We start from the raw sequence: 48,942 nt of genomic DNA on the forward strand, positions 1-48,942 counted from the left end.
CGTTGTTGTCGCGTATCGGCGGCCCGCCCAACCCCCAGAACAGGCACAGCGCGGCCATGAGCAGCACCAGAGCATCGAGTGCCCAGTCGGGCGGGCGGCGGAACATGGGGGACGGCACGGGGCTTGGCGGATGTCGAGACGCCAGGCAATCTTCGGCAATCTGCGCGCAATCGTTCAAAAAGAAAGGATGCATTCTAGGCAAGGGCTGCCCGGACTGGCGTGGAGCCTGCCCAGGCGCTGTCACGTACCGCGCAAACCTTGCGTGCGCGGCCTTGCTCAGACGTTGTCCGCACCCATGGCTTTGGCGCGGTCGCGGCTGGCGTTGCGCTGTGCCGCGTCAACGGTTTGGCGGGTAGGCCAGCCCTGCAGATGGGTTTCGATCAAACCGGAGAAGGCTTCAACCCAGTCTGGATCGGCGTTCAGGCAGGGGATGTAGTGGTATTCGCCACCACCGCTGGAGAGGAAAGCCTGCTTGCCCTCCATGGCAATTTCTTCGAGTGTTTCCAGGCAGTCGACGGCAAACCCCGGGCAGACCACATCCACGCGTTGGGTTCCGGCTTTTGCGAGTGCGCGCAGCGTGGGCTCGGTATACGGTTGCAGCCAGGCCTGCTTGCCGAAGCGCGACTGGAACGTGACCTTGTACTGGCTTGCATCCAGCCCCAGGGCCTGGCCCAAGAGGCGGCTGGTCTTGTGGCATTCGCAGTGGTAGGGGTCGCCGAGCTTGAGGGTGCGCTGTGGCATGCCGTGAAAACTCATGATCAATTGTTCGGCTTGACCATGTTCGGCCCAATGGCGCTGAATTTTTCTTGCCAGGGCTGTGATGTAGCTGGAATCATCGGCATAGTTGCGCAGGGTGCGGAGTTCCGGCTGGCGACGGGCACGACGCAGCCAGGCCATGACGGCATCGAGCGACGAGGCGGTGGTGGCGGCGCTGTATTGCGGATACAGCGGCACGAGCAGCAGGCGCGTGACGCCTTGCGCGTGCAGTTCGTCGAGCACTGCCGCCGTGGCCGGGTTGCCGTAGCGCATGGCATGACGGACGATGACCTGGTGCCCCTTCGCGGCCAGGCTGGCTTGCATGCCCCGTGCCAGTGCTGCGGTGCCGCTGGCCCGCGGCGAGCCGTCAGCCTGCCAGATGCTGGCGTATTTGGCCGCTGACTTGGGTGCGCGCAGCGGCAGGATGATGCCGTTCAGCAGCGGGAGCCAGAGGGCGCGCGGAATTTCGACGACGCGCGGGTCGCTGAGGAATTCGCGCAGGTAACGGCGCAGGGCAGGGGCTGTGGGGGCGTCGGGCGTACCCAGATTCAGCAGGAGCGCGGCCATGCCGGGTTCCGCGCCATGGGTGTACTGGCGGTCTGCGACGGGTTGCTGCATGGAAGGCGAAGCGTCGAAATCAGGAGTCGTGAAGCTGGAACAGCACGGTGGGCGCCGTCGGATCGGTCGGCTTGGCGCCCAGGCAGATTTCACCTTGCCCGTGCAGCACGCATTCGTTGCGGCGCAGGGCGAGCACGTTGTCCTGGCCGCTGTAACGCACCCAGGTGCCGTTGCTGGATAGGTCGGTGAGCATGAAATAGCTGCCGCGCCACTCGATGCGCGCATGCTGACGGGAGACGCGAATGTCGTTGACGGCAAACTCCGCCGCTTGCGTGCGGCCGATGTGGATGGGGCTTTGTTCGGGGCTGAAGTCCTGGGCGGTGTCGAGCCAGCACAGATTGAGCCGCTGGGTGACGGCAGACAGGACGGTGGGCTGGTGCGGCAATGTCTGGCTGTTCTGCCAGCTGGCGTCCCATTCGATCTGGTGCACCGGCACAGGCACGTCGTAACCTCGCAGGAAGATGGCGCCCAGGCTGCGAAGCCGCGCCAGCAGTTCCAGCGGCAGGCCTTCCATCACGGCATCGCTCACCAGAATTTGTCCACCGCCAGCCGAGTCGGACAGGCGTGCGGCGGCATTCACGGCATCGCCGAAACAGTCGCCGGGCGTCAGGACCACCGGGCCGCGCGACAGGCCGATTTTCAGCGGAACGGCGATCGGAGTCTTGCCGGTATGGCCCCAGTTGGCCAGGGTTCGCTGCACCTCGCTGCAGGCGTGCACCGCCTCGGCGTTGTTGTCGAACACGGCGAGGACGCCGTCACCCAGGGTCTTGACGACCTGGCCGTGGAATTGGCTCACGGCGGTCGACATGGCATCGGTCACGCTGGTCATGAGCCTCGCCGCAACGGCATCACCCAGTGATTTGTAAAGTCCAGTACTACCGACAACGTCGGCAAATACGACGGTGCGGACGACGGGTTTGCGCAAATTCGACATAGCCGCGAGTCTAGCGTGGAATGACCGAATTTCGCACGCCACAAGCCTGGGCGAAAAGAGGGGCTGGCCGCGGCGGGATCCCCATGAAAAAGCCCGGACACGCCGGGCTTTTTCATGGGGCAGGGGCCATCAGAGCGAGTCGAGGAAGCTGCGCAGCTTGTCCGAGCGGGTCGGGTGCTTGAGCTTGCGCAGGGCCTTGGCCTCGATCTGGCGGATGCGCTCGCGGGTCACGTCGAACTGCTTGCCAACTTCTTCCAGCGTGTGGTCGTTGGCCATCTCGATGCCAAAACGCATGCGCAGCACCTTGGCTTCGCGCGGCGTGAGGGAGTCGAGAATGTCCTTGACCACTTCGCGCAAGCTGGCCTGCAGCGCCGCATCGGTGGGCGCCAGCATGCCGGTGTCTTCGATGAAATCGCCAAGGTGGGAGTCGTCATCGTCGCCGATGGGTGTTTCCATCGAGATCGGCTCCTTGGCGATTTTCATGATCTTGCGCACCTTGTCTTCCGGCATCTCCATCTTCTCGGCCAGCATCGCGGCATCCGGCTCGGTGCCGGTTTCCTGCAGGTACTGGCGCGAGATGCGGTTGACCTTGTTGATGGTCTCGATCATGTGCACCGGGATGCGGATGGTGCGGGCCTGGTCGGCGATCGAGCGGGTGATGGCCTGGCGGATCCACCACGTCGCGTAGGTGGAGAATTTGTAGCCACGGCGGTATTCGAACTTGTCCACCGCCTTCATCAAGCCGACGTTGCCTTCCTGGATCAGGTCGAGGAATTGCAGGCCGCGGTTGGTGTACTTCTTGGCAATGGAAATGACCAGGCGCAGATTGGCCTCGATCATTTCGCGTTTGGCTTCGCGCGCTTCCTGCTCGCCACGGCTCATCTGGGCGTTGATGTCCTTGAAGTCCTGCAGCGGCACGACCACGCGGGTCTGGGTGTCGATCAGGCGTTGCTGCAACTCCTGCACGGACGGCAGGTTGCGCGCGAGGATGGGGGCATACGGCTTGTTCGACGCCGCCAGCTTCTCGGCCCATTTCAGATCGAGCTGGTGACCGGGGAACGATTTGATGAACTCCTCCTGCGGCATGCCGCAACGGTCGACGACGATGCGGCGAATTTCGCGTTCGTGGCGGCGTACTTCGTCAACCTGGCTGCGCAGCAGGTCGCACAGCTTCTCGACGGTGCGCGCGGTGAAGCGCACTTCCATCAGATTCTTGGAAATCTGATCCTGTGCTTTCAGGTACGAGGGCGAGCGGTAGCCGTCCTTGTCGTAGGAGCGGCGCATCTTCATGAAGGCATCGTGCACCTGGGCAAAACGCTCCAGGGCTTTGGCCTTGAGCTCCTCCAGTTTCACGGAACTGGCGGCGGCGGCGGCCTCCTCGTCGTCCTCTTCGGCCTCGTCGGCCAGGGCGAAGTCCACGTCTTCCTCGGCAACGTAATCGTCCGACTCGTCGTCGGACACCATGCCGTCGACCACTTCATCCACCGGCAACTGGTTGCCCGCGATGCGCGCTGCCATGGCGAGAATTTCGGCCACGGTGGCGGGCGAAGCGGAGATCGCCAGCATCATCTTGCGCAGGCCTTCCTCGATGCGCTTGGCGATGACGATCTCGCCCTCGCGTGTGAGCAGCTCGACCGTCCCCATTTCACGCATATACATGCGCACCGGGTCGGTGGTACGGCCGAATTCCGAATCCACCGAGGAGAGCGCGGCCTCGGCTTCCTCTTCGGCCTCTTCCTCGCTGGAGGCGGTCGGGCCGTGCTGGTTGAGCAGCAGGGTCTGGGCGTCCGGCGCCTGTTCGTACACCGCGATGCCCATGTCGTTGAGCATGCTGATGATGGTTTCCAGCAGATCCGGGTCGGCCAGATTGTCGGGCAGGTGATCGTTGATTTCGCCGTAGGTCAGGAAGCCGCGGGTCTTGCCGAGCTTGATGAGGTTCTTCAGGCGCTGGCGGCGGCGGCCCAGTTCCTCTTCGGTGACGTTCGAATCGTCGTAGCCGAATTCCTTCAGCAGTTGCTTTTCCTTGGCGCGCGAGGGCCGGCGGCCACGCGGCATGGGGGCGGAGGGCGTGGCACCGTCGTCCGCGTCATCGGGCATGTGGGCGCGGAAATCGTCGCCCGGAAGGTTTTTCTTGTCGGCCTTGGATTGCGGTTTGCTCGCCGCCAGCGCGGCCGCAGCCTTCGCCTTGGCGGCACCGCGTTCAGCAAGCTTCGCCAGAGCCGCTGCATTCGGCGTGGCGGGGGCCTTGGTGGCGACAGGTTCAACCACCTTGGCGGCTTTGACCTCTTTCAGCACGGGCTTGGCAGCCTTGCTGGTCGTGGTTTTCTGGGCGGCGGTGGAAACGGGCTTTTTGGTGGGCATGTCTTGAGGCTTGTGTGAGGATGACGCCGAGGCCTTGCGACTGGCTGAAGCGGGCTTCGCGGCGGGTGTCGTGCGCGCAGTCTGGGCCGGGGCTTTGGAAGCCAAGCCGGCCGAAGCCGAGGCCTTGGTTTTGCTTGAACCAGCCTGTGCCTTGGCTTTGGAAGGTGCAGACTTGGGTTGGGTCATGTTCAAGCTCCTCGGTTGGACTTCGTGCGCATGGCGGTGTCATGGGAGGGCAACGATTCCGTGCCGACTGCGATGCGCGCAACTCGCACCGCGAAGCCCCCACAACGCTCTCATGTTCTGCAGTTTTCCGTGCAGTGCGGTCTCCGCGGCGTCCCCAATTGCTGTTGCAAGCAAAATTCAGGCCGAAATTGGCTGCAAGCGCATGGAACAACACCCGCATCAACCCTGTTTGGGTAGGCTCGATGGGGAATTCGCGGAAAAACGTTTGATTATAGTCAGGAGGTCGATATTTCAAGCCTGCAAGGACATGAATAGGCGCTTGCGGGGCAGGCTTTGTGTTATTCGACTGAATCGGGCGGCAATCGTTCGCCCCGGGCCCGTCCCTTCACCCTAGTTCGCGGCGGCGACTCAACAGACTGCGAAATTCGGCCCTGGATGCCTCGTCGATCAACCCGTCGCGGCTGAGTTCTTCCTGGCGCTGGCGGATGCGTTCCAACTCGACCCAACGCAACGCGCCCATGAGGTCTTGCTGCACACTGGCAGGCTCGGCATCGAGCCCATCGGCGGCCCCCATCGATTGAACCTGATCGAGCAGCCCGGCCAGCCGCAGCCCCTCCCACAAGGCCGAAGCGCTCAAGTCGGGATAAGCGTCGAGTTGGGCTTCGAGCCAACTTGCAAGCGCCTGGGTGCTGCTGCCATCTTGCATCAGCAACTCGTGCTGAGATGAACTCAACGTGCTCCAGAGTTCGGGTTGCGCCAACAGGATGCGCATGGCCGTTTGTGCATGATCGGTGCGCAGGCCTGCAAGGCGGCTGGCGCGCTGGGTGGCCATGCTGGAGCGGCGTTCGGGTCGGCGTTCGTTCTCCTGGCGCGTGGCCTTGCCCGTGCCGGCATGGCGCTCGGGCAAGGCCAGGGCCGGGCGCAGTTCGGCCAACGGCATCTCGACTCTTTTGGCGAACTCACCGAGGATCTGCGACTTGAGTGCCGAATCCGGCAGCAGCGCCAGCAGCGGGCGGGCGCGGGCGATGGCTTGCGCGCGTCCCTCGGCCGTGCTCATGGTGAGCCCGGAACCCAGGGTGTCGAGCAGAAACACCGAGAGCGGCTGGGCGCGGCCCACTTCGCGCTCGAAGGCATCGGCGCCGTGTTCCCGCACGAAGGTGTCCGGGTCGTGCTCCGGTGGCAGGAACAGGAACTTGACCGAGCGTTCATCACCCAGCGCGGGCAGGGCGGCCTCCAGCGCACGCACGGCGGCTTTTTGCCCGGCGGTATCGCCATCGAAACTGAACACGATTTGCCCGCAGTGGCGGAACAGTTTTTTCACATGCTCGGCGGTGCAGGCCGTGCCGAGCGTGGCCACGGCATTGCCCACGCCATGCTGGGCCAGGGCGATGACGTCCAGATAACCCTCGACGACGAGGGCGTAACCCTGGCGCTGGATGGCTGCACGTCCCTCGAACAGCCCATACAACTCCTCGCTCTTGTGAAACAGCAGGGTTTCGGGTGAATTCAGGTATTTGGGCTCGCCCTGGTCGAGGATGCGTCCGCCGAAGCCGATGAGTTCGCCCTGCGTGTTGCGGATGGGGAAGGTGATGCGGTCGCGCAGGCGGTCATAGCGCCGCGTGACCGCATGGCCCTCCAGCGCACCGGGCTCGATGGTCTCGCCCTGGTCGTCGCGCGCCACCACCAGTCCGGCCTGCACCAGGGGATTGGCTTCGTAGTTGGGAAACACCCGGGCCAAGCCCTGCCAGTCGTCCGGTGCATAGCCCAGACCGAAATGGCCGGCTATTGGGCCGCTCAGGCCCCGTCCTTTGAGATAGGACACGGCACGCTTGGAGTCGCGCAGTTGGTCGCGGTAGAAACGGTTGGCTTGCTCCAGCACGTCTTGCAGGCTTTGCTTCAGGCTGCGTTGCTCGCGCACATGCTGCGCTTGCTGCGGATCCTGCGGCGCTTCGGGCACGGTCATGCCCGCCTGCGAGGCCAGCTCGCGCACCGCGTCGGGGAAGGTCAGGCCCAAGTGATCCATCAGGAAGCCGATGGCCGTGCCGTGGGCGCCGCAGCCGAAGCAGTGATAGAACTGCTTGCTGGAACTGACGGTGAACGAGGGCGATTTTTCGCTGTGAAACGGGCACAGACCCTTGTGGTTGGTGCCGGCTTTTTTCAGTTGCACCGAACGCCCCACCACCTCGACGATATTGGTGCGGCCGAGCAGTTCCTGGATGAATTCTTGCGGAATCAGGGACATGGCCGATAGCGGGTGGGCCGCCGGCCGAGACCGGCGTGCAATCTCTCTGCCTACTTCGGCTGCATGCGGATGGCGCCATCCAGGCGGATGGTTTCGCCGTTGAGCATGGGGTTGGTGACGATGGCCTCGACCAGTTGGGCGAATTCATCGGGCCGCCCGAGTCGAGAAGGAAAAGGCACGGCTGCGCCGAGGGCGAGGCGCACCGCTTCGGGCATGCCCATGAGCATGGGCGTCTCGAAAATGCCGGGGGCGATGGTCATGACGCGAATGCCATTGCGCGCCAGGTCGCGTGCCATCGGCAGGGTCATGCCGACGATGCCGGCCTTGGAGGCTGCGTAGGCCGTTTGGCCGATCTGGCCGTCGTAGGCCGCAACCGACGCGGTGTGGACGATGACGCCACGCTCGCCGTCGGCCAGCGCCTCCTGTTTCGCCATGGCGGCCGCCGCGAGGCGAGCCATGTTGAAACTGCCGATGAGATTGACATTCACCGCGCGGGCAAAGGAGTCCAGCGGGTGCGGGCCTTCCTTGCCCAATGTGCGCGTTGCGGGGGCGACCCCCGCGCAGTTGACCAGTCCGCGCAGGGGACCGAGTTCCAGCGCCTGGGCCACGGCTGCTTGCGCATCGATCTCACGGGTCACGTTGCAGTGCACATAGCGCCCGCCGAGTTCTTGCGCGACGGCCTGGCCGGCTTCATCTTGCACATCGGCGATCAACACCTTGCCGCCAGCAGCAGCCAGACGACGTGCGGTGGCAGCGCCCAGGCCCGAGGCGCCGCCGGTGACGATGAAAGCTTGTTGGGCGATGTGCATGGCTAGGTTTCCAGTCGCTTGTTTTGGCTCAGCCCAGTGCAGCGAAAATGCGCTGGCTGACTTCGTCCACCGAGCCTACGCCGGAGATCTTGGCCAGCCTGGGGGCTTGCGCATCGCCGCTCTGCGCCCAGCGCGTGTAGTAATCCACCAGCGGCCTGGTCTGGGCGCGGTAAACGGCCAGACGCTTGCGCACGGTGTCTTCCCGGTCGTCGTCGCGCAGCACCAGGTCTTCGCCGGTGACGTCATCCTTGCCAGCCGCCTTGGGCGGGTTGTAGCGCACATGATAGACACGGCCGGAGGCCGGGTGCACGCGGCGCCCGCTCAGGCGCTCGACGATGTCTTCATCGGGCACGTCGAACTCCAGCACGACGTCGATGTGCACACCGGCTGCCTTCAGCGCGTCGGCCTGGGCGATGGTGCGGGGAAAGCCGTCGAACAGGAAGCCGCGCGCGCAGTCGGGTTGCAGCAGGCGGTCGCGCACCAGGCCAATGATGATGTCGTCCGACACCAGCGCGCCCGCATCCATCACGACCTTGGCCTGCTGGCCCAGCGGGGTGCCGGCTTTGACCGCGGCGCGAAGCATGTCGCCGGTGGAAATCTGGGGAATGTCGTAGCGCGCGCAGATGCTGGCAGCCTGTGTGCCTTTGCCGGCGCCGGGTGCGCCCAGCAAGATTAAACGCATGAAAACTCCTGCTTTTTTGTCATGGGAAAGAGGCTCGGGAACAGCTTTTCAGAATAGCACGCGAGCCCAGCAACAGGCTGACGTCTCGGGCCGGGTTCGCATCGCATCGTGCCGCCTGATCACGCACGATTTCAAGCTTTCGGCGCCGATCGAGCCGTTGATCTCGACGTCTCGACCGAAGGCGCTAGGGCCAAGCCTGCATCAGCCGGCGTACGCGGGCCAGATCTTCCGGTGTGTCGACTCCGGGCGCCGGTGCCGAGTCCACGCGCAGCACCGCGATGCACCAGCCATGCCAGAGTGCGCGCAACTGTTCCAGGGCCTCGGCCTGCTCCAGTGGACAGGGGGGCAAGGCGGCAAATTCTTGCAGGGCTTGCATGCGGTAGGCGTAGAGGCCGACATGCCGCAGGACGGGAAGTCCGGGCGGCAGGCTGGGGAGCGCAGCCGACGTTGCCCAAGGCGTGCGCGTGCCGTCGGTTGCGAAGGCATCGCGGTGCCAGGGAATGGGGGCGCGCGAGAACAGCAGTGCGTGATCGCGAGCGTCGAGCACGACCTTGACCACATTCGGATTGAAGGCATCGGCCGCGTCGTGAATGGGATGCGCCGCCGTTGCGATGGCGGCTTGCGCGTCATCGGCCAGGCGTTGTGCGCAGGCGCGGATGAGGGCAGGGTCGATCAGCGGCTCGTCGCCCTGCACGTTGACCATGATGGCGGCCGCGGGGAGGTGGAGTTGACGGGCCGCTTCGGCGATGCGGTCGGTGCCGCTGGCGTGGTCGGCGCGGGTGAGCAGCGCCTCGATGCCGTGGCTGGCGCAGATGGCTGCAATCTGCGCATCGTCAGTGGCGACGGCCACGCGGCTTGCACCGCTGCGCTGCGCCCGCTGGGCAACGTGCACCACCATGGGCAGGCCGGCGATGTCGGCGAGCGGCTTGTCGGGCAGGCGGGTTGAAGCGCGGCGCGCGGGGATGAGGACGGTGAAGTCCAGGGCGGTCATGCGCCGCGGCTCTGCGTCGGCTCGCCCGGGGGAGAGGCGGGTGGGCTGTTGGCTGGACTGTCGCGGCTGAGATCCTGGTCGCGTGCCTGCTCAACCAGCATCACCGGGATGCCGTCGCGCACCGGGAAGGCCAGCCGGTCGCGCGGGCAAATCAATTCCTGTGCGGGTCGGTCGTAGTCCAGCGGTCCCTTGCAGACAGGGCAAACCAGGAGGTCAAGCAGGCGTGAATCCATGGGGGCGATCCGGACGCGCGGGCAATCGCGCAAGCAGCCAGGGGAAAAAAGCAGGGTCGACTTCAAGCAGCAGTTCGACCGCCCAGAGCCGGTCCAGGCGGGAGAACGAAGGCTTGCATTTTAGGGCGTCCTTTTCCGTGATGAGTAGGGCTGCAGCCTCGATCTGACGGAACGGATCGGTGTCGAAGCTGTGGTGGTCGGGCAAGGCCAGCGTGGTCGGCAAGGTCGCGCCCGCCAAGCGCAGCATGTCGAAAAACTGTTCTGGGTGGCCGATGCCGGCCGCAGCTGCCAGGGCTTGCCCGGCATGGCGCAACAGGAAGGCGTTCAGACTGAGTCGCTCGCCAGTGGCAAGCTGGCGCACCATGCCGAGCTTGCGATGGAAGGCGAAGCAGGGCGTGGCAAGTGAGGCGCTGGCCAGGCTGGCGAGGCTGGAAGAAGGGCCAAGCGTGGCGTCACGCGGGCGATTCCAGGGTTCGCGCAAGGGGCCGGCTGGCAACAGCCAACCGTTGCCGGGGCCGCGCAGATCCGTCACCACCAGCTCGACGTCACGCGCCAGCGCCAGATGCTGCAGGCCGTCGTCACTGAGCAGGACATCCACCCCGGGGTGGGCGCGCAGCAGGGCTTGTGCCGCCGCTGCCCGACGGCGTCCAACCCAGACCGGGCAGGCCGCGAGCCGGCGCAGCAGCAAGGGTTCGTCGCCGGTTGTGGCCGGGTCGGCATCCGGCTCGACTTGCAGCGGTTCATGTCCCATGCCCTCGCGGCCGTGGCCGCGCGAGACGATGCCGGGCTTCCAGCCCAAGCGGCTCAGGTGCTGCGCGATGGCCAGCACCAGCGGTGTCTTACCAGTTCCACCGACGGTCACGTTGCCCACCACGATGACGGGCAGCGGGGCGCGCCAGGCCTGCCTCCAGCCGTGTTGATAAGCCAGCCGCCGCAGCGCGGCCAAGGCGCCAAACAACCCGGAGAGGGGAAGCAGCAGCCAGGCTTGCCAGCGGCGCTGCAGCCACCAGGCCGGCCAGCCCGAGGCAGCTTGCCCCGCGGTGCGGGCTGAAGGCTGCGGAGGAATCACGAGCCTGGCGAACGTTGGGTGGCGAACGTGAGCTGGCTCAGGCCGGCAACGCGCGCGGCTTCCATGACGTTGATGACGGACTGCTGGGTGCTTTGCGCGTCGGCACTGATCACGACCATGGTGTTGGCATTGCCCTTGGCCGCCTGCGTCAGCGAGCTGGCCAGATCCGCCACGCTGCGGCTGGGGAGGACATGACGGTTGACGGCATAGGTGCCGTCGCTGCTGACGGCAACCACGATCTCATGCGGGTACTGCTCGGCTTTGGGCGCATTCGCCGTGGGCAGGTTGATCTTGAGCTCGGTGTACTTCGAGTAGGTGGTGGTGATCATCAGAAAAATCAGGATCACCAGCAGCACGTCGATCAGTGGAATGAGGTTGATTTCCGGCTCTTCTGGCCGCGGGCGCTGGAAGTTCATGGAGGCTCCTCCCCGGCATCAGGGCGATGTCCGCGCCGCGGCTTCGAGTTGGGGCTGCAGATGCGTGGCCAACCTGCGTGCGGCTTGCTCCAGTTCGATGCCGAAGTCGTCCACCCGGCCACGGAAGTAGCGGTAGAACATGAGGGATGGCACGGCAATGATGAGCCCGAAGGCCGTGTTGTAAAGCGCCACCGAGATGCCATGCGCCAGCAGCGTCGGGTTGGTGCTGCCGCCGGTTTGCGAGCCGAAAATCTCGATCAGGCCGACCACGGTTCCGAGCAACCCCAGCAACGGTGCGGACGAGGCCACGGTGCCCAGGGCATTGAGGTAGCGCTGCAGGCTGTGCATCACGGCGCGGCCGCTGTTTTCCAGGTCTTCGCGCAAGCTTTCCGCCGTGGCATGCGGCCTGCGCACGGCACGAAAGCCAGCAGCCAGAACCATGCCCAACGGCGAGTTGCGCTCGAGTTTGTCGATGGTGTCGGGGGACGGAATGGAGCTTATCGACACCGCCATGGCCTCTTCCAGCAGGCGTGGCGGAATCACTTTGGCGTTTCGCAACGAAGACAACCGTTCGAGGATGATGGCCAGGGCTGCGATGGAGCAGGCAATCAGCGGCCAGATGGGCCAGCCTGCGGCTTCAACAATGCTGAGCAAGATGGAAACCTCGGTGTTGGAGGGGGTTCGGGGGCGGGCAACGACCAGCATGGTAAACGGTGGAACAACGCCTGCCAGGGGCCGAGCCATGGAAGCTGGGCGGGGTGCGGGCGCACCCTCGCAAGGCAAGCGCAGGGCGGCGTGAAATGTGCCCAACACCCGTTCCACCCAAACCGGATGGCGCATTGTCCCAGGGTTCTCAACCCCAAGGCGCAAGCGACTCCGGCAGGTGCGGGGTTATCCCAAAGAATTGTGGATAACAATGTGCGCAACTGCGGTTTTGCTGGCGTAGGCGACTGAATTCCAAGGCTCGGATTTAATGTGACTGTTTTTTGAACACAGAAAATTGATTATGAATCAAAGAGATAGATCGGATCTTCGCGTTCCTGGCGTTCGTTTGCAGGCAGCAGGGCTATTCCTCGGCGTTTGTGGACAGCTTGCGTTGCGGGAACGGGCTCGCCGGAGTCGGCAGCATGCCCATTGAGCGCGGGAGCGAGCGGCAGGCGACGACGCAAGCCTGGAGCGTCGGTCGCCTGGCGCGGGCCTTGACCGACACCTTGGCGGCACGCTTCGGTGTGGTCACGGTCGTGGGTGAGGTCAGCAGTTTCACGCGCGCGGCAAGCGGGCATTGCTACTTTGCCCTGCGCGACGCTTCGGCGCAATTGCGCTGTGTCATGTTCCGCCAGCGCGCGTACCTGCTGGACTTCGATCCGCGCGATGGCCAGCAGGTCGAAATCCGCGCGGTGGTTGGTCTTTACGAGCCGCGCGGGGACTTGCAGCTCACCGTGGAATCGATGCGCCAGGCCGGGCAAGGGGCATTGCTGGAGCAGTTTCTCCGGCTCAAGGAGCGTTTGCAGGCCGAGGGCCTGTTCGACCCTGAGCGCAAAAAGCCCCTGCCCGCGCAGCCACGCGCGGTCGGCATCGTCACGTCGCGGCAAGCGGCTGCATTGCAGGATGTTCTTGCCACGCTCAAGCGCCGCAGCCCGCAGGTTCGAGTCGTGATCTACCCCGCCAGCGTGCAGGGAGTGGGGGCTGCGCTGGAACTCGTGCAAGCCCTGAAGCTTGCGGAACAACGCGCCGAGGTGGATGTGCTGCTGCTGGTGCGTGGCGGCGGTGCCATGGAAGATCTCTGGCCCTTCAATGATGAGGCCCTGGCGCGCGCGCTGCACGCATGCAGCCTGCCGGTGGTGTCGGGCGTGGGCCATGAAACAGATTTCACCATCGCCGATTTCGCCGCTGATGTTCGCGCCACCACCCCCACAGCCGCCGCCGAGTTGTGCGCTCCCGCCCTGGCCGATCTGCGCTTGCAGGCGCTGCAACTGGCGCGCCGCTTGCAGCAAGCCGTGCTGCACTGGCAAGGGCGTGAGCAGCAGCGTCTGGACCGTCTGCATCTGCGCCTGCCCAAGCCGGGCCGCATGCTGCAGGGAGCCGCGCTCCACCTGCGCGGGTTGCAAGCGCGCCTGCAAGATCGTCTGCGTCGCCTGCTGCAGGAGCAGATGAATGCTTGGGCGCAGCGAGAGCGTCAGCTGAAGGTTCTTCCAGCACAGCACTGGGCTGAGCGTCGCGCGCGGCTTGAGGCCTTGGGCAGTCGCCATGACCAGGCGCTACGCCAAAACTGGGCGCTGGCGCGCGGCAAACTCGCGGGCCAGGAGCAGCGCCTCGCTTTGCTCAACCCTGCCGCCACCTTGGAGCGCGGTTATTGCCTGGCCTGGAATGAAGACGGGAGCCTGTTGCACGATGCGCGACAGATTCGCAGTGGGCAGAGCCTGTTGCTGGCCACGGCCCAGTCAGCCGTGGCCATGGACCTCGGCACGGTCACGCCGGCCAAGCATCCCCTGTCCAGCCCTTGAGGGGATTGGCGCCAAACAGCACGGCGAAATTGCAGGAAGCGCCTGCATGAAGGCGTGGCGCAGCCCATCCACGTCCTTGACCTCCTCGGGGGTGTGGGGGCAACGCCCTTGCAGCTTCTCCGCTTCAGCAGACTCCTAGAATAAAAAATTGTTCTTCGCAGTCCAACTTCGAAAGGCTATCCCATGGAACACCAACTTCCCGCCCTGCCGTTTGCCCTGGATGCGCTTGCGCCCCATATGTCGCGTGAAACCCTGGAATATCACCACGGCAAACACCATCAGGCCTATGTCACGAACCTGAACAATCTCATCAAAGGCACCGAGTTCGAGGCCATGAGTCTCGACGACATCATTCACAAAGCACCTGCCGGCGGCGTGTTCAACAACGCGGCCCAAATCTGGAACCACACATTTTTCTGGCATTCCCTCAGCCCCAAGGGTGGTGGTGAACCCGGGGGTGCGTTGCAGGGTGCCATCAACAAGAAGTGGGGCAGCTTCGCCGCATTCAAGGAGGCATTCCACAAGTCGGCCGTGGGCAACTTCGGTTCGGGCTGGACCTGGCTGGTGAAAAAGGCCGATGGCTCGGTGGACATCGTCAACACCAGCAATGCCGCCACGCCGCTGACTTCAGCCGACAAGCCGCTGCTGACCGTGGACGTGTGGGAGCATGCCTACTATGTGGATTTCCGCAACCGCCGGCCCGACTTCGTCAAGACCTTCCTGGATCATCTCGCCAACTGGAGTTTTGCCGAGCGCAACTTCGGCTGAAGTCAGGATCACGCCGCCGGTCTCCTCCCCAAGGGGGCCATCTCCCCGAGCATGGTCCGGCGGTTTGAGATGGCTCTGGATGGCATGATGCAAGGTTGCGACTGATGCGCTTGCGGTCAGCGCGCAGCGGTGGTCCCGAAGGGCTTGCCACGAAGCTGGAAGCCGGGTTTGAGGCCGCGCTGCGCAAACCAGCCCAGCGGCATTTCGAGTGCGAAACGCACGTTTTGCACCGCGCAATGGCTATCCAGCGTCTGCGGCTTCATGTCGGCAATATTGGTGATTCGCCCTTGGTCGTCGATGAACGCCACTGACAGCGGTATGAAGGTGTTCTTCATCCACATGCACACAGGCTGATCGTCGGAAAAGATGAACAGCATGCCGTGGTTGCCGCTCAGTTCGCGCCGATACATCAAGCCGGTTTCACGCTGGTCAGGCGTCGTGGCAAGCTCGGCGTGAATCAACTGCATGCCCGCCTGCAAGGTGGTTTGCGGCAGGACGGCCAGTTGCGCGCGCGCCAGAGGCGCGAGGCTCAGAACAGCGAAGCAAACCAAGAATCCGATGTGGCTACGGTTGGCCTTTCGGGCCAGGTTGGATGTCAGCTTCATAGGGGTCTCCTTGGACCAAGTCTGTGCACAAGGCATTGTGCCGCAGACATCGAGCAGTGCATCGCATGGGCTGACCCGGTTCAATGTTGGACACAAAAAAAGCGCCCGAAGGCGCCTTTGATGGGTCGAATGAACCTGGCCCGGAATGCTGTTTGAAATGGCCTGGAATTACTTGGCGGCAGAAGCGGCAGGAGCCTTCTTTTCCATTTTCTTTCCCATGGCCTTCTTGTGCATCACCTTTTTGTGATGCTTCATGGGTTTGTGCGCTTCGGCCTTGACGGCAGGAGCGGGCTTGGCTGCTTCGGGAGCAGCTTGAGCCATCACGGCGGAGGCGAGGAACATGGCGAACATGGCGGCAAGAATCTTCTTCATGATTGACCTTTGAAAGAGTTTTGGATGTTGATCCAAGGGGATCGCATCCATAACGCGGCCCGTCGAAATTCGGTTGACATGATGGAAGCCCCGCAAGCATCCAAGGTGCGCGATCCGTGCGCCAGCCGCAATCGTTGTGAAGCAGGGCCGTCGGCCTCGCGCTGCATGACCATGTGTCAGATGTCAGACTTATGTCTTATAAAAGACATGATCCTGCGCATGCGTCCTGACTAGAATGCGGCATACACACGATCCGGAGTCTCCCATGTATCAGCACATTCGTATTCCCGAGGCGCAGCGCATCACCGTGGGCGCCGACCAATCCCTGCACGTCCCCGACCATCCCATCGTGCCCTTCATCGAGGGCGATGGCACTGGAGCCGACATCACACCCGTGATGATCAAGGTCGTGGATGCGGCCGTGGCAAAGGCTTACGGAGGGCAGCGCAAGATCGCCTGGATGGAAATCTATGCTGGCGAGAAGGCGACCCGCGTCTATGGCCCGGATGTCTGGCTGCCCGAGGAAACACTGGATGCGCTGAAGGAATTCGTCGTGTCCATCAAGGGCCCGCTGACCACACCCGTTGGCGGTGGCATTCGTTCGCTCAACGTCGCACTGCGCCAGCAGCTCGATTTGTATGTCTGCTTGCGGCCGGTGCGTTACTTCACGGGCGTGCCCTCACCCGTGAAGGCACCGGAGAAGGTCGATATGGTGATCTTCCGCGAGAACTCGGAGGACATTTACGCCGGCATCGAATGGGCGGCGGAGTCCGATGGGGCGAAAAAAATCATCGATTTCATGATCCGCGAGATGGGCGTGAAAAAAATCCGCTTTCCGGCAACCTCCGGCATCGGCATCAAACCCGTGTCGCGCGAGGGGACGGAACGGCTGGTGCGCAAGGCCATCCAGTACGCCATCGACAACAACCGCGCTTCGGTGACCCTGGTGCACAAGGGCAACATCATGAAATACACCGAGGGCGGGTTCCGCGACTGGGGCTACGCCCTGGCGCAGCGGGAATTCGGTGCCAAACCCATCGACGGCGGCCCGTGGTGCAGTTTCAAGAACCCGAAGACGGGGCAGGACATCGTCGTCAAAGACTCCATTGCCGATGCTTTCCTGCAGCAAATCATTCTGCGCCCGGCGGAGTACGACGTCATCGCCACGCTGAATCTGAATGGCGACTACATCTCCGATGCGCTGGCGGCGCAGGTCGGGGGCATCGGCATTGCGCCCGGCGCCAATCTGTCCGACACGGTGGCGATGTTCGAGGCCACCCATGGCACGGCGCCCAAGTACGCCGGCAAGGATTACGTCAACCCCGGCTCGGAAATCCTTTCGGCCGAAATGATGTTGCGCCACATGGGTTGGGTGGAGGCGGCTGATCTGGTGATTGCGAGCATGCAGAAGTCCATCCAGTCCAAGCATGTGACCTATGACTTCGCCCGCCTCATGCCAGGCGCCACGCAGGTGTCGTGCTCAGGTTTTGGGCAGGTGATGATCGACCACATGTGAAGCGGAGTCCGGCTTGGCCGGCAGGTCGATGCATCACGGGCCAGGGCTTTCCATGCCAAGAAAAAGCCGCACACTGTGCGGCTTTTTCTTGGCTGGTACGTTACGTGCATGATGAAAAGCTTGCGGCAGCTCTGAAGCGATGCTGCACACGCGCAACACATCGCCCTGCGTGCGGCATTCAGGCCCATGAGCGCAGCAACTTGGTGAACAATGGGGCGTAGCCCTAGGCAAGCAGATGCAAGGTGGTAAATCTAAAATTCGAGCATGTCCAAACCACGCAAAATCTCCGGTTCCGACCCTGGTTCTGCGGCTGTTGTCGAGCGCCAGGAGCAGCAACTCAAGCCCCCGCCACTGTATCAGGTGGTGATGTTGAACGACGATTTCACGCCCATGGAATTCGTGGTGTTTGTGATTCAGCAGTTTTTCAGCAAAGACCGTGAAACGGCGACGCAAATCATGCTTAAAGTACACCAGCATGGTCGGGCCGTTTGCGGGGTTTTTGCGAAAGATGTGGCCGCGACCAAGGTTGAGCAGGTGATGGCGGCGGCGCGTCAGGCAGGGCATCCCCTGCAGTGTGTGATGGAGGCCATTTAGGAGAGTGTCATGATTGCCCAGGAACTGGAAGTCAGTTTGCATATGGCCTTTGTCGAGGCGCGTCAGCAGCGGCACGAGTTCATCACCGTGGAGCACCTGTTGTTGGCGCTTTTGGACAACCCGTCGGCCGCTGAAGTGCTGCGCGCCTGCTCGGCCAATCTCGATGATCTGCGCAAGAGCCTGGCAGCCTTCGTCAAGGAAAATACCCCCGTGGTGCCGGGTTCGGACGATGTGGACACCCAGCCCACGCTGGGATTCCAGCGCGTGATCCAGCGCGCCATCATGCATGTGCAGTCGTCCAGCAACGGCAAGAAGGAAGTCACCGGTGCGAATGTGCTGGTTGCCATCTTCAGCGAGAAGGATTCGCACGCGGTCTATTACCTCCACCAGCAGGGCGTGACCCGGCTGGACGTGGTGAACTTTCTCTCGCACGGGATTCGCAAGACCGACCCGGTGGAGCCCGCCAAGCCTGCCAGCGGCGGCGCTACGGACGACGAGGAGAAGGATGCCAAGGAAACGCCGCTCGACCAGTTCACCCAGAACCTCAACCAGTTGGCCCGCGAGGGCCGAATCGACCCACTGATCGGCCGCGAGGCCGAGGTCGAACGCGTCATCCAGGTGCTGTGCCGCCGGCGCAAGAACAACCCCTTGCTGGTGGGTGAGGCCGGTGTGGGCAAAACCGCCATTGCCGAGGGTTTGGCCTGGCGCATCGTGCAGGGTCAGGTTCCGTCCGTGCTGGAGCAGGGCGTGGTTTTTTCCCTGGACATGGGCGCCTTGCTCGCAGGCACCAAGTACCGGGGCGACTTCGAGCAGCGCATCAAGGCGGTGATCAAGCAGATCAAGGAGATGCCGCACTCCATTCTGTTCATCGACGAGATCCACACCCTCATCGGCGCGGGCGCGGCCTCGGGCGGAACGCTGGACGCGTCCAACCTGCTCAAGCCGGCGCTGACCTCCGGCCAGTTGCGCTGCATTGGTGCGACGACGTTCAATGAATATCGGGGTATTTTCGAGAAAGATGCTGCTCTTTCGCGTCGCTTCCAGAAAATCGACGTGGTCGAGCCCAGCATTGAGCAGACCGTGGAAATTCTCAAGGGGCTGAAGTCGCGCTTCGAGGAGCACCATGGCGTGAAGTATGGCGCGGGCGCGCTGGCGGCAGCGGCTGAGCTGTCGGCCAAGTACATCAACGACCGGCATCTGCCCGACAAGGCCATCGACGTGATCGACGAAGCCGGTGCGGCGCAACGCATCCTGCCCAAGAGCAAACAGAAAAAGACCATCGGCAAAACCGAGATCGAGGACATCGTTTCCAAAATCGCCCGCGTGCCGGTGCACAGCGTCACAACCGACGACCGCTCCAAGCTGCGCAATCTGGAACGCGACTTGAAGAACGTGGTGTTCGGTCAGGACGAATCCATCAATGCCCTGGCTGCCGCCATCAAAATGGCGCGCTCGGGCCTGGGCCGGCCGGAGAAGCCCATCGGCGCCTTCCTCTTCAGCGGCCCAACGGGCGTGGGCAAGACCGAGGTGGCGAAACAACTGGCCTTCGTGCTCGGCATCGAGTTGGTGCGCTTCGACATGTCCGAGTACATGGAGCGGCACACCGTGTCACGCCTGATCGGCGCGCCTCCGGGCTATGTGGGCTTCGACCAGGGCGGTTTGCTGACCGAGGCCATTTCCAAGAGGCCGCACGCGGTGCTGCTGCTCGACGAGATCGAGAAGGCCCATCCGGATGTCTACAACGTGTTGCTGCAGGTGATGGACAACGGCACGCTGACCGACAACAACGGACGCAAGGCCGACTTCCGCAACGTCATTGTGATCATGACGACCAATGCGGGCGCCGAAGCCATGCAGAAGAGCACCATGGGCTTCACCTCCAAGCGCGAGCGTGGCGACGAGATGGTCGACATCAAGCGCATGTTCTCGCCCGAGTTCCGCAACCGGCTCGACGCCATCATCAACTTCCGCGCGCTCGACGAAACCATCATCCTGCGCGTGGTCGACAAGTTCCTGCTGCAACTCGAGTCGCAACTCACCGAGAAGCGCGTCGAAGCCACCTTCACCGATGCCTTGCGCAAGCATCTTGCCGCTGATGGGTTTGACCCGCTGATGGGCGCGCGCCCGATGCAGCGCCTGATTCAGGACACCATTCGCCGCGCCCTGGCCGACGAGTTGCTGTTCGGCAGGCTGGTGGACGGAGGCCGGGTGACGGTGGATATCGACGAGCACGGCAAGGTCACGCTCGACATCTCCGAGCCCGACCCCAAGCCGCGCAAACGAGAAGCGGAGGATGCCCAGGCTTGAGGTCCGAGCTTGGCGCGGCTGAATGCGGCGCTCGAAGCCGCATTCGGTGTCGCGCTTAACGCTTCAGCTCCATGCCGTTGGCGAGCTGGCCGAGGGTTTCCAACACCATGCGGCGCGGTTGAATCCGCACCCCATGGCGCTGTTCCAGCGTGGTGATTGCGCGCATGGCCAGCAGGGAATGGCCGCCGAGGTCGAAAAAATTGTCGGTGACGGCGATTTGCTCAGTGCCCAACAGTTCGGTCCAGACCGCTGCAATGGCGTTTTCGGCCGGGCTGTTCGGGGCGGCTTGAGCGCGAGGACGATGGCGAGCCTGGGAACTGTCATGCGTCGGTGGCGGTAAAGCGCCACGGTTGATTTTGCCATTGGGCAGACGGGGCAGGGCGGGCAGGGCGACGATGTGCTGCGGCAGCATGTAGTCGGGCAGGCGCTCGCGCAAGGCTTCGCGCAGCGCGGAAACCTGCAGCGCTTGGCCCGCGGCGGACACCACATAGGCCACCAGCCGCACGTCTTGCGCGCCTGGGGCGTGTGTGGAGACCACCGCATCGGCCACCTGCGGCAGCGCCAGCAAGGCCGCCTCGATGTCCCCCAGTTCGATGCGAAAGCCGCGCAGCTTCACCTGATGATCCAGTCGGCCCAGATGTTCCAGCTGACCATCGTGACGCCAGCGCCCGAGATCACCGGTTTTGTAGAGGCGGGCCTCTGAGCGCCCCCAGGGTCGGCTCGCCGACCCGCCCCCCGTGGGGGTCAAGGAAATTTGGGGCGGCCCTGCGTTTCCTTGAGAGCCCTTACTGAGCGCGTCGGCGATAAAGCGCTCGGCGGTGAGTTCCGGGCGACGCCAGTAACCCAGCGTTACCCCGGCTCCGCCAATGTGGATTTCACCCGGAACGCCAATCGGGCAGCAATGGCCGTGCGCATCGAGCACCCAGACCTGGGTGTTGGCAATGGGGCGGCCGATGCAAATGCCAGCGCGTGGGTTCTCCACCCTCCAGGCTGTCGACCACACCGTGGTTTCGGTGGGGCCGTACAGATTCCAGACTTCGCCGCAGCAGCCAAGCAGGCGTTCCGCCAGATCCGGCGGCAAGGCCTCGCCACCCACCAGGGCGCGAAAGCCCGGCGGGGCGTTCCAGCCCGCATCCAGCAGCAGTCGCCAGGTCGAGGGCGTGGCCTGCATCACGTTGCAGCCGCTGCGTTCCAGCAGCGCGCGCAGGGCGTAAGGGTCGCGCGCCGTGTCGGCATCGGCAATCACCACCTGCGCGCCAACGGCCAAGGGCAGGAGCAGTTCCAGCACCGCGATGTCGAAGGACAAGGTGGTGACCGCCAGCAGCTTGTCGCTCCGGCCCAGCCCCGGCGCCTGAGCCATGCTGGCGAGGAAGTTGACCACCGCGCGATGCGGCACCAGCACCCCCTTCGGGCGCCCGGTGGAGCCGGAGGTGTAGATCATGTAGGCCGGGTCATCGGGGAGGGCGTCGCTTGGCGCATCGGGGGGCAGCGGCAAGCCGTCCAGACTGGCCCAGAAACCCGGCGCATCCAGCGTCAGCATCGGCACGTCACAGCCGGCGAACAAGGTTTGCAGAGGATGGTGGGTCAGGATGAGGGCCAACTCGGCATCCTCCGCCATGTCGCGCAGGCGCTGCGGCGGGTAGGCGGGGTCGAGCGGCACATAACAGGCGCCGGCGTGCAGCACCCCGAGCAGAGCGGGCAACATGTGGGCGCCGCGCGGCAGGCTCAAGCCCACGCGCTGGCCACGGCCAATGCCGCGCTGGCGCAGCAAGCGCGCAAAGCCAAGAGATTGGGCGTGCAGCTCGGCAAAGTGGATGGGCCGCGCGTCGGCGGTGAACACCGCCTCGCGTTGCGGTGCTGCGAGCAGGCCGCTTTGCACATGCCGATGCACCAGCAGTTGTGGTGGCAGCGGCACTTGCGTGGCGTTCCAGGCGCCGCGCAGCAGATCCATGTGCCGTGGCGTCGCCAGTGAGAACGCGGAGAGCGAAAGGTCTGGCCTGGCCAGCGCCTGATCGAGGACGTGCATGTAGCTGTCGAGCAGGCGCTCGGCGGTGGCGCGGGTGTAGAGGTCGGTTGAATATTCGAGGTGGATGCGATGGGTGAATTCGGTGTCGACGTGGATGGAGAGGTCGAACTGCGCGGCGATGCGATCGAAATCGAACTCCTCGTAGTCGAAGTCCACCGTGGCGAATCGCCCCAGCGGCGCATTGCGCAGATTGAACAACACCCGCACCAACCCGATGGGGTGGCCGGCACGATCATTGGCCAACTTCTCCACCAACTCGTCATAGGGCATGTCCTGGTGTGCGTAGGCGCCCAGGGCGGTGGCGCGCACGCGCTCGACAAGGCTTCGAAAACTGGGGTCGCCGGACAGATCGGTGCGCATCACCAAGGTGTTGACCAGCGTGCCGACCAAGGATTCGGTGGCCAAATGGTGCCGATTGGCGATCGGGCTGCCGATCGCGATGTCGGTCGCACCGGAGATGCGGCACAGCAGGAGATTGAACGCCGCCAGGTAAAGCATGAACGGTGTGACGCCCCAGGCGGCGCCACGCTGCTTCACCTGCGCCCTGATGTTGGGTGTCAACGCGGTGAAGACCTTGTGGCCGCGAAAGGATGGAACCATCGGCGGGGCATGGTCGGCCGGAAGGCTCAAGGGCTCAAGGTTCCGCAGTTGCTCCAGCCAATACGCGGTCTGCGGGTGTCGGCTTGCGATCGCCGGCGCGCTGCGCTGCCAAGCGGCGTAGTCCACATATTGAACCCCAAGTGGTGGGAAGTCGGGCTGTTTCCCGTGGGTCAACGCCGCGTAGGCCTCGAACAATTCACGCATCACGATGGTGAGTGCCCAGGTGTCGGCAATAGCGTGATGGAAGACCCACGACAGCACATGCTGGTTCGTATCCAGCCGCAGCAGTGCGATGCGATGCAGCGGAGCGCTGGATAGGTTGAAGGGCAGGTCCAGACCTGCACTCAGCCAACGCCGCGCTGCGGGCTGGCGCTGATCGGCTGGCAAATGGGTCAGATCGACGTGCTCTACAGTCACGCGCAAATCGGGTTCGATGCGCGTCATGGGTTCGCGCTCTCCCATCAGCAGACTGGCGCGCAGCATTTCATGCCGTTGCACCAGCGAGTCGACCGCGCGCTGCAAGCATTGGGTGTCGAGCGGGCCTCGCAGCAGCAGGGTCACGGGAATGTTGTAGGCGGCCGAGGCAGGATCGAATTGCTGGATCAGCCACATGCGTCGCTGCGAATACGACATCGGCAACAGTCCGTTGCGCGGAATCAGCGGAATTTCAACCAAGCTTGTGCTCGCCGGTGCGTTCCGGCTTTGCAGGGCCTCCAAATGCTGCGCCAGATCGGCGATGCGAACATGCTCGAAGAGCTTGGTCAGCGCCAATTCCAGGCCGAGGCGCTCGCGGATGCGCGAAGCCACCTGCGTGATCTGCAGGGAGTGGCCGCCCAGGTCGAAAAAGCTCTCGCGAGTCCCGAACGCTTTCAAGCCGAGAACCTCGCTCCAGATGGCCCACAGCGCCTGCTCGATGGGTGTGTTTGGCGCGACGCTCTCACCAGGCGCAAGGGTGGCGAGGTCGGGCGCGGGCAGGGCCTTGCGATCGAGCTTGCCGTTGGCCGTGAGCGCGAATGCATCCAGGTGGATGTATTGCGAGGGCACCATGTAGTCTGGCAGGGCCTTGCTCAGATGTTCGCGGCAAGCAGCGGTGCCGGGAACTTGCGAGCCCTCATGCACGGTGAAATAGGCGACCAGACGCTTGTCGGACTGCGTGTCCCCCGCAGTCGTCACCAGCGCTTGCCGGATGTCGGGATGCAAGGCGAGCTGGCTTTCGATTTCGCCCAGCTCGATGCGGAAGCCGCGGATTTTCACTTGGTGGTCGTTGCGGCCGATGAACGCGATCCGCCCGTCGTCAAGCCAGCGGGCGAGATCGCCGGTTTTGTACAAGCGTTCGCCAGCATGCCTGCCGAAGGGGTCGGGGATGAAGCGCTCGGTGGTCAGCTGGGCCTGATGGAGATAGCCGCGCGCCACCCCCAGCCCGCCGATGTGCAATTCGCCCACGGCGCCGATGGGCACGATGCGGCCTTTCGGGTCGAGGATGCGCACCTGGACATTGAGCAGCGGGCGGCCGATATGAGGCTGGGGCGAGGCGGAGTCGATGCGCGCCGCCGTGGCGTCGACCGTGCATTCCGTGGGGCCGTAGACGTTGTAGAACGCGTGTTCACGCTGCTCCCACAGCTTCGCCCAGAGCGCGGTGTCGATCGCCTCGCCACCCACCAGCGTGACCAATGGCCAGCCCGGTGGGGGGCGCAGTTCCCCGGATGCGATGACCGCCTTCATCTGCTGTGGCGTGATGTCCAAGACGTCAACCCTGTGCTGGGTCAGATAGCCCGACAGCTGCGCAGGATCAAAACGCACGCTCTGCGGCAGCAGCACCAGTGTGCGTCCAGCGGCAATCTGGATGATCTGCTTGATCGAGGCGTCAAAGCCCAGCGAGGCATTGACGCCGACGCGTTTGACATCCGGATGGTGGCGGTACACCGCATGTTCCAGTGCTTGCAGGAGGTTGCTCACGCTGCGATGCTCGATCAGGACGCCTTTGGGCGTTCCAGTCGACCCGGACGTGTACAGCAGATAGGCCAGGTCATGCGGAGCCGGCGCTGGGGTTGATGGGGCAGCATCGGGGTACGGCGCATCGGTGGCACCGAGCGCGTCGAAGCCCACGATTCGCGTGCCCTTCGCCACCAGATGGGTCATCGAGGGGGCGAAGTCGGACAGCACGACGGGAGGCCGGGCGTCGTCCAGGATGGCGGAAAGGCGCCCGGCGGGTTGCGCCGGGTCCAGTGGGACGAAGGCGCCCCCGGCGGCGAGGATGCCCAACAGACCGGCGATCATGTCCGGGCCACGGCTCACATGCAGGCCGACCAGCACACCAGGTCCGACTCCCAGCGTGCGCAGCGCCTGTGCCAAGGCGGTCACCCGGCGCGCAAGCTCGCCGAAGGTCAGCCGCTGATCTTCGTACACCACGGCCAGGGCTTCGGGCTGGCGGATGGCGTGGGCGGCGAAGCGTTCGTGGATCAACGCGGGGTTGGGCAGAAGGACGGGGCCGCGTCCAAAGTCGTCAAGGATGCGATCTTGTTCGCCAGCCATGAAGAGGCTGAATGCCTCCAGTGGCAGATCCGGGCGCTGCAGGGCTTGCGTGAAGAGCAAGGCCAGCCGGTCGCGGATGTGCTCGGCATCCGAGCGATCCAGGGCGTCGGGGTTGAAGTTCAGTTCGACGTGGACATCGGCTTCTTGATGATAGTCCCGCACGTAGATCATCAACGGGGTCTTCGCCAGTCCGTTATGCAGGGGTATGGTGGTGTAGCTGGCGCCATGCAGCACGCCGTCTTCATCGAAGGGCTCGATTGACAACGAGATGTCGTAGATACGCGCCCGGCTGCTGAAGCTAAGGTTCAGGGTGCGATGAATTTCCGAGATTGGCAAATTTTGGTGTCGATAGTCGCTGCGCAGCTCTGCCGCAATCGCTGTCATGAGCGAAGCAAATGATTGAGAGGGCTCGCAGTTGATGAGCAATGGCAACATCGACGCGAACATGCCTATCGTCGACTTTTCCTGCGCACCAATGCGGTTGTGCACCGGTACCCCGATGCAGATCGAGGGCTGATCCAGCAATCTGAAGCATGTCAGCCCGAGAAGGGCAAGCAGGAAATGCGCCTGGGACAGACCCATGTCCATAGCCAGACGCTTCATGGCGTTGTAGTGCGCACGCCCAATGGTCCAGATCACCTGATGCTGGGTTGCCGTTTGTATCTCGGTGTCGGCCCCAGGCTTGGGCGGAAACAAGGCTGGTGGAATTTGCGGAAAGCGTTGCTGCCAGTAGCGCCGGTCGGCTTTGAAGCGTTCCGAATCCAAGTAAGCCTGCTGCTTCTGCACGTACTCGAAATACGAGGGCGAAGCGGCTGGCGGATCGTGACGGGTGAGTAAGCAGTTGTAGGTCTCCCGGATGGAGCGCAACAGCAAGTGCAAACCGTGGCCATCGACAACCAGATGGTGGCAGCGTGCCAGGAAAAAATGCCGGGTTTCCGCGGTGCGAATCAGGGCAAAACTGCATAAAGGAGAGACGCGCAGGTCGAAGGGTTCGAGGAAGCGTTCTCGCAACAAGCGCCTGGCCTGCGCAATGGCATCGGCTTGGCCTGACAGATCGATCAGCGGCAAGGTGTAGCCGAATCGCCCACGCACGCGCTGCGTGATCAAGCCCGTCGCATCATGGCGTGCGAATGCCACGCGCAGGACGTCGTGGCGATCGAAGGCGACTTGGATGGCCTCTTGCAAGGCAGGGTGGTCCAGAGGACCGTCGATGTCCAGGTAACAGCCGATGTTGTAGAGCGGACGGCCCTCGTGGATGCTCTGGTCGGTGTAGATGTCGAGCTGTTGAGGGGTCAGCGGGAAGTCGGACATGATTGTGAAGGGTTTCCAGGGGGCGCCACCGACGAACTGTGTTGTTCACAGCACGCGGCACCCTTGTAACCTGGAAATTCGAGATGAGGCAACCTGGGATGAGGAATAGGCCTTGCCGCTGAAGGGGGAGACCCGATGCACAACCAGCGCCAGCCCGCCCGATATGGACGCAAGCCGGCGCTGACCGCCCCGCGGTTTGCCTTGCGAGGCATCAGCCCAGATCGGCGTCCAGCACCGAGCCGCGTGATGCCGTTCCCGCAAGCTTGGCAAACTTGGCCAGAACGCCGCGGGTGTAGCGTGCCTTGGGGGGCTGCCACGCGGCGCGGCGGCGGGCGATTTCGGCTTCACTGACATTGAGCTGCAGGCTCAAGCTGGGGGCGTCGATGGTGATGCTGTCGCCCTCGTGAATCAGGGCGATGAGGCCGCCGACCTGGGCCTCGGGCGCCACATGGCCGACCACCATGCCCCAGGTGCCACCGGAAAAGCGGCCATCGGTGATGAGGCCGACGCTCTCGCCCATGCCGGCGCCGACGAGGGCCGAGGTGGGGGCCAGCATTTCGGGCATGCCGGGGCCGCCCTTGGGGCCGAGGTAGCGCAGCACGAGGATGTCGCCGGCTTTGATCTGCTTGGCCAGAATGGCTTGCAGCGCGCTTTGCTCGTCGTCGAACACGCGCGCCGGGCCGGTCATGCTGGGGTTCTTCAGGCCGGTGATCTTGGCCACGCAGCCTTCCGGAGCGAGATTGCCCTTCAGAATGGCGAGGTGTCCGTGCGCGTACATCGGCGCGGTCATCGGCCGGATCACGTCCTGGTCGGCGCGCGGCACCTCGGGCACGTCGGCCAGGTTCTCGGCCACGGTCTTGCCGTTGATGGTGACGCAGTCGCCATGCAGCAGGCCGGCTGCGAGCAGGGTTTTCATCACCTGCGGAATGCCACCGGCGCGATGCAGATCGGTCGCCACATATCTGCCGGAAGGCTTCATGTCGCATAGCACCGGGGTGCGCTTGCGAATGACTTCGAAGTCGTCGATGGTGAACGGCACTTCGCCAGCGTGCGCGATGGCCAGCAGGTGCAGCACCGCGTTGGTCGAGCCGCCGGTGGCCATGACCACCGCCACGGCGTTTTCCAGCGCCTTGCGGGTGACGATGTCGCGTGGTTTCAGGCCGGCGCGCACGGCAGCCAGCAGCACCTGCGCCGAGTCGCGCGCCGATTGCACCTTCTCGTCGTGCACATTGGCCATGGTGGAGGAATAGGGCAGCGACATGCCCATCGCCTCGATGGCGCTGGACATGGTGTTGGCGGTGTACATGCCGCCGCAGGAACCGCTGGTGGGCACCGAGCATTGCTCGATGGCGTCGAAGTCCACCTGGTTCATGCGTCCGGCGGAGAACTCGCCCACCGCTTCGAACACCGAGACGATGTTCAGGTCTTTGCCCTTGTAGTGGCCGGGCAGGATGGTGCCGCCATAGACGAAGATGCCCGGCACATTGCAGCGGAGCATGCCGATCATCGCGCCCGGCATGTTCTTGTCGCAGCCGCCGATGGTCAGCACGCCATCCATCCACTGTCCCTGCACGCAGGTTTCGACGCAATCGGCAATGACCTCGCGCGACACCAGCGAGTACTTCATGCCCTCGGTGCCCATCGACATGCCGTCGGCGATGGTCGGCGTGCCGAACATCTGCGGATTGCCGCCGGCGGCGCGCACGCCTTCAACGGCAGCATCCGCCAGTTTCTGCAGCCCGGAGTTGCAGGGCGTGATGGTGGAATGGGCGTTGGCGATGCCGATCATCGGATGCGCGAAATCGGCCTTCGTGTAGCCCATGGCGTAGAACATGGAGCGGTTGGGCGCGCGGGCAACGCCCTCGGTGATCATGGAAGAACGGAGTTTGTCGGTCATGGGATGGGCGATGCGAAAGGCAGTGCAAAAGGCGGGACAAGACGGAAACAAAACGGAAACGAAACGCAACGGTTCCAGAACCTGGCCGGGCCGAGCCTGTCGTACCGGCAGGCATCCGAACGATCCAGGCTGCTGTTTTGCTGCAGCCGTCCCTCGCGGGGAGCGAAAAAACTCGGGAGCGGCCCTTCGTTTCATCGAGATCACGGGTGCGAGGGAGCCATCATGCAGACCCCGTACACTTCGCAACCATGCTAATTCATCCCAATTTCAACCCCATTGCCCTGAAGCTGGGGCCTATCGAAATCCATTGGTACGGCATCATGTACCTGCTGGGCTTCCTGGCGTTCTGGCTGCTGTCGAAGAAGCGGCTGAAGGATCAGCCCTATGCCCGTTTTGGCTGGACTTCGCGCGATGTGGAGGATTTGCTCTTCGCCGGCGTGTTGGGCGTCATCCTCGGCGGACGCATCGGCTATGTGCTGTTCTACCAGCCCGAGTACTACTTCGCGCATCCCGCTCGCATCATCGCCGTCTGGGATGGCGGCATGGCTTTCCATGGTGGCTTGATTGGTGTGATGGTGGCCGCCGGCTGGTTTGCCTGGACGCGCAAGGTGGCGTGGATGGATCTGCTCGATTTCGTGGCGCCGCTGGTGCCGCCCGGCTTGGCGTTCGGCCGCATCGGCAACTTCATCAATGGTGAGCTGTGGGGCCGTCCGGCGCCTGCCTGGTGGCCGGGCGCGATGATCTACCCCGAGTCGGGCAGCATGGTGCCGCGGTTTCCGTCCGAGCTGTACCAGATGTTCTTCGAGGGCATTGTGCTGTTCACGGTGTTGTGGTGGCTGTCTCGCAAGGAGCGGCCCCGCGGTTTCATTGCCGGCAGTTTCGCCCTGGGCTATGGCCTGGCACGCTTCACCGACGAGTTCTTCCGCCAGCCCGACGCCTTTCTCGGCTACCTCTGGTTTGGCCTGACCATGGGGCAACTGCTGTCCATTCCGCTCATCGCGCTGGGCATCGGCATGATCTGGTGGTCGCTGCGCCGGGCCAAGCGCCTGGGCTGGAAGCCTGCCGCCTGAACTCAAGCGCGAGGCTCAAGCGCGAGGTCGATCAGCCGCAGTGGGCATGGCCCAATCCTGCGGCCGCAGGATGCGCAGGCCCCGCACTCGAGCTGCCGGGGCCAAGGCCAGCAAGGCCTTGTCCCGGGTCAAGAGCAGCTGGGCTGAACGGTGCAGGGCCAGGTCGATGAACATCTGGTCGTCCGGGTCGGCGCAGCGCAAGGGTGGGGCGTCTGCGTGGCATGGCACGACGCCAGCATGCAGGTCGGCGTGTCGGGTGAAGCCGTTTGCCAAGCGTTCGCGCAAATCGAGCGCCGCTCCGCGTCTGGCAAAGACGGTGCGCGTGGCCACCTCCAGGGCTTCCTCCTGCATCGCGGCCGTCGCGATCCAGCGTGCCCCACCGAGCATCAGGCGCTGGGCCGGTGCCAGCATCGCCGCGTCCTGGAACAGCAGCCAGTCGAGCACGACATTCGTGTCGAGGACCCAAAGCGGGGGACGTTCCCCAGGCTCGCCTTTTGCGGTCGGCTTATTGGCCGCCGGATTGGGGTGTGCCCAGGTGGCCATCCGGCTCAGGTTTGCATCCAGCCCATCGCATGCACGCCCTTCCAGAGCATATAGCTGGCCAGGCTCAACAGCAGCAAGGCGAACACCCGTTTGAGCGACTGCACATGGATGCGATGCGCCACCGTTGCTCCCACGGGGGCCATCAGTACGCTCGTGGCCGCGCAGGCAAACAAGGCAGGAAGGTAGATATACCCCAGCGAGTCGGGGGGCAGGCCATCGGCATGAAGCCCGGCCACGACATATCCGGCAAGGCCGCCTGCGGCAATGGGAAAACCCATGGCCGCGCTGGTGGCCACGGCGTTGCGCAGGCCCACGCCCCGCCAGCTCAGGAACGGCACGGTCAGGAATCCGCCCCCGGCGCCCAACAGCGATGAAATGAATCCGATCAGGCTCCCGGTTCCGATGAGCGCGGGCCTGAGCGGCAAGGATTCAGCTGTGCCGACCGCCTGTTTTTGGCCCGCGACCATCAACATCCGCAATGCCGAAAGACCGACGAAGAACGCGAAGAACATGGCGAGCCAGCCTGACTTGAGCAGGCCGGCGACTTGGGCGCCGGCGAAGGTGCCGAGCACCGCGCCCAGGCCCATCCAGCCCGCGATTTCCCAGCGCACGGCGCCACGCTTGTGATGCGCGCGCACGCTCGATACCGAGGTGAACAGGATGGTGGTCAGCGACGTGGCAATGGCCATGCGCACGATCAGGTCGGCGCCGAAGTGTTCGCGCGTGAACATGAAGGTGAGAAAGGGCACCAGCAGCATGCCGCCGCCAATGCCGAGCAGACCAGCCATGAAGCCCGTGAACGAGCCCAGCACCATGAGTTCAAGCAGAAATTGCCAGGCCATTGCACATCAGAAGGTTGAGGTCGTCATGCACCGGGTCGCCGAAGCGGGGCGACGTTGTGCGCAGAAGAGGTGTCTGCCCGAACCGCGCCGACCATTGATCCCTGAACCCAGTTGGAACAGGTGGGCAAGGTCACCACACTTCGGGAGCGTCTGCGCGAGACACTGCGCGCCCATGTGAAATATTCCAAGCCCGAGGCAAAGCGCATCGGTTCAAGAAATGCCTGATCGGGGCGGCCAGGCAGACGCTTTGGATTGTAGGTGGCCGCAGCCCCGGTTGCTGCCTGGGGTCAAGCCGTCAGAGCAATTGCCCGTCGGTTTCCAGCGCGGTGTCGAGCTGGTGGTTGATCCGCGCAATCCTGGCCGCCAGCGTAGGCAGTTCGAGCGGGAGCGGGGTTGCGGCTTCACTGTTGGCCCCGGGCCTGGAGGCCAGCAGCTTGGCATGGGCCAGGTTGAGCGCCGCCAGGACGGCGATGCGCTCGCGGGCGCGTATCTTGCCCAGCTCGCGGATGCTGCACATCTCGCGGTCGACTTCGGCGACGGCGAGCCGGAGTGCGTCCTCCTCGCCCTGCGGGCAGGCCAGCACATAGCTCTGGCCCATGATGCTCACTTCCAGGGTGGCGCTGCTCATGGATGCATCTCGCGGAATGGGGTGATGAAGGCGGGCGCGGCAGCGCTCAGGCCGAGGGGTCGGTCGCAGGCGCGCCCGCCGGGGGGTCCAGCCGGGCCAGCAGATGGTCGACGCGCGCACGCGCTTCATGCAGCCGAGCCCGCAAGGAATCGCGCTCGGCCTCGAGTTGGCGAATGCGTTCGTCCAGCAAGGCATTGGTGCGTTTGAGCTCGGCGTGGCGCAGCACCAAGCGGTCGGCCTTGTCGCTCAAGGCATCCAGCAAGGCAGGCAACTCGGTCGGCGTCGTTGGGGGGTTCATGCGGCGGATTCTAGTGCCAGGATTCGCCTCCTCGAACGGCATGAACCAGGGTCTCCCCCGACCTTCCCCTACCATGATGCTGTTGGTGCTTGCGCGGCCATTCGTGGTCGCGCGGTTAAACGGGAAACAGGGCGATGCCGGCTTCGCACGCATCCAGCCTGTGCTGCCCCCGCAACGGTACGTGGACGCAGGCGCGAGCCTGCCGTCCCGATGCAACAAGCCACTGGTCGCCAGCAAAGACACTGGGAAGGCGCATCGGGAAAGTCCACCAGCCCGGATACCGGCCAACAGGCGAAAACCGCAGCGCTGCCCGGGGTGAGGCAGGCTGGGTGCCAGGGCCTTGCGCGTCGCGCAGGTCCACGGCCTGCGTGGCTTCATGTCGGGGCGATGCGGTTTTCGATTTCGGTCAGCCGTGCGGGGGAGCGCGGCAGCCGCTATCCATCGACTGAAGTCCCATGAAAAACCATCGTTCCACGAAGCAGCGCCACGATTTGCGCCTGCCCGCCTCGCCCTTCGCCTCGTGCTTTGCCGCATCTCCCGGCACGGCCTGCGCAGTCCCTCGCGCGCCGGCGTTGCGGCCGCCCGTCATGCCCATGCTTGGCGCACTCGCCCTGGCGCTCCTGACGGGCCACGCCGCACACGCCCAAACGGCAGCCGCGGCCACGGCGCTGCCGCCCGTGGTGGTGTCGGCCAGCGGCTATCCACAGTCCTTGTCCAGCGCGCTGCCCAGCGTGAGCGTGATCACGCGCGAGCAGATCGAGGAGTCGGGCGCGCAGAACCTCACCACTTTGCTGCAGCAGGCGGCGGGTGTGCAGGTCACGTCCAATGGCGGGCCGGGACAGAGCGGCAATGTGTTCGTGCGCGGCTTTGGCGGTACCGACGTGCTGGTGCTGCTCGATGGCGTGCCGATCAACGCGCAGGACACCACCGGGACGGCCTATCTGAACAACGTCACGACCGACCAGATCCAGCGCATCGAAATCATCCGCGGCAACGTCTCCGCCATCTACGGCTCGGGGGCGATTGGCGGCGTGGTGCTCATCACCACGCGCAAGGGCGGGAAGACGCCGCAGGCCTCGGTTTCGGTCACGGCCGGTAGCCGCAACACCGCAACCGTCTCGGCCAATGCCAGCGGGGAGGTGGGAAAGACGCAGTTGCAAGCAGGAATCAGCCGCTACACCACGCAGGGCATTTCGTCGATCAATCCGGAGCAGCAGAGCCATGTCAACCCCAATGCGAACGGCTATCGCAACACCACGATCAACGGCTCGATCGTGCAGGAGCTGACGCCGGGGCAATCGCTGGGGCTGCGCGCGTTTCGCAGCGAAGGCCGGGCAAGTTACGACAGCTATGGCGCCTACGCCAGCCCGACGGATACCAACCTGAGCAGCACCACGCAGTCTTTGTATCAACTGTTCAGCGACAACCAATTGGCGACGAACTGGACCTCGCACCTCAGTCTGTCGCAACAAGCCACTGCGAATACGGTGGACAACTTCAGCGCTTATCCGTACGACATCAACTACCGCACCCGTACCCAGCAACTGCTTTGGCGCAATGTGGTCCAACTCGACAGCGCCTGGACAGCCACAGCCGGGCTGGATCTGCAGCGCCAGTCCATCACGTCGCTGACCGGCTCCATCAACGCCACCAGCCGCAATGCCAACGCGGTGTTCGTCGGCTTGAATGGCGCGTTCAGCGGCAATCAAATCCAGTTGAACCTGCGCCACGACAGCATCGACGGCTACTCGGGGCAGAACACGGGTTATTTGGGTTATGGGCGTGAGCTGGGCGGTGGCTACAAGGCGATTGCCAGCTACTCCACCGCGTTCAATGCCGCCCCGCTGGGCTACCTGTACGCACCGTATTACGGCAACCCCGCGCTGCGGCCGGAGAAAGCCCATTCCGCCGAAGCCGGGCTGCAGTGGTCGCGGGGGCCGAACGTGCTGCGCGCCACGCTGTTCCAGACTCAGGCGACCGATCAGTGGATCTACGACTACAACACCAGCACTTTCCAGAACATCGCCAGCAGCCGTACCCGCGGCCTCGAACTGACGGGTCGCGGTGCCTGGCATGGCTGGGCCTATGACGCCAACCTGACCCTGCAGCAGCCGGTGAACACCAGTTTGCCGGGCGATCCCACATTGCAGCGAAGGGCGCGCAGCCTGGCCAATGTCAGCGTGAATCACGCCATCGGCAATGTGCTGTATGGCGCAACCCTGCATTACAGTGGCCCGCGCTGGGACAACGATGCCAACGGCAATCCGACCACCCTCGGCGCCTACACCACCGTCGACCTCACCGCCAGCGGCCCGATCACGCCGCAGTGGAGCTGGAATGCGCGGGTGCAGAATCTGTTCGACAAGAAATATCAGACGGCCTACAGCTACAACCGTGAACCCTTCGGCGTGTTTCTGGGTCTGACCTGGCGACCGCTGGGTTCCTGACCCACGCGGTACGCCGTCCTGCTCACGCCGCTCTCCCCATGTCCGCTCCCACCATCGACCAAGCCCCGGAACTGACCGGCCACCGCATCGAGCCGCACAGCGGCCGCTTGCTGGCCGTGACGGCCGGTGTTCTGGCGCTGGCGGTGCTGCTGGGCGTGAGCGTGGGCGCGGGCGGCTGGAACTGGCCGATCATCGCGCAGTTGCGCATTCCGCGTGTGCTGGCCGGTGCCGGGGCTGGCGCCTTGCTGGCGCTGGCCGGGCTGGCCATGCAACTGGTGCTGCGCAACCCCCTGGCCGACCCCTATGTGCTCGGCGCTTCCGCAGGTGCCGGCATGGGGGCCATTGCCATGCTGGTGGTTTTCGGCAGACAGCTCTGGCTGGGCAGCGTCGGCGGGGCGCTGGCGGCGCTGGGGCTGTTGCTGCTGCTCGGCCGCCGCGCCATGGCCAGCCCGGATGACGAGGCGCCGGCCCAGCTCATTCTGATCGGCGCCATGCTCTCGGCGGTGTTCGCCGCCGGCTCCACCTTGCTGCTGGCGCTGGTGCCGGAGCAGAGTTTGCGCGGCGCGGTGTTCTGGCTGGTGGGGGATTTGTCGGGTGCGCGCTTCGGTCGCTGGCTATGCCTGGTGGCCATCGTGCTGGCTGCGATTCTGGCGGGATGGGGCCGTGCGTTCGACCGGCTGGCGCTGGGCAGCGAGCATGCCTGGCTGCTCGGCGAGCCGGTGCATCGCCTGCGTCTCGGGCTGGTGCTGCTGGCCGCCGTGGCCACGGGCGCCGCGGTGGCCGAAGCCGGCGCGGTGGGCTTCGTCGGCCTGGTCGTGCCGCACCTCTTGCGCATGTTCGGCGTGGTGCGCATGCGCCAGCAATGCTGGGCCGTGCCCTTGGTGGGCGCGGCGCTGGTGGTGGCGGCCGATTCCCTGGCGCGGGGCGTGGCCATGCCTTACGAACTGCCGGTCGGCGCCATCACCGCCTTGATCGGTGCGCCGGTGTTCATTCTGCTGTTGATCCGGCAGCCGCGATGAATCCGTCCACCGCGCTGCTTGCCGCCGACCGGCTGGATGTGCGCATCGGCCCGCGCCTGTTGCTGCGCCAGTTGTGCATGCAGGTGCGGCGGGGTGAGCGCTGGGCGGTGCTCGGGCGCAACGGCGCGGGCAAGTCCACCCTGCTGCGGCAATTGGCCGGCCTGGGCGAGGGGCCGGCTCCGGTGCTGCTGGGCGGCACGGCCCTGTCGGCGTTGTCGCCGCGCGCGCTGGCGCAACAGCGGGCGTTTCTGCCCAGCCAGCCGCGCGACCGCTTCGGCATCGCCGTGCTGCATGCCGTGACCCTGGCGCAGCACAGCGTTGACGACGCCGCGGCGATGGACTGCCTGCGCCGGGTGGATGCAGCGCATCTCGCCCATCGGCATGTGCTGCAACTCTCGGCCGGCGAACGCCAGCGCGTCGCCCTGGCCCAGGTCTTGGCACAGCGCACGCCGCTGCTGCTGCTGGACGAGCCCGTCTCGTTCCAGGACCCGGCGCATCAGGGCCTGGTGGCGCGCTTGCTGCGCGGGTTGCCGCAACAGGGCATCGTGTTCGCTGCGCATGATGTGAACTGGGTGGCGCATGTGGCCACCCATGTGCTGGGTCTGGTGCCCGGTGGGCAGTGGATCGCCGGCCCCGTCGGCCAGGCCCTGCAGGCGCATCCCCTGCAGCGGCTTTACGGCTGCGACTGGCAGCGCGTGCCGCGCCAGGATGGCCCGGACTTGTGGCTGCCGGTTTGAAGAGTCGGACTCATCGCCCACCGTCGATGCTGCGGGTGCGGGCGATGGCGGCGCAGAGTTGCGCCACGCCGTCCAGCACCTGCGCGCCCATGCGCGGCAACTGGTGCGGGTTGAGCAGCACGAGCTGGCGGTGGCGCACGGCGCTGACCTCGGAGTCGCGGGTCCAGGCGTCGAGCGCGTCCGCATTGGAGCTGGCGGCGACGATGAGTTGCGGGTCCGCGGCGATCACCGCTTCGCGGCTGATGCTCGGCGCCAGCAGCGGCAACGCGGCGAAGGGGTTGACGCCACCGCACAAGTCAATCGCCTGGTTGATGAGTTGCGGCCCGCCCACGGTCATCAGCGGGTCGCTCCAGACCTGGTAGAACACCCGCACCGGCGCCTGCCGGGCGTAGCGTGCGCGCAAGGCCGCCATGCGGGCGTCGAAGGCGCGCACCCAGGGCCTGGCCACGGCATCGGTGCCGGCCAGCTCACCAATGCGCCGCACCGTGTTGGCGATGGCTTGCAAGCTGTCGGTCTGGCTCCAGTACACCGGAATGCCGAGGCGCTGCAGGGTGTCGATTTGGCGCGGCGGCGTGCCTGATTTCCAGGCCAGGATGAGATCGGGCTTCAGGCTGGCGATGGCTTCCAGATTGAGCGCGAAGGCATCACCCACGCGCGGCAGCTTGCGCGCGGCGGGTGGTGCGTCGGCATGTTGCACGGTGGCAATGAGCTTGCTGCCCGCTCCGGCGGCATAGCTCAATTCCACCAACTGCGGCGACAGCGCGACGATGCGCTGTGCCGGATGCACCAGCAGCACCAACTTGCCGGTATCGTCGCGCACGCTGATGCTGGCTTGGGCGATGGGCAGCAGGCCGGCGAACAGGGCGGCGAGCAGCAGGGCGCCGAGCTGGCTCCGTGTGGCGGTGCCAGCTCGGCGCAGTGGGCGTGGTACCCGGCTTTGGCCAGGCCTGGCCGCTTGTGGCATGCCGCTCATGCCGAGGGCACCGGCGTTTTGGGTTGGTGCGCGCACAGATCGGCCAGATCGCAGCGCCAGCATTCAGGCTTGCGCGCCTTGCAGACATAGCGCCCATGAAGGATGAGCCAGTGGTGGGCGTCGTGCAGGTAGGCGGCGGGCACGACCTTCATCAGCTTGGTTTCCACCTCCAGCGGCGTCTTGCCGCGCGCCAGGCCGAGGCGGTTGGCGACGCGGAAGATATGCGTGTCCACCGCCAGCGTGGCTTGGCCGAAGGCGATGTTCAGCACCACGTTGGCCGTTTTGCGACCCACTCCCGGCAAAGCCTCCAGGGCTTCGCGCTGGCTCGGCACCTGGCCGCCGTGCAGTTCCACCAGCATGCGGCTGAGCGCAGCCACATTCTTCGCCTTGGTGCGATACAGGCCGATGGTGCGGATGTAGGGCGCGATGCCGTCTTCCCCCAAGGCGGCCATCGCTTGCGGCGTGGGCGCGGCGGCGAACAGGGCGGGCGTGGCCTTGTTGACGCTGACGTCCGTGGCCTGGGCCGACAGCGCCACGGCCACCAGCAACTCGAAGGGGTTGCGGTACTGCAGCTCGCTGCGCGGCTGCGGATTGGCGGCCTGCAGGCGTGCGAACAGGCTTTGAATGGCGGCTTTTTGCATGGTTGAATTGTCGCCTTGAATGGAGGGCCGGGGCTGCGCTGCAGTGAAGCGGCCGACGCCTGGTCTTGCCTTGCCGGCTCAGGCTTTGCGCTGGGCCTGGCGCTGGCGCGCGCGCTCCAGTGCGGCCGCAATCAGGTCTTTCTTGGGCGCTGAAGCCGAGGTCGTTTCGTGTGGCGGTGAATCGGCAGGCTGCATGGGGCCAGTAGCCTTTGCAGGCAAGCCCTGTGTTGCATAGCCCGTTGTTGGCAAGCCATCCGGGCGATTGTGGCTGCGCCGCTCGAGCCGTTTGCGGTGCGCCGCGTAGCGCTGCCGGGCCTGCTGCGCCAGGGGAGCGCTCCAGGCGTTCCAGCCGGTCCGGGTTGCCGGCATGGGGTCGCTGATGGGCTGCATGTGGATGCAGTCCATCGGACAGGGAGGCAGGCAGAGTTCGCAACCGGTGCAGCCGTCCGCCAGAACGCCGTGCATGCGCTTGGGCGCACCGGCGATGACGTCCACCGGGCAGGCGTCGATGCACAGCGTGCAGCCGATGCACCAGGCCTCGTCGACCACCGCAATGCGGCGCGGGCCTTCGACGCCATGTGCGGGATTGAGCGGCACGGGCGGTCGGCCGGTGATGGCGGCCAGCCGCACAACACCTTCGGCGCCCCCCGGCGGGCATTGGTTGATGCCGGCCAGACCCGTCGCCACGGCCTCGGCATAGGCGCGGCAATCGGCATAGCCGCAGCGGGTGCACTGCGTTTGCGGCAGGGCCGCGTCGATGCGGTCGGCCAGGCTTGGGGCACTCATGCGAGTTGTTCGTCCGCGGTCCTTTGCACCTTGCGGGCCGGTTCGCGCCGATCGATGCGCGCCGATTGTTCAGGCGGTGCGGCGGCGGGGCGCTTTTTGCACCGCGCCTTCGCGGTGGGCGGCGATGAAGTCGCGCACGCGGGGGTAGGTGATGTCGCGCCAGCGGCGGCCGGCGAAAATGCCGTAGTGGCCGGCACCGGGCACGGTGAAGTGGGTGCTGTCGGCCTCTGGAACGCCGGTGCAGAGTTGATGCGCGGCTTCGGTCTGGCCGGCGCCGGAGATGTCGTCGAGCTCGCCTTCGATAGTCATCAGCGCGGTGTTGCGAATGTCTTGCGGCCGCACCGGTTTGCCATGCACGGTCCACGTGCCATGGACCAGGGCGAAGTCCTGGAACACGATGCGGATGGTGTCGAGGTAGTACTCGGCCGGCAGGTCGAGCACGGCGTTGTATTCGTCGTAGAAGCTGCGGTGGGCTTCGGCGTCATCGGTGTCGCCGCGCACCAGGTCGAGGAAAAAGTCGTAGTGCGAGTTGAAGTGCCGGTCCGGGTTCATCGCGACGAAGCCGGTGTGCTGCAAAAAGCCGGGATAGACGCGGCGGCCGGCGCCGGGGTAGTTCACCGGCACACGGTAAATGACGTTGGTTTCGAACCATTCGTAGCTCTTGTTCATCGCCAGATTGTTCACCGCCGTGGGCGATTTGCGTGCGTCGATCGGCCCGCCCATCATCACCATGCTGCGCGGCGTGGCTTCCCCGGCCGAGGCCATCAGCGAGATCGCGGCCAACACCGGCACGGTGGGCTGGCACACCGACATGACGTGCACGTCGGGGCCGATGTGGCGGATGAATTCCTGCACGTACGCGATGTAATCGTCGAGCGAGAACCCGCCTTGCTCGGTGGGCACCATGCGCGCGTCAACCCAGTCGGTGATGAAGACCTTGTGGTCCTGCAGCATGGTGCGCACGGTGTCGCGCAGCAGGGTGGCGTGATGGCCGGAGAGTGGCGCCACGATCAGCACGGTCGGCGCGTTTTTCAGCCGCTCGAGCATCTTCGGGTCGTCGGTGAAACGCTTGAAGCGCAGCAAGCGACAGAAGGGCTTGTCCAGCGCCACTTGTTCCTGGATGGCGATTTCGCGCCCATCCACCTTCAGCGAGGTGATGCCGAACGCGGGTTTTTCGTAGCTCTTGAGCAGGCGGTGCATCAGCTCGTAGCTGGCCGACAGGCGCTGGGCGCCGGGCGTCTGCGACAAGGGCCACAAGGGATTGGTGTAGAACTTGGACGCAGCCTCGGCAAACTCGGCCAGTGGGCTGAGCATGGCGCGCTGCGATTCATACCAGTCATAAACCATTTTGACTCCTTGTGCAATGCAGCAATTTTACGACCGGGCTAGCCATCTGCCTGCACGCACCCAGGATCCCGCCCCCTTGGCAGGGTCGGGAATTCGGGGCGGAAGCAGGGCGGGCATAGGGCCCGGGCATCGCGGCGGGAATGGCGAAAATAGCGAAAGTACCCAACACTCAGGTCATGCTGTTTTCGGACTGCATGGCCGCTGCCATGGCTTTGGCGACGTAATCGATGTTGCGGGTGTTGAGCGCGGCCACGCAGATGCGACCGGTGCTGACGCCGTAGATGCCGTGCTGCGTGCGCAGCGCTTCCATCTGCTTGGCGCTCAGGCCGGAGTAGCTGAACATGCCTTTCTGGCGGGTGATGAAGCTCAAATCGGTGTTGACGCCTTGTGCCTTCAAGCGATCGACCAGGGCGACCCGCATGGTGCGAATGCGCTCGCGCATATTGGCCAGTTCCTGCTCCCACTGTGCGCGCAGCGCGGGGGTGGAGAGCACGGTGGCCACGACCTGGGCGCCATGGGTGGGCGGGTTGGAATAGTTGGTGCGGATGACGCGCTTGAGTTGGGACAGCACGCGGGCGGCTTCATCCTTGCTGGTGCAGACCACGCTGAGCGCGCCGACCCGCTCGCCGTAGAGCGAGAAGCTCTTGGAGAACGAGGTGGAGACGAAGAAGTCCAGGCCGCTGGCGACGAATTGCTGGATCACGGCGCCGTCTTCCTTCAGGCCGAAGCCGAAGCCCTGGTAGGCCATGTCGAGGAAGGGAACCAGGCCGCGCGCCTTGAGCGCGGCGATGACCTGCTCCCATTGCTCCGGCTGCAGGTCGTAGCCGGTGGGGTTGTGGCAACAGGCGTGCAGCACGATCACGGTGCCGGCGGCCGCCCGATTCAACGCGGCCAGCATGGCGTCGAAGGCGATGCCGCGTGCCTTGGCGTCGTAATATGGATAGTTGTCCACGACGAAGCCGGCGGACTCGAACAGGGCGCGGTGGTTTTCCCAGCTCGGGTCGGAAATCAGCACCTGCGCGGCGGGGTTCAAGCGCTTGAGGAAATCGGCCCCCAGCTTCAGGCCGCCGGTGCCGCCCAGGGCTTGCACCGTGACCACGCGCCCCGCGCCCAGCAGATCACTGCCGGCGCCGAACACCAGGCCTTGCACCGCCTGGTCATAGGCAGCGATGCCGTCGATGGGCAGGTAGCCGCGCGGCTTCGGGCTCTCGGCCAGCAGGTTTTCCGCTTCTTTGACGCAGGCCAGCAGGGGCAGTTTGCCGCTCTCGTCGGTGTAAACGCCCACGCCGAGGTTGACCTTGCTCGGGTTGGGGTCGGCCTGGAATTGCTCGTTCAGGCCGAGGATGGGGTCGCGCGGGGCCATGTCCACGCTGGCAAAAAGCGATGCACTCATGGGTGTTTGTGAGGGGCTCTAGGGATGGAGGGATCGCCGGGCGCAAAATGCTGGGCTTGTGACTGGCCCAGCGCAGGCCGGAAGACTTCTGATTTTAGGCCGCCAGCGGATTTCCGGCCCGCGCCCACCCCACCCATGTCGGGGATGTGCAACGCCGGTCGCTTTTTCCTTCGAAATCCGCCATGCCCAGTCTCGCCATCGTCGAACCATCCGCACAGCCGTCCTTGATGCGCTTTCCGGGCTCACCGTTCCAGCTGCATCAGCCCTACCCGCCAGCAGGCGACCAGCCCGAGGCCATCGCCAAGCTGGTAGAAGGCATCACCGACGGCCTGAGCTTCCAGACCCTGCTGGGCGTGACGGGCTCGGGCAAGACCTTCACCATGGCGAACGTGATTGCCCGCCTGGGACGTCCAGCCATCGTGTTTGCGCCGAACAAAACCCTGGCAGCACAGCTTTACAGCGAATTTCGCGAGTTCTTCCCGAAAAACGCCGTGGAATATTTTGTCAGTTACTACGATTACTACCAGCCCGAGGCCTATGTGCCGCAGCGCGACCTGTTCATCGAGAAGGACAGCGCCATCAACGAGCACATCGAACAGATGCGGCTCTCGGCCACCAAGAGCCTGCTGGAGCGGCGCGATGTGATCATCGTGGCCACCGTCAGCGCCATCTACGGCATCGGCAATCCGGCGGATTACCACGCCATGATCATGACCATGCGCGTGGGCGACAAGCAGGGGCAGCGCGACGTCATCGCCCAGCTCGTGCGCATGCAGTACACCCGCAACGACGTGGAGTTCACCCGTGGCTCCTTTCGTGTGCGCGGCGACCAGATCGACATTTTCCCGGCCGAGCATGCCGAGCTGGCCATACGCGTGGAGCTGTTCGACGACGAGATCGAGGCGCTCACCCTGTTCGACCCGCTCACCGGGGCCACGCGGCAAAAAATTCCGCGCTTCACCGTCTACCCCAGCAGCCATTACGTCACGCCCAAGGAACGGGTGCTGGAGGCGACGGTGACCATCGAGGCCGAATTGAAAGAGCGCCTGGGCGAGTTGCGCCGCGCCGGCAAGCTGGTGGAGGCGCAGCGCCTGGAGCAGCGCACCCGATTCGACCTGGAGATGCTCGCCGAGATCGGCCATTGCAAGGGCATCGAGAACTACACCCGGCATCTGTCGGGCGCCGCTCCTGGCGAGCCGCCGTCCACCCTGGTGGATTACCTGCCGCAGGACGCGCTGATGTTCCTGGACGAAAGCCATGTGCTCATCGGCCAGTTCAACGGCATGTACAACGGCGACCGCGCACGCAAGACCACGCTGGTGGACTACGGTTTTCGCCTGCCCTCGGCGCTGGACAACCGGCCGCTGAAGTTCGCCGAATTCGAGAGCAAGATGCGCCAGGCGACCTTCGTCTCGGCCACCCCCGCGGCCTACGAGCAGGGGCACGCGGGCGCGGTGGTGGAGCAGGTCGTGCGCCCCACCGGCCTGGTGGACCCGGTGGTGGAGGTGCGCCCGGCCACCGCCCAGGTGGACGACCTGCTGGGCGAGATTCGCCTGCGGGTGAATGCGGGCGACCGTGTGCTCGTCACCACGCTGACCAAGCGCATGTCCGAGCAGCTCACCGAGTACTTGGCCGACAACGGCGTGAAGGTGCGCTATCTGCACTCCGACATCGATACCGTGGAGCGCGTGGAGATCCTGCGCGACCTGCGCCTGGGCCTGTTCGACGTGCTGGTGGGCATCAACCTGCTGCGCGAGGGGCTGGACATTCCCGAGGTCTCGCTGGTGGCCATTCTGGATGCCGACAAGGAAGGCTTCCTGCGCTCGGAGCGCTCGCTGATTCAGACCATCGGCCGCGCCGCGCGCAACATCAACGGCAAGGCCATTCTCTACGCCGACGTGGTCACCGACTCCATGCGCCGCGCCATGGGCGAGACCGAGCGCCGCCGCACCAAGCAGGTCGCCCACAACCTGGCCCTGGGCATCACGCCGCGCAGCGTGGTCAAGCAGGTGCGCGATTTGATCGACGGCGTCTACGACCAGTCCGGCAGCACCGCGCGCGCGCAGCAACGCGCCGACCAGGAGCATGCGCGCTTCGAAGCCCTGGACGAGAAGGACCTGGCGCGCGAAATTCGCCAGCTCGAAAAGCGCATGCTGGAACACGCCCGCAACCTCGAATTCGAGCAGGCCGCGCGTGCCCGCGATCAATTGGCCGCCTTGCGCCGCCGTGCGTTTGGCGCTGGCGACGATCACGATCTGGACGCCCAGACCGGCTGAGCCATCCGACCCTTTGCCCATCGTCGCCGAGTTCGCCCAGGAGCCCCCCGCCATGCCGAACCCACTTGCTCCTGTCCTTGTCTCCCGCCGCCGGACCTTGACCTGGCTGGGCGCTGCTGCCGGTTGCAGTGCGCTCGGCGCTGGTGGCGGTGCCGCGGTCATCGCTTGGGGCGATGTGCCGGCGATCTGGAGCCTGGGCCACCGCAATGTGCAGGGCGCCGCCATCCACCCCGGCACGGGCGAACTGTGGACCTGCGAACATGGCCCGCAAGGCGGCGACGAGGTCAATATCGACCGGGCAGGGCGCAACGACGGCTGGCCGCGCATTTCCTACGGCTGCGAATACGGCGCGCCGGTGGGCGGCTGCACGCCGGTGGGCGGGGCCAGCGCCGCGCCCGGCCTGGAGCAGCCGCTGACCACCTGGGTGCCCACCTCCATCGCCCCCAGCGGCATGGCTTTCTACACCGGCAGCATGTTCCCGCAATGGCGCGGCAGCCTGTTCATCGGCGCGCTGGCGGGCAAGGCACTTTGGCGCTTGAGCCTGGACGGCAATCGCGTGGTGGCGCGCGAAGCCTTGTTCAGTGACCTGGGCGGGCGCATCCGCGATGTGCGCCAGGCGCCCGACGGCTCGATTCCGCTGCTGGCCGACCGTCCCAACGGCCGCATCCTGCGCCTGCAGGCCTGATCGACCGACAGCCTCCCGCCATCTCCGACTCGGAACCCCAATCCTTCATGCGCCAATTCAGTGTGCTGTTCTGTTGCATGGGCAATATCTGCCGCTCGCCCACGGCCGAGGGCGTGTTCCGCGTCCAGCTGCACGAAGCCGGTTTGGCGAGCCAAGTGCATGTCGATTCCGCCGGCACCCACGGCTATCACATCGGCGAGCCGCCCGATGCGCGCAGCCAGCGGCATGCGCTCAAACGCGGCTACGACCTGAGCCGCCAGCGTGCCCGCGAGGTTCGCGCTGCCGACTTCGAAGCCTTCGACCTGATCCTGGCGATGGACTTCGACAACCTCGCCCGGCTCGAGCAGGAATGCCCGCCCGAGCGGCGTCGCAAGCTGCGGCTGTTCATGAGTTTTGCGCCGCAAGCCGGCAGTGCCGTGGTGCCCGACCCCTACTACAGCGGCGCCGACGGCTTCGAGGTGGTGCTCGATCTGGTGGAGCAGGCGAGCCGCGGCCTGTTGGCCCATGTGCAGCAGGAGTTGCAGGCGCAGGGGGCCTGAGTCGCCGCAGTCGGGTCAGGCAGCCGGGTCGCGCGCCGCGTCAGTCCCGGGTTTCACCGGCGCTCCAGGGGCTGGGCGCCTCCAGTGCCGCCGCGGGGACCGTCTCCAGTTTGCGAAACGGCGCGTGTTCACGCAGCTCGTCCATATGGTCGTTCATCGCCAGCGTCTCGCGTTGCAGGAAGTTCTCGATCGCCGCGTTGAAGCGCGCATCGGCCAGCCAGTGGGCCGAAGTGCAGGCCACGGGCAAGAGGCCGCGGGCCATCTTGTGCACGCCCTGCGCACCGCCTTCGAAACGGGTGTAACCGTGCTCGATGCAATACTCCAGCGGCTGGTAGTAGCAGGCCTCGAAATGCAGATGGGGCACATGGCGCAGCGCCCCCCAATAGCGCCCGTAGGCATGGCCCAGCGCGGGGTCGAGCAGGATGAGCGAGGCGGCAATCGGCTGGCCGTCCTGCTCGGCGATGAGCAGCAGCACATGCTTGGGCAGGTGCTGCCCGAGCGCGCGGAAAAAGCCCAGGTTCAGATAGGGCGATGAGCCGTGTTCGGCATACGTCTGGTTGTAGCAGCGGGCGAAGAAAGCCCAGTCTTCCACGCTTGCCTGTGCGCCTGAAACCTGGCGAAAGCGCACGCCGGCTTCCATCACCTTGCGGCGTTCCTGGCGCACTTTTTTGCGCTTGCCGTGGTTCATGCTGCCGAGAAAGGCGTCGAAATCCGTCCAAGGCTTGTCGGCGGGTTGTTGCCAATGGAACTGCACGGTCTGCCGCAGCAGCAGGCCGGCCTGCTCGCACAGCGCGCGGTCCTCGGGGGTGAGAAACAGCAGATGCAGCGACGACAGGCCGCTGCGCCGCGCCAGCCCCAGCAAGGCCGCCAGCAGCGCCTTGCGCGCCGCGCGGTCTCGCCCCAGCAGGCGCGCGCCGGTGACCGGGGTGAAGGGCGTGGCCGCCAGCAGCTTGGGGTAGTAGGGCAGGCCGTGGCGCTCATGGGCGTCGGCCCAGGCCCAGTCGAACACGTACTCACCCATGGAATGGCTCTTGGCGTACACCATGCAGGCGGCGGCAAGCCGGCCGGAGGCATCGTGCAGTCGCAGCAACAGCGGCTGCCAGCCGGTGTCCGCCACGGCGCAACCCTGCGTTTCCAGCGCCAGCAGGTAGGCATGGCGCTGGAACACGGTGCTGCCTGGCGTGGCGGCGGCGAGCTCGTCCCACGCGGCTGCCGGCACCTCTGTCATGCTCTGGGCTATCTCAATGCGAAAATCGCTGTCCATGTCCATTCAAATCGCTATCGCGCAGTTCAACGGCACCGTGGGTGACCTGGCCGGCAACTGCAAAGCCATCGAGGCCATGGCCGCCCAGGCCCATGCCCAAGGCGCCCGCCTGGTGCTCACGCCGGAATTGGCGCTGACCGGCTATCCGCCCGAAGATCTGTTGTTGCGGCCAGCCTTCATGCGCGCCGCAGACGATGCATTGCACCAGTTGGCACAAAGCCTGGCGCAGTATCCGGATATGGCCGTGGTGGTGGGCCACCCGCATGTGCCGGGCGAACATGCCGATGTACGCACCGCGTCGACCCAGCAGCCGCTGCGCTGGAACGCCGCTTCGGTGCTGCGCAACGGCCGCATCGAAGCCACTTACGGCAAGCTGGAACTGCCCAACTACCAGGTGTTCGACGAGCGGCGCTACTTCGCTCGCGCCGGCGAAGCCTGTGTGTTCGAACTTGGGGGCGCGCGTTTCGGCATCAATATCTGCGAAGACGCCTGGTTCCCCGAAGCCCCGCGCCGGGCGCGCGCAGCCGGCGCCCAGGTGCTGCTGGTGCTGAACGCTTCGCCGTTTCATCTGGGCAAGAGCGGCGAGCGCGAAGCCATCATGCGCGGCCGTTGCCGCGAAACCGGCATGGCTCTGGTGTTCGCCCACGGCGTCGGCGGGCAGGACGAGTTGGTGTTCGACGGGGGCTCGTTCGTGATGGACGCCTTCGGCGAGGTGCAGGCGCGTGCGCCGCAGTTCGAGCCTTGCGTGCTGACCGCCACACTGGGCGCCGATGCCCAGCCGCTTCAGGGGGAGGTGGCCCCCATTCAGCCGCTGCCGGCGCAGGCTTGGAGTGCGCTGGTGAGCGGCACACGCGACTATGTGAACAAGAACGGCTTCCCCGGCGTGCTCATCGGCCTGTCGGGCGGGGTCGACTCGGCCCTGGTGCTGGCCATTGCGGTGGACGCGCTGGGGCCCGAGCGCGTGCGCACGGTGATGATGCCTTCGCCCTACACCGCCGACATCTCCTGGATCGACGCGCGCGACATGGCACAGGGCCTCGGCGTGCGGTATGACGAACTCTCGATCACCCCCATGTTCGACGCTTTTCGCGCCACGCTGGCGCCGCTGCTGGATGCGCGCGAGGGCGACACCACGGAGGAAAACCTGCAGTCGCGCATCCGTGGCACGCTGCTCATGGCGCTGTCGAACAATTCCGGCTGGATGGTGCTGACCACGGGCAACAAGAGCGAGATGGCCACCGGCTACGCCACGCTCTACGGCGACATGGCGGGCGGTTTCGCCGTGATCAAGGACGTGCGCAAGACCCTGGTGTGGGAGTTGGCCAACTGGCGTAATGCCCAAGCCGTGCGGCAGGGCAAGGCGCCGGTCATTCCCGAGCGCATCATCACCCGAGCGCCCTCGGCCGAACTGCGCCCCGACCAGACCGACCAGGACAGCCTGCCGCCTTACCCGGTGCTCGACGCCATTCTGGAGCGCTCCATGGAGAACGACCAGAGCACCGCGGAGTTGCTGGCGGCGGGTTTGCCGGCCGAGGCCGTGAGCCAGGTGCTGCGCCTCATCAAGCTCAACGAATACAAGCGCCGCCAGGCACCGCCGGGAGTGCGCATCACTCACCGCGCTTTTGGGCGCGACTGGCGCTACCCCATCACCTCCCACTGGCTGGAACCGGTCGATTCCGAGCCGTCCCCAGGCCATCACGGCCATGGATGAATCAGTTAAGCTGAAGCTCTGGATTGCACAAGCACACATCAGGGTCATTGACGAGGACAACCATGAAACAAATTACCGCCATCATCAAACCCTTCAAGCTCGACGAGGTGCGCGAGGCCCTGGCCGAAGTCGGCGTCACCGGCCTGACCGTGACCGAGGTCAAGGGCTTCGGCCGGCAGAAAGGCCATACCGAGCTGTATCGCGGCGCCGAGTACGTGGTCGACTTCCTGCCCAAGGTGAAGATCGAGGTCGTGGTCAAGGGTGGTGAGGTCGAGCCGGCCATCGACGCCATCGTCAAGTCCGCCCGCACCGGCAAGATCGGCGACGGCAAGATCTTCGTCACCAGCGTCGAGCAGGTCATCCGCATTCGCACCAGCGAAACCGGCGAAGCGGCAGTCTGACCACTCGGGCATCCGCGGGCCTGGTCGCCGCAAGGCGTATGGCCGTCAGATCGCTTCGCGCATGCGCCACCAGGGATCATCCTGCACCGGCTGGCTCCCCACCATGCGGTCCAGCAGCCGGCCCGGATCGGTCTCCACCACCAGCGGCGCCAGCACCTCGGTACGGACGAATCCCTGCTCGCGGCTTTGCGCGAGAAAATCCAGCAACGGGTCGTAGTAGCCCTGCACATTGAGCAGGCCGATGGGCTTGTTGTGGTAGCCGAGCTGCCGCCAGGTCCAGACCTCGAAGAGTTCCTCCAGCGTGCCCAGTCCGCCGGGCAGGGCGATGAAGCCATCGGCATAGTCGGCCATCATCTTCTTGCGCTGGTGCATGTTCTCCACGATATGCAACTCACTCAGGCCGGTGTGGCCCACTTCGCGTTGCATCAACAACTCGGTGATCACGCCCACCACGCGGCCGCCACCAGCCAGCGCCGCTTCAGCCGTGGCGTGCATCAGCCCGACACTGCCGCCGCCGTAAATCAGGGTCATGGCGCGGTGGGCAATGGCGCGGCCCATGGCGGTGGCGGCTTCGGTGTAGACCGGATCGGTCCCGGCGCGGGACCCGCAATAAACACAAACGGAATGCATGGAACAAGAACCTTCAGAGCATGCGTGGCAGCAGGATGGACAGCCAGACCACGGCACAAAGCAGCAAGGTTAGCAAGAGGAAATGAAACGTCTTGGAACCCGCATAAACACTGGCTTTTCTAGAATAAGACATGGGTTTTGGGGGAATCCAGGGGGAATCGAGCGATCGTTCGCTCACCCCGCAAGGGGCTGTCATGGCGTACATCGAGAAGCGGAAAAATGGATACAGGGTACAGGTTCGGCGTCGTGGTCTGCCCAGCATATCGCGTACGTTTGACCTGAAGGCCCGATGCCGAGGCTTGGGCGCGCGGAGCGCGAAGCGCAACAAGGCAACATCGCCGTGTTGCGCAACGAGGCGGGCAAAGTCACGATGGCCGAACTCA

General features: G+C 65.0%; 40 protein-coding genes and 1 riboswitch. Of the genes, 14 read left to right on the plus strand and 26 right to left on the minus strand.

The features are described 5' to 3' along the window. Positions 1–276: 276 nt before the first annotated feature. The 11 genes from hemH to ACYCUK_RS10245 all read right to left on the minus strand — a co-directional run bounded on the left by hemH (position 277) and on the right by ACYCUK_RS10245 (position 11,951). Complete coding sequence (hemH, locus tag ACYCUK_RS10195) at positions 277–1,374, minus strand: ferrochelatase (RefSeq protein ID WP_461594659.1); 1,098 nt, start codon at positions 1,372–1,374, stop codon at positions 277–279. A gap of 19 nt (positions 1,375–1,393) precedes the next feature. Next, entirely contained in the window at positions 1,394–2,308 is a 915-nt protein-coding gene (locus tag ACYCUK_RS10200; protein ID WP_461594660.1) for an adenylate/guanylate cyclase domain-containing protein, read from the minus strand. Positions 2,309–2,437: 129 nt separating this feature from the next. Further along, positions 2,438–4,855 carry an RNA polymerase sigma factor RpoD gene (gene rpoD, locus ACYCUK_RS10205; protein ID WP_461594661.1) on the minus strand — a complete coding sequence of 806 codons (2,418 nt, stop codon included), beginning with the start codon at positions 4,853–4,855 and terminating at the stop codon, positions 2,438–2,440. 385 nt (positions 4,856–5,240) lie between these two features. Continuing rightward, a complete protein-coding gene (gene dnaG, locus ACYCUK_RS10210) occupies positions 5,241–7,097 on the minus strand; it encodes a DNA primase (RefSeq protein ID WP_461594662.1) in 1,857 nt (618 codons plus the stop codon). A 50-nt stretch (positions 7,098–7,147) separates the two neighbouring features. Beyond that, entirely contained in the window at positions 7,148–7,906 is a 759-nt protein-coding gene (locus tag ACYCUK_RS10215) for an SDR family NAD(P)-dependent oxidoreductase (RefSeq protein WP_461594663.1), read from the minus strand. 28 nt (positions 7,907–7,934) lie between these two features. Next, entirely contained in the window at positions 7,935–8,588 is a 654-nt protein-coding gene (adk, locus tag ACYCUK_RS10220; protein ID WP_461594664.1) for an adenylate kinase, read from the minus strand. A gap of 184 nt (positions 8,589–8,772) precedes the next feature. Then, on the minus strand, positions 8,773–9,579 hold the full coding sequence (gene kdsB / locus ACYCUK_RS10225; protein WP_461594665.1) for a 3-deoxy-manno-octulosonate cytidylyltransferase: 807 nt from the start codon (positions 9,577–9,579) through the stop codon (positions 8,773–8,775). Next, positions 9,576–9,812 carry a Trm112 family protein gene (locus ACYCUK_RS10230; protein WP_461594666.1) on the minus strand — a complete coding sequence of 79 codons (237 nt, stop codon included), beginning with the start codon at positions 9,810–9,812 and terminating at the stop codon, positions 9,576–9,578. Before ACYCUK_RS10230 ends, kdsB begins: the two co-directional genes overlap by 4 nt. After that, positions 9,793–10,881: a tetraacyldisaccharide 4'-kinase gene (gene lpxK / locus ACYCUK_RS10235; protein WP_461594667.1), complete on the minus strand. Its 1,089-nt coding sequence runs from the start codon at positions 10,879–10,881 to the stop codon at positions 9,793–9,795. The genes ACYCUK_RS10230 and lpxK overlap by 20 nt, the downstream gene beginning before the upstream one ends. Then, complete coding sequence (locus tag ACYCUK_RS10240) at positions 10,878–11,297, minus strand: ExbD/TolR family protein (RefSeq protein ID WP_461594668.1); 420 nt, start codon at positions 11,295–11,297, stop codon at positions 10,878–10,880. The genes lpxK and ACYCUK_RS10240 overlap by 4 nt, the downstream gene beginning before the upstream one ends. Positions 11,298–11,315: 18 nt before the next feature. After that, complete coding sequence (locus ACYCUK_RS10245; RefSeq protein ID WP_461594669.1) at positions 11,316–11,951, minus strand: MotA/TolQ/ExbB proton channel family protein; 636 nt, start codon at positions 11,949–11,951, stop codon at positions 11,316–11,318. A gap of 473 nt (positions 11,952–12,424) precedes the next feature. Between ACYCUK_RS10245 and xseA the strand changes: the two genes are divergently transcribed. Together xseA and ACYCUK_RS10255 are read left to right on the plus strand one after the other, a co-directional pair. Further along, positions 12,425–13,801, plus strand: a complete 1,377-nt coding sequence (gene xseA, locus ACYCUK_RS10250; protein ID WP_461594670.1) for an exodeoxyribonuclease VII large subunit — start codon at positions 12,425–12,427, stop codon at positions 13,799–13,801. 183 nt (positions 13,802–13,984) lie between these two features. Continuing rightward, positions 13,985–14,569 carry a superoxide dismutase gene (locus ACYCUK_RS10255; RefSeq protein WP_461594671.1) on the plus strand — a complete coding sequence of 195 codons (585 nt, stop codon included), beginning with the start codon at positions 13,985–13,987 and terminating at the stop codon, positions 14,567–14,569. Between the two features lie 116 nt (positions 14,570–14,685). Here the strand turns inward: ACYCUK_RS10255 and ACYCUK_RS10260 are convergent, their stop codons facing one another. Beyond that, a complete protein-coding gene (locus ACYCUK_RS10260; protein ID WP_461594672.1) occupies positions 14,686–15,174 on the minus strand; it encodes a DUF192 domain-containing protein in 489 nt (162 codons plus the stop codon). 168 nt (positions 15,175–15,342) lie between these two features. Further along, a complete protein-coding gene (locus tag ACYCUK_RS10265; RefSeq protein ID WP_461594673.1) occupies positions 15,343–15,546 on the minus strand; it encodes a hypothetical protein in 204 nt (67 codons plus the stop codon). A 265-nt stretch (positions 15,547–15,811) separates the two neighbouring features. On the opposite strand from ACYCUK_RS10265, the gene icd reads away from it, so the two are divergent. From icd to clpA, 3 genes are all read left to right on the plus strand, one after another. Further along, positions 15,812–17,062, plus strand: a complete 1,251-nt coding sequence (gene icd, locus ACYCUK_RS10270; protein WP_112487095.1) for an NADP-dependent isocitrate dehydrogenase — start codon at positions 15,812–15,814, stop codon at positions 17,060–17,062. A 264-nt stretch (positions 17,063–17,326) separates the two neighbouring features. Continuing rightward, on the plus strand, positions 17,327–17,656 hold the full coding sequence (clpS, locus tag ACYCUK_RS10275; RefSeq protein ID WP_112487094.1) for an ATP-dependent Clp protease adapter ClpS: 330 nt from the start codon (positions 17,327–17,329) through the stop codon (positions 17,654–17,656). A gap of 9 nt (positions 17,657–17,665) precedes the next feature. Beyond that, positions 17,666–19,963, plus strand: a complete 2,298-nt coding sequence (gene clpA, locus ACYCUK_RS10280; protein WP_461594674.1) for an ATP-dependent Clp protease ATP-binding subunit ClpA — start codon at positions 17,666–17,668, stop codon at positions 19,961–19,963. Positions 19,964–20,018: 55 nt separating this feature from the next. Here clpA and ACYCUK_RS10285 read toward each other — a convergent pair whose 3' ends face one another. Together ACYCUK_RS10285 and ilvD are read right to left on the minus strand one after the other, a co-directional pair. Next, the gene (locus ACYCUK_RS10285) at positions 20,019–26,432 is read right to left on the minus strand and encodes an amino acid adenylation domain-containing protein (RefSeq protein WP_461594675.1); all 6,414 of its coding nucleotides are present in this window, start codon (positions 26,430–26,432) and stop codon (positions 20,019–20,021) included. 211 nt (positions 26,433–26,643) lie between these two features. Further along, positions 26,644–28,329 carry a dihydroxy-acid dehydratase gene (gene ilvD, locus ACYCUK_RS10290; RefSeq protein ID WP_461594676.1) on the minus strand — a complete coding sequence of 562 codons (1,686 nt, stop codon included), beginning with the start codon at positions 28,327–28,329 and terminating at the stop codon, positions 26,644–26,646. A 248-nt stretch (positions 28,330–28,577) separates the two neighbouring features. Between ilvD and lgt the strand changes: the two genes are divergently transcribed. Then, on the plus strand, positions 28,578–29,399 hold the full coding sequence (gene lgt / locus ACYCUK_RS10295) for a prolipoprotein diacylglyceryl transferase (RefSeq protein WP_461594677.1): 822 nt from the start codon (positions 28,578–28,580) through the stop codon (positions 29,397–29,399). A 15-nt stretch (positions 29,400–29,414) separates the two neighbouring features. On the opposite strand, the gene ACYCUK_RS10300 is transcribed toward lgt, so the two are convergent. From ACYCUK_RS10300 to ACYCUK_RS10315, 4 genes are all read right to left on the minus strand, one after another. Beyond that, positions 29,415–29,942, minus strand: a complete 528-nt coding sequence (locus ACYCUK_RS10300; protein ID WP_461594678.1) for a PIN domain-containing protein — start codon at positions 29,940–29,942, stop codon at positions 29,415–29,417. Between the two features lie 5 nt (positions 29,943–29,947). Further along, on the minus strand, positions 29,948–30,784 hold the full coding sequence (locus ACYCUK_RS10305) for a sulfite exporter TauE/SafE family protein (RefSeq protein ID WP_461594679.1): 837 nt from the start codon (positions 30,782–30,784) through the stop codon (positions 29,948–29,950). A 295-nt stretch (positions 30,785–31,079) separates the two neighbouring features. Further along, on the minus strand, positions 31,080–31,412 hold the full coding sequence (locus ACYCUK_RS10310) for a cell division protein ZapA (RefSeq protein ID WP_461594680.1): 333 nt from the start codon (positions 31,410–31,412) through the stop codon (positions 31,080–31,082). Between the two features lie 46 nt (positions 31,413–31,458). Beyond that, entirely contained in the window at positions 31,459–31,710 is a 252-nt protein-coding gene (locus tag ACYCUK_RS10315) for a cell division protein ZapB (RefSeq protein WP_461594681.1), read from the minus strand. A gap of 66 nt (positions 31,711–31,776) precedes the next feature. After that, a riboswitch (cobalamin riboswitch) is annotated at positions 31,777–32,013 on the plus strand. Between the two features lie 152 nt (positions 32,014–32,165). Between ACYCUK_RS10315 and ACYCUK_RS10320 the strand changes: the two genes are divergently transcribed. The 3 genes from ACYCUK_RS10320 to ACYCUK_RS10330 are packed head-to-tail and all read left to right on the plus strand — an operon-like array spanning position 32,166 to position 35,913. After that, a complete protein-coding gene (locus tag ACYCUK_RS10320; RefSeq protein ID WP_461594682.1) occupies positions 32,166–34,157 on the plus strand; it encodes a TonB-dependent receptor domain-containing protein in 1,992 nt (663 codons plus the stop codon). A gap of 38 nt (positions 34,158–34,195) precedes the next feature. Continuing rightward, positions 34,196–35,176 (plus strand): FecCD family ABC transporter permease, encoded by a 981-nt coding sequence (locus ACYCUK_RS10325; protein WP_461594683.1) that lies wholly within the window; start codon positions 34,196–34,198, stop codon positions 35,174–35,176. Further along, positions 35,173–35,913, plus strand: a complete 741-nt coding sequence (locus tag ACYCUK_RS10330) for an ABC transporter ATP-binding protein (protein WP_461594684.1) — start codon at positions 35,173–35,175, stop codon at positions 35,911–35,913. Before ACYCUK_RS10325 ends, ACYCUK_RS10330 begins: the two co-directional genes overlap by 4 nt. 10 nt (positions 35,914–35,923) lie before the next feature. Here ACYCUK_RS10330 and ACYCUK_RS10335 read toward each other — a convergent pair whose 3' ends face one another. The 5 genes from ACYCUK_RS10335 to ACYCUK_RS10355 all read right to left on the minus strand — a co-directional run bounded on the left by ACYCUK_RS10335 (position 35,924) and on the right by ACYCUK_RS10355 (position 41,053). Next, positions 35,924–36,886, minus strand: a complete 963-nt coding sequence (locus tag ACYCUK_RS10335; RefSeq protein ID WP_461594685.1) for a cobalamin-binding protein — start codon at positions 36,884–36,886, stop codon at positions 35,924–35,926. Next, positions 36,883–37,527, minus strand: a complete 645-nt coding sequence (gene nth, locus ACYCUK_RS10340; RefSeq protein ID WP_461594686.1) for an endonuclease III — start codon at positions 37,525–37,527, stop codon at positions 36,883–36,885. The genes ACYCUK_RS10335 and nth overlap by 4 nt, the downstream gene beginning before the upstream one ends. Positions 37,528–37,605: 78 nt before the next feature. After that, the gene (gene rsxB / locus ACYCUK_RS10345; RefSeq protein ID WP_461594687.1) at positions 37,606–38,313 is read right to left on the minus strand and encodes an electron transport complex subunit RsxB; all 708 of its coding nucleotides are present in this window, start codon (positions 38,311–38,313) and stop codon (positions 37,606–37,608) included. Positions 38,314–38,382: 69 nt separating this feature from the next. Beyond that, a complete protein-coding gene (locus tag ACYCUK_RS10350) occupies positions 38,383–39,660 on the minus strand; it encodes a polyhydroxyalkanoate depolymerase (protein ID WP_461594688.1) in 1,278 nt (425 codons plus the stop codon). A 169-nt stretch (positions 39,661–39,829) separates the two neighbouring features. Then, on the minus strand, positions 39,830–41,053 hold the full coding sequence (locus ACYCUK_RS10355; RefSeq protein ID WP_461594689.1) for an amino acid aminotransferase: 1,224 nt from the start codon (positions 41,051–41,053) through the stop codon (positions 39,830–39,832). Positions 41,054–41,235: 182 nt separating this feature from the next. Between ACYCUK_RS10355 and uvrB the strand changes: the two genes are divergently transcribed. Genes uvrB through ACYCUK_RS10370 form a run of 3 tightly spaced genes read left to right on the plus strand, consistent with a single transcriptional unit; the run spans position 41,236 to position 44,553 of the window. After that, on the plus strand, positions 41,236–43,329 hold the full coding sequence (uvrB, locus tag ACYCUK_RS10360) for an excinuclease ABC subunit UvrB (protein ID WP_461594690.1): 2,094 nt from the start codon (positions 41,236–41,238) through the stop codon (positions 43,327–43,329). 52 nt (positions 43,330–43,381) lie between these two features. Continuing rightward, positions 43,382–44,014 carry a PQQ-dependent sugar dehydrogenase gene (locus tag ACYCUK_RS10365; RefSeq protein ID WP_461594691.1) on the plus strand — a complete coding sequence of 211 codons (633 nt, stop codon included), beginning with the start codon at positions 43,382–43,384 and terminating at the stop codon, positions 44,012–44,014. A 47-nt stretch (positions 44,015–44,061) separates the two neighbouring features. Then, positions 44,062–44,553: a low molecular weight protein-tyrosine-phosphatase gene (locus ACYCUK_RS10370; protein WP_461594692.1), complete on the plus strand. Its 492-nt coding sequence runs from the start codon at positions 44,062–44,064 to the stop codon at positions 44,551–44,553. 40 nt (positions 44,554–44,593) lie between these two features. Here ACYCUK_RS10370 and ACYCUK_RS10375 read toward each other — a convergent pair whose 3' ends face one another. Further along, positions 44,594–45,817 carry a GNAT family N-acetyltransferase gene (locus tag ACYCUK_RS10375; protein WP_461594693.1) on the minus strand — a complete coding sequence of 408 codons (1,224 nt, stop codon included), beginning with the start codon at positions 45,815–45,817 and terminating at the stop codon, positions 44,594–44,596. On the opposite strand from ACYCUK_RS10375, the gene ACYCUK_RS10380 reads away from it, so the two are divergent. Both ACYCUK_RS10380 and ACYCUK_RS10385 read left to right on the plus strand, forming a co-directional pair. After that, a complete protein-coding gene (locus tag ACYCUK_RS10380; protein WP_461594694.1) occupies positions 45,816–47,528 on the plus strand; it encodes an NAD+ synthase in 1,713 nt (570 codons plus the stop codon). The two genes, ACYCUK_RS10375 and ACYCUK_RS10380, sit on opposite strands and share 2 nt — an antisense overlap. Before the next feature lie 62 nt (positions 47,529–47,590). Continuing rightward, positions 47,591–47,929, plus strand: a complete 339-nt coding sequence (locus ACYCUK_RS10385) for a P-II family nitrogen regulator (protein WP_112487074.1) — start codon at positions 47,591–47,593, stop codon at positions 47,927–47,929. Between the two features lie 45 nt (positions 47,930–47,974). On the opposite strand, the gene ACYCUK_RS10390 is transcribed toward ACYCUK_RS10385, so the two are convergent. After that, on the minus strand, positions 47,975–48,559 hold the full coding sequence (locus ACYCUK_RS10390) for an LOG family protein (RefSeq protein WP_461594695.1): 585 nt from the start codon (positions 48,557–48,559) through the stop codon (positions 47,975–47,977). Positions 48,560–48,942 lie beyond the last annotated feature (383 nt).

Source organism: Thiomonas sp., assembly GCF_054608695.1.

Bases quoted from the DNA above. Each gene is read 5' to 3' on its own strand.
- hemH (WP_461594659.1), bottom strand. From the start codon at position 1,374: ATGCAGCAACCCGTCGCAGACCGCCAGTACACCCATGGCGCGGAACCC.
- ACYCUK_RS10200 (WP_461594660.1), bottom strand. From the start codon at position 2,308: ATGTCGAATTTGCGCAAACCCGTCGTCCGCACCGTCGTATTTGCCGAC.
- rpoD (WP_461594661.1), bottom strand. From the start codon at position 4,855: ATGACCCAACCCAAGTCTGCACCTTCCAAAGCCAAGGCACAGGCTGGT.
- dnaG (WP_461594662.1), bottom strand. From the start codon at position 7,097: ATGTCCCTGATTCCGCAAGAATTCATCCAGGAACTGCTCGGCCGCACC.
- ACYCUK_RS10215 (WP_461594663.1), bottom strand. From the start codon at position 7,906: ATGCACATCGCCCAACAAGCTTTCATCGTCACCGGCGGCGCCTCGGGC.
- adk (WP_461594664.1), bottom strand. From the start codon at position 8,588: ATGCGTTTAATCTTGCTGGGCGCACCCGGCGCCGGCAAAGGCACACAG.
- kdsB (WP_461594665.1), bottom strand. From the start codon at position 9,579: ATGACCGCCCTGGACTTCACCGTCCTCATCCCCGCGCGCCGCGCTTCA.
- ACYCUK_RS10230 (WP_461594666.1), bottom strand. From the start codon at position 9,812: ATGGATTCACGCCTGCTTGACCTCCTGGTTTGCCCTGTCTGCAAGGGA.
- ACYCUK_RS10240 (WP_461594668.1), bottom strand. From the start codon at position 11,297: ATGAACTTCCAGCGCCCGCGGCCAGAAGAGCCGGAAATCAACCTCATT.
- xseA (WP_461594670.1), top strand. From the start codon at position 12,425: ATGCCCATTGAGCGCGGGAGCGAGCGGCAGGCGACGACGCAAGCCTGG.
- ACYCUK_RS10255 (WP_461594671.1), top strand. From the start codon at position 13,985: ATGGAACACCAACTTCCCGCCCTGCCGTTTGCCCTGGATGCGCTTGCG.
- ACYCUK_RS10260 (WP_461594672.1), bottom strand. From the start codon at position 15,174: ATGAAGCTGACATCCAACCTGGCCCGAAAGGCCAACCGTAGCCACATC.
- ACYCUK_RS10265 (WP_461594673.1), bottom strand. From the start codon at position 15,546: ATGAAGAAGATTCTTGCCGCCATGTTCGCCATGTTCCTCGCCTCCGCC.
- icd (WP_112487095.1), top strand. From the start codon at position 15,812: ATGTATCAGCACATTCGTATTCCCGAGGCGCAGCGCATCACCGTGGGC.
- clpS (WP_112487094.1), top strand. From the start codon at position 17,327: ATGTCCAAACCACGCAAAATCTCCGGTTCCGACCCTGGTTCTGCGGCT.
- clpA (WP_461594674.1), top strand. From the start codon at position 17,666: ATGATTGCCCAGGAACTGGAAGTCAGTTTGCATATGGCCTTTGTCGAG.
- ACYCUK_RS10285 (WP_461594675.1), bottom strand. From the start codon at position 26,432: ATGTCCGACTTCCCGCTGACCCCTCAACAGCTCGACATCTACACCGAC.
- ilvD (WP_461594676.1), bottom strand. From the start codon at position 28,329: ATGACCGACAAACTCCGTTCTTCCATGATCACCGAGGGCGTTGCCCGC.
- lgt (WP_461594677.1), top strand. From the start codon at position 28,578: ATGCTAATTCATCCCAATTTCAACCCCATTGCCCTGAAGCTGGGGCCT.
- ACYCUK_RS10300 (WP_461594678.1), bottom strand. From the start codon at position 29,942: ATGGCCACCTGGGCACACCCCAATCCGGCGGCCAATAAGCCGACCGCA.
- ACYCUK_RS10305 (WP_461594679.1), bottom strand. From the start codon at position 30,784: ATGGCCTGGCAATTTCTGCTTGAACTCATGGTGCTGGGCTCGTTCACG.
- ACYCUK_RS10310 (WP_461594680.1), bottom strand. From the start codon at position 31,412: ATGAGCAGCGCCACCCTGGAAGTGAGCATCATGGGCCAGAGCTATGTG.
- ACYCUK_RS10315 (WP_461594681.1), bottom strand. From the start codon at position 31,710: ATGAACCCCCCAACGACGCCGACCGAGTTGCCTGCCTTGCTGGATGCC.
- ACYCUK_RS10320 (WP_461594682.1), top strand. From the start codon at position 32,166: ATGAAAAACCATCGTTCCACGAAGCAGCGCCACGATTTGCGCCTGCCC.
- ACYCUK_RS10325 (WP_461594683.1), top strand. From the start codon at position 34,196: ATGTCCGCTCCCACCATCGACCAAGCCCCGGAACTGACCGGCCACCGC.
- ACYCUK_RS10330 (WP_461594684.1), top strand. From the start codon at position 35,173: ATGAATCCGTCCACCGCGCTGCTTGCCGCCGACCGGCTGGATGTGCGC.
- ACYCUK_RS10335 (WP_461594685.1), bottom strand. From the start codon at position 36,886: ATGAGCGGCATGCCACAAGCGGCCAGGCCTGGCCAAAGCCGGGTACCA.
- nth (WP_461594686.1), bottom strand. From the start codon at position 37,527: ATGCAAAAAGCCGCCATTCAAAGCCTGTTCGCACGCCTGCAGGCCGCC.
- rsxB (WP_461594687.1), bottom strand. From the start codon at position 38,313: ATGAGTGCCCCAAGCCTGGCCGACCGCATCGACGCGGCCCTGCCGCAA.
- ACYCUK_RS10350 (WP_461594688.1), bottom strand. From the start codon at position 39,660: ATGGTTTATGACTGGTATGAATCGCAGCGCGCCATGCTCAGCCCACTG.
- ACYCUK_RS10355 (WP_461594689.1), bottom strand. From the start codon at position 41,053: ATGAGTGCATCGCTTTTTGCCAGCGTGGACATGGCCCCGCGCGACCCC.
- uvrB (WP_461594690.1), top strand. From the start codon at position 41,236: ATGCCCAGTCTCGCCATCGTCGAACCATCCGCACAGCCGTCCTTGATG.
- ACYCUK_RS10365 (WP_461594691.1), top strand. From the start codon at position 43,382: ATGCCGAACCCACTTGCTCCTGTCCTTGTCTCCCGCCGCCGGACCTTG.
- ACYCUK_RS10370 (WP_461594692.1), top strand. From the start codon at position 44,062: ATGCGCCAATTCAGTGTGCTGTTCTGTTGCATGGGCAATATCTGCCGC.
- ACYCUK_RS10380 (WP_461594694.1), top strand. From the start codon at position 45,816: ATGTCCATTCAAATCGCTATCGCGCAGTTCAACGGCACCGTGGGTGAC.
- ACYCUK_RS10375 (WP_461594693.1), bottom strand. From the start codon at position 45,817: ATGGACAGCGATTTTCGCATTGAGATAGCCCAGAGCATGACAGAGGTG.
- ACYCUK_RS10385 (WP_112487074.1), top strand. From the start codon at position 47,591: ATGAAACAAATTACCGCCATCATCAAACCCTTCAAGCTCGACGAGGTG.
- ACYCUK_RS10390 (WP_461594695.1), bottom strand. From the start codon at position 48,559: ATGCATTCCGTTTGTGTTTATTGCGGGTCCCGCGCCGGGACCGATCCG.